The sequence below is a fragment of the Thiomonas delicata genome (assembly GCF_900088825.1).
In the GTDB taxonomy this organism is placed as follows: domain Bacteria; phylum Pseudomonadota; class Gammaproteobacteria; order Burkholderiales; family Burkholderiaceae_C; genus Thiomonas_A; species Thiomonas_A delicata.
Genome location: NZ_LT592170.1, coordinates 410633 through 468303 on the forward strand (window position 1 = coordinate 410633; position 57671 = coordinate 468303).

42 protein-coding genes and 2 pseudogenes (2 of these 44 running past the window's edge) are annotated in these 57671 nt (G+C 66.6%); 15 read left to right on the forward strand and 29 right to left on the reverse strand.

Translation table 11 applies throughout. From position 1 onward, the window contains the following. On the reverse strand, positions 1-191 hold the beginning of the coding sequence (locus THIARS_RS02035; RefSeq protein WP_094159249.1) for an IS1182 family transposase. 1165 nt of this gene lie to the left of the window's left edge; 191 of the gene's 1356 nt are visible here — the first part of the coding sequence; the start codon lies at positions 189-191; its stop codon lies off the left edge, out of view. Positions 192-238: 47 nt separating this feature from the next. Here THIARS_RS02035 and THIARS_RS02040 point away from each other — a divergent pair, with 47 nt between their 5' ends. The 6 genes from THIARS_RS02040 to THIARS_RS02065 all read left to right on the forward strand — a co-directional run bounded on the left by THIARS_RS02040 (position 239) and on the right by THIARS_RS02065 (position 6800). Beyond that, a complete protein-coding gene (locus THIARS_RS02040) occupies positions 239-1102 on the forward strand; it encodes a glycosyltransferase (RefSeq protein ID WP_094159250.1) in 864 nt (287 codons plus the stop codon). Between the two features lie 34 nt (positions 1103-1136). Continuing rightward, positions 1137-1982 carry a polysaccharide deacetylase family protein gene (locus tag THIARS_RS02045; protein WP_094159251.1) on the forward strand — a complete coding sequence of 282 codons (846 nt, stop codon included), beginning with the start codon at positions 1137-1139 and terminating at the stop codon, positions 1980-1982. Next, positions 1979-3109: a glycosyltransferase gene (locus THIARS_RS02050; protein ID WP_094159252.1), complete on the forward strand. Its 1131-nt coding sequence runs from the start codon at positions 1979-1981 to the stop codon at positions 3107-3109. Before THIARS_RS02045 ends, THIARS_RS02050 begins: the two co-directional genes overlap by 4 nt. A 98-nt stretch (positions 3110-3207) precedes the next feature. Next, positions 3208-3966 (forward strand): YdcF family protein, encoded by a 759-nt coding sequence (locus THIARS_RS02055; protein ID WP_186436535.1) that lies wholly within the window; start codon positions 3208-3210, stop codon positions 3964-3966. A gap of 78 nt (positions 3967-4044) precedes the next feature. Further along, positions 4045-5232, forward strand: coding sequence for a glycosyltransferase family 4 protein (locus THIARS_RS02060; RefSeq protein WP_245845436.1), 1188 nt, complete (start codon positions 4045-4047; stop codon positions 5230-5232). A gap of 23 nt (positions 5233-5255) precedes the next feature. Continuing rightward, the gene (locus THIARS_RS02065; protein ID WP_245845443.1) at positions 5256-6800 is read left to right on the forward strand and encodes a lipopolysaccharide biosynthesis protein; all 1545 of its coding nucleotides are present in this window, start codon (positions 5256-5258) and stop codon (positions 6798-6800) included. Here THIARS_RS02065 and thpR read toward each other — a convergent pair. Further along, entirely contained in the window at positions 6788-7369 is a 582-nt protein-coding gene (gene thpR, locus THIARS_RS02070; RefSeq protein WP_245845445.1) for an RNA 2',3'-cyclic phosphodiesterase, read from the reverse strand. The genes THIARS_RS02065 and thpR overlap by 13 nt on opposite strands. Before the next feature lie 159 nt (positions 7370-7528). Here thpR and THIARS_RS02075 point away from each other — a divergent pair, with 159 nt between their 5' ends. Next, the gene (locus THIARS_RS02075; RefSeq protein ID WP_094159254.1) at positions 7529-8512 is read left to right on the forward strand and encodes a ChaN family lipoprotein; all 984 of its coding nucleotides are present in this window, start codon (positions 7529-7531) and stop codon (positions 8510-8512) included. A 49-nt stretch (positions 8513-8561) separates the two neighbouring features. Then, positions 8562-9506, forward strand: coding sequence for a DMT family transporter (locus tag THIARS_RS02080; protein ID WP_094159255.1), 945 nt, complete (start codon positions 8562-8564; stop codon positions 9504-9506). A gap of 23 nt (positions 9507-9529) precedes the next feature. Here the strand turns inward: THIARS_RS02080 and THIARS_RS02085 are convergent, their stop codons facing one another. Together THIARS_RS02085 and THIARS_RS02090 are read right to left on the reverse strand one after the other, a co-directional pair. After that, positions 9530-10012 (reverse strand): DUF2147 domain-containing protein, encoded by a 483-nt coding sequence (locus tag THIARS_RS02085; RefSeq protein WP_094159256.1) that lies wholly within the window; start codon positions 10010-10012, stop codon positions 9530-9532. Beyond that, complete coding sequence (locus THIARS_RS02090) at positions 9982-10836, reverse strand: sulfurtransferase (RefSeq protein ID WP_094159257.1); 855 nt, start codon at positions 10834-10836, stop codon at positions 9982-9984. The genes THIARS_RS02085 and THIARS_RS02090 overlap by 31 nt, the downstream gene beginning before the upstream one ends. 105 nt (positions 10837-10941) lie before the next feature. Between THIARS_RS02090 and THIARS_RS02095 the strand changes: the two are divergent. The 3 genes and pseudogenes from THIARS_RS02095 to THIARS_RS02105 form a co-directional block, all read left to right on the forward strand. Next, a pseudogene (locus THIARS_RS02095) lies at positions 10942-12270 on the forward strand (MFS transporter); the annotation flags it as partial. Between the two features lie 128 nt (positions 12271-12398). Further along, complete coding sequence (locus THIARS_RS02100) at positions 12399-14258, forward strand: AMP-binding protein (RefSeq protein WP_186436536.1); 1860 nt, start codon at positions 12399-12401, stop codon at positions 14256-14258. A 49-nt stretch (positions 14259-14307) separates the two neighbouring features. Then, complete coding sequence (locus tag THIARS_RS02105) at positions 14308-20832, forward strand: non-ribosomal peptide synthetase (RefSeq protein ID WP_094159260.1); 6525 nt, start codon at positions 14308-14310, stop codon at positions 20830-20832. A 23-nt stretch (positions 20833-20855) separates the two neighbouring features. Here THIARS_RS02105 and tgt read toward each other — a convergent pair whose 3' ends face one another. Genes tgt through THIARS_RS02120 form a run of 3 tightly spaced genes read right to left on the reverse strand, consistent with a single transcriptional unit; the run spans position 20856 to position 24260 of the window. Then, positions 20856-21998 (reverse strand): tRNA guanosine(34) transglycosylase Tgt, encoded by a 1143-nt coding sequence (tgt, locus tag THIARS_RS02110; RefSeq protein ID WP_094159261.1) that lies wholly within the window; start codon positions 21996-21998, stop codon positions 20856-20858. 40 nt (positions 21999-22038) lie between these two features. Then, complete coding sequence (locus THIARS_RS02115) at positions 22039-23088, reverse strand: glycosyltransferase family 2 protein (protein WP_094160570.1); 1050 nt, start codon at positions 23086-23088, stop codon at positions 22039-22041. 26 nt (positions 23089-23114) lie between these two features. Next, positions 23115-24260, reverse strand: coding sequence for a GNAT family N-acetyltransferase (locus tag THIARS_RS02120; RefSeq protein ID WP_186436537.1), 1146 nt, complete (start codon positions 24258-24260; stop codon positions 23115-23117). Positions 24261-24676: 416 nt separating this feature from the next. Here THIARS_RS02120 and THIARS_RS02125 point away from each other — a divergent pair. Then, positions 24677-25229: pseudogene (locus tag THIARS_RS02125) on the forward strand (transposase); the annotation flags it as partial. Between the two features lie 490 nt (positions 25230-25719). Here THIARS_RS02125 and THIARS_RS02130 read toward each other — a convergent pair. From THIARS_RS02130 to queA, 4 genes are all read right to left on the reverse strand, one after another. Further along, positions 25720-26850 (reverse strand): IS110 family RNA-guided transposase, encoded by a 1131-nt coding sequence (locus THIARS_RS02130; protein ID WP_094159263.1) that lies wholly within the window; start codon positions 26848-26850, stop codon positions 25720-25722. 123 nt (positions 26851-26973) lie between these two features. Beyond that, positions 26974-27963: a glycosyltransferase family 2 protein gene (locus tag THIARS_RS02135; protein ID WP_141202313.1), complete on the reverse strand. Its 990-nt coding sequence runs from the start codon at positions 27961-27963 to the stop codon at positions 26974-26976. 205 nt (positions 27964-28168) lie between these two features. Further along, positions 28169-29959, reverse strand: a complete 1791-nt coding sequence (locus tag THIARS_RS02140; RefSeq protein ID WP_094159265.1) for an arsenate reductase/protein-tyrosine-phosphatase family protein — start codon at positions 29957-29959, stop codon at positions 28169-28171. 226 nt (positions 29960-30185) lie between these two features. After that, positions 30186-31280, reverse strand: a complete 1095-nt coding sequence (queA, locus tag THIARS_RS02145) for a tRNA preQ1(34) S-adenosylmethionine ribosyltransferase-isomerase QueA (protein ID WP_245845447.1) — start codon at positions 31278-31280, stop codon at positions 30186-30188. A 176-nt stretch (positions 31281-31456) separates the two neighbouring features. Between queA and katG the strand changes: the two genes are divergently transcribed. Continuing rightward, the gene (katG, locus tag THIARS_RS02150; RefSeq protein WP_094159266.1) at positions 31457-33637 is read left to right on the forward strand and encodes a catalase/peroxidase HPI; all 2181 of its coding nucleotides are present in this window, start codon (positions 31457-31459) and stop codon (positions 33635-33637) included. A gap of 288 nt (positions 33638-33925) precedes the next feature. On the opposite strand, the gene THIARS_RS02155 is transcribed toward katG, so the two are convergent. The 11 genes from THIARS_RS02155 to THIARS_RS02205 form a co-directional block, all read right to left on the reverse strand. After that, positions 33926-35488, reverse strand: a complete 1563-nt coding sequence (locus THIARS_RS02155; RefSeq protein WP_094159267.1) for a GGDEF domain-containing protein — start codon at positions 35486-35488, stop codon at positions 33926-33928. Between the two features lie 108 nt (positions 35489-35596). Next, positions 35597-36895: a 4-aminobutyrate--2-oxoglutarate transaminase gene (gabT, locus tag THIARS_RS02160; RefSeq protein ID WP_094159268.1), complete on the reverse strand. Its 1299-nt coding sequence runs from the start codon at positions 36893-36895 to the stop codon at positions 35597-35599. A 25-nt stretch (positions 36896-36920) separates the two neighbouring features. Beyond that, positions 36921-38435 (reverse strand): aldehyde dehydrogenase, encoded by a 1515-nt coding sequence (locus THIARS_RS02165; protein ID WP_094159269.1) that lies wholly within the window; start codon positions 38433-38435, stop codon positions 36921-36923. Positions 38436-38523: 88 nt separating this feature from the next. Continuing rightward, on the reverse strand, positions 38524-39894 hold the full coding sequence (locus THIARS_RS02170) for a DUF3138 family protein (RefSeq protein ID WP_094159270.1): 1371 nt from the start codon (positions 39892-39894) through the stop codon (positions 38524-38526). 32 nt (positions 39895-39926) lie between these two features. Then, positions 39927-40811, reverse strand: a complete 885-nt coding sequence (locus tag THIARS_RS02175; protein ID WP_094159271.1) for an ABC transporter permease — start codon at positions 40809-40811, stop codon at positions 39927-39929. Then, entirely contained in the window at positions 40808-41734 is a 927-nt protein-coding gene (locus THIARS_RS02180; RefSeq protein WP_094159272.1) for an ABC transporter permease subunit, read from the reverse strand. Before THIARS_RS02180 ends, THIARS_RS02175 begins: the two co-directional genes overlap by 4 nt. A 12-nt stretch (positions 41735-41746) precedes the next feature. Beyond that, positions 41747-42868 (reverse strand): ABC transporter ATP-binding protein, encoded by a 1122-nt coding sequence (locus THIARS_RS02185; protein ID WP_094159273.1) that lies wholly within the window; start codon positions 42866-42868, stop codon positions 41747-41749. Between the two features lie 70 nt (positions 42869-42938). Continuing rightward, the gene (locus tag THIARS_RS02190; protein WP_094159274.1) at positions 42939-44093 is read right to left on the reverse strand and encodes an extracellular solute-binding protein; all 1155 of its coding nucleotides are present in this window, start codon (positions 44091-44093) and stop codon (positions 42939-42941) included. 122 nt (positions 44094-44215) lie between these two features. Then, positions 44216-45616 (reverse strand): aspartate aminotransferase family protein, encoded by a 1401-nt coding sequence (locus tag THIARS_RS02195; protein ID WP_094159275.1) that lies wholly within the window; start codon positions 45614-45616, stop codon positions 44216-44218. 73 nt (positions 45617-45689) lie between these two features. Further along, positions 45690-47069 carry a glutamine synthetase family protein gene (locus THIARS_RS02200; protein WP_094160572.1) on the reverse strand — a complete coding sequence of 460 codons (1380 nt, stop codon included), beginning with the start codon at positions 47067-47069 and terminating at the stop codon, positions 45690-45692. A gap of 96 nt (positions 47070-47165) precedes the next feature. Beyond that, positions 47166-47957, reverse strand: coding sequence for a gamma-glutamyl-gamma-aminobutyrate hydrolase family protein (locus THIARS_RS02205; RefSeq protein WP_094159276.1), 792 nt, complete (start codon positions 47955-47957; stop codon positions 47166-47168). Positions 47958-48275: 318 nt separating this feature from the next. Here THIARS_RS02205 and pdxR point away from each other — a divergent pair, with 318 nt between their 5' ends. Next, a complete protein-coding gene (gene pdxR, locus THIARS_RS02210; RefSeq protein ID WP_094159277.1) occupies positions 48276-49856 on the forward strand; it encodes a MocR-like pyridoxine biosynthesis transcription factor PdxR in 1581 nt (526 codons plus the stop codon). A gap of 14 nt (positions 49857-49870) precedes the next feature. Here the strand turns inward: pdxR and THIARS_RS02215 are convergent, their stop codons facing one another. The 7 genes from THIARS_RS02215 to speB all read right to left on the reverse strand — a co-directional run bounded on the left by THIARS_RS02215 (position 49871) and on the right by speB (position 57332). After that, on the reverse strand, positions 49871-50581 hold the full coding sequence (locus THIARS_RS02215; RefSeq protein ID WP_094159278.1) for an ABC transporter ATP-binding protein: 711 nt from the start codon (positions 50579-50581) through the stop codon (positions 49871-49873). Beyond that, a complete protein-coding gene (locus THIARS_RS02220) occupies positions 50578-51327 on the reverse strand; it encodes an ABC transporter ATP-binding protein (protein WP_094159279.1) in 750 nt (249 codons plus the stop codon). The genes THIARS_RS02215 and THIARS_RS02220 overlap by 4 nt, the downstream gene beginning before the upstream one ends. Before the next feature lie 142 nt (positions 51328-51469). Next, positions 51470-52471 (reverse strand): branched-chain amino acid ABC transporter permease, encoded by a 1002-nt coding sequence (locus tag THIARS_RS02225; protein ID WP_186436538.1) that lies wholly within the window; start codon positions 52469-52471, stop codon positions 51470-51472. Continuing rightward, positions 52468-53337, reverse strand: coding sequence for a branched-chain amino acid ABC transporter permease (locus THIARS_RS02230; protein ID WP_094159280.1), 870 nt, complete (start codon positions 53335-53337; stop codon positions 52468-52470). The genes THIARS_RS02225 and THIARS_RS02230 overlap by 4 nt, the downstream gene beginning before the upstream one ends. An 82-nt stretch (positions 53338-53419) precedes the next feature. Beyond that, complete coding sequence (locus THIARS_RS02235; RefSeq protein ID WP_094159281.1) at positions 53420-54679, reverse strand: ABC transporter substrate-binding protein; 1260 nt, start codon at positions 54677-54679, stop codon at positions 53420-53422. Positions 54680-54987: 308 nt separating this feature from the next. Then, positions 54988-56370 carry an NAD(P)/FAD-dependent oxidoreductase gene (locus THIARS_RS02240; protein ID WP_094159282.1) on the reverse strand — a complete coding sequence of 461 codons (1383 nt, stop codon included), beginning with the start codon at positions 56368-56370 and terminating at the stop codon, positions 54988-54990. Then, positions 56367-57332, reverse strand: a complete 966-nt coding sequence (speB, locus tag THIARS_RS02245) for an agmatinase (RefSeq protein WP_094159283.1) — start codon at positions 57330-57332, stop codon at positions 56367-56369. Before speB ends, THIARS_RS02240 begins: the two co-directional genes overlap by 4 nt. Positions 57333-57530: 198 nt before the next feature. Here speB and THIARS_RS02250 point away from each other — a divergent pair, with 198 nt between their 5' ends. Then, on the forward strand, positions 57531-57671 hold the start of the coding sequence (locus THIARS_RS02250; protein ID WP_094159284.1) for an aspartate aminotransferase family protein. 1254 nt of this gene lie beyond the right edge of the window; only the first 141 of its 1395 coding nucleotides appear in the window; it begins with the start codon at positions 57531-57533; its stop codon lies beyond the right edge, outside the window.

A 57671-nucleotide genomic window follows, 5' to 3' on the forward strand; every position in this document is an offset into this window, starting at 1 on the left:
AGCCCCAGCAGCACCGCAGGGTGATGCGCGGCAGAGCCACGGCCCGCGTACTGCTTGACCAGATCGTCCAGATCAAGCCGATCAATCACTTCGACCACAAAGCGCGCAAGGTGATCACTGGGCAACCACTCGTCCACCGAAGGCGGCAGAAGGTAGGCCGTGTCTCGATCAACACAAACAAAGCGGCTCATCGCGAGGAACTCCTCAATGCACTGTCGCCATTGTCTCGGATTGATCCATCAGGCGTAAGCCTGGAAAGTCCGACAGCCTCCTAGCGGCGAAACTCGCCGGCGTGCCTGTGGTGTTCTCCACCGTGCACAACATCGTCAACCCCTGGAAGGGCGGTTTCCGCAAGGGCATCGACCGGCTGTTCGCCCGCCTGAGCACCCGCGTCATCGGCTGCAGCGAGGAAGTCACGCAGGCCCTGGCCACGCGCGACGGCATTCCGGCCGAGCGCCTGATGGCGATCCCCAACGGCATCGATCTCAGGAAGTTCGCGCAGGTTTCCGGCGAAGGCGTGCGCGCCGAATTCGGTCTTCCCGCCGATCGCCCCCTCCTCGGCGTGGTGGGCCGGCTCCACCCGCAAAAGGGCCACGAAGACCTGTTCCGCGCCCTCGCGACCATGCCGCAAGCCCGCGCCGGAGAGGTGTCTTGCCTGGTGGTCGGCACCGGCGAGCTGCAGGACGCGCTGCACGCCATGGTCCGGCAGATGGGGCTCGAGCCTTGCGTCGTCTTCACCGGCATGCGCACCGACGTGCCGCGCCTGGTCGCGGCGCTCGACGTCTTCGTCATGCCCTCGCGCTGGGAAGGCCTGCCCATCGCCCTGCTGGAAGCCATGGCCAGCGCCAAACCGGTGATCTGCACGCGGGTCGGCGGCATACCCGACGTGGTGCGCGACGGCGACAACGGCCTGCTGGTCGACGCCTCCGATCCCGCGCAACTGCAGCAGCGCATCGCGCAGCTGCTGGACAGCCCGGACGAAAGAACGCGGCTGGGTCTGCGCGCACGGGACACGGTGATCGAGCGCTTCGACGTCACGCGAACCGCCGCGGCCTACAACAACCTGCACAGGCAAGCGCTCGGCCTGGCCCCCGCCGCATGAGGGCGGCGACCCCGCACAAGGAAACCACCACGCCATGAGACGCCTGCTCGCCACCGCCATGTGGCCCTACGCCAAGCTCGCCGGCGCGCTGCGGCCGGGCCTGCGCATCCTGATGTACCACCGTGTCGCCGATGGACAGGGCTACGATCAGCTCACGGTGTCGTCCGCGCGCTTCGAACGCCAGATGCGCCACCTCGCCGCGCACGCGCACGTGGTCAGCCTGGCCGACGGCTTGGCGGCGCTGCGCGCCGGCCGTCTGCGCCGGCCGCTGGTGGCGGTGACGTTCGACGACGGCTATCTGGACAACCTCACCCACGCCGCGCCCATCCTGGCGCGTCACGGCATCCCGGCGACGATCTTCGTCACCACGCGCTTTTGCGACCAGACCCTGAGCCATCCCCGCTACGGACAAGCCACCCAGCGCCTGCACCTGAACTGGGACGAAGTGGCGCAGCTCGCGGCGATGCCGGGCATCACCATCGGCTCGCACACCGTGAGCCATCCCTATCTGCCGACGCTGGACGAAGCGCAGGCGCGGCATGAGATCGCGGAGAGCCGGCGCCAGATCGAGGTCCATCTCGGGAAGCCGGCGGATTATTTCTGCTACCCGTCCGGCGACCTGGGCGCGCGCGAGCGCCGCTTGGTGCAGCAGGCCGGCTATGCCGCGGCCGTCAGCGTGGCGCCGGGCGCCAACCATGCCGGCGTCGATGTGCTGCAACTCAAGCGCACCGAGATGACCGACCGCGACGACGCCTTCGACCTCGCACTCAAACTCGCGGGCGCCTTCGACCCGATGCACCGCCTGCTTCACGCGCGCAGGCAGCGCCGGTTCGCGCAGCGCCATGCCAAACCCAGTTCCCCCATGCCCATCGAGCCATGAAAATCCTCTACTTGATGACCGAGCCCTTCGGCATCGGCGGCGTGCAGACCGACATCCTGACCCTGACCGAGGACCTCAGCGCCAAGGGCCACGTGGTGTACGTGGCCACGACCGAGGGCGTGCTGCTCGCGGAGTTGATTGCCAAAGGGGCGCGGCACGTGGACATCGACTTCCATTTCAGCGATGCGAAAAAACTGCTCGGCGCGATCCGCCAGCTGCGCCGCGTGGTGCGCGAGCAGGGCATCGAACTCATCGCGCCGCAATCGGTGCGCTCGTCGATCGCCGCCTACATCGCCCTGCGGCTGATTCCCCACGGCTACCGTGTGCGGGCCACGCGCCGGCGCCCGCCCATCGTCACCACCATTCACAACATCCACAACCCGAAGAATTTCCAGTACGCTGGCAAGATCCTGCGCACCTGCGCCGACTTCGTCATCTTCGAGTCGCACTACGAACGCAACCGCCTGCTCGACAACGGGCTGCATCCGGAGAAATCCGCGGTCATCCACAGCGGCATCGACCTGTCCAAGCTGTCCAGCCCCAGCCGCGCGGAGCAGTTCGCGGCGCAGTACGGCATCGACCCGGCCGAGCATTTCGTCTACGGCATCGTCGCCCGGCTGTCCGAGGAAAAAGGGCATTGCTATCTGGTGGACGCCTTCGCCCGCGTGGCGCAAACCCAGCCGCAGGCGCGGCTGATGGTCGTCGGCGACGGCCCGCTGCTCGACGCGGTGCAGCGGCAGGTCGCCGCCCTGGGTCTGCACGGCCGGGTCATTTTCACCGGCATGCAGCGCGACATCGCCTCGCACCTGGCGCTGTTCGACGTGTTCGTGCTGTCGTCCACGCGCGAGTCGTTTCCGCTGTCCGCCCGCGAGGCCATGGCCGCCGGGCGCGCGGTGATCGCGCCGCGCATCGGCGGCTGCCCCGAGGTCGTCGATGACAACGTCACCGGCCTGCTGTTCGAAGCCGCCAACGTGGACGATCTTGCTGCGAAAATGACCGCCTTGAGCGACCGCCGGATCAGCACGTCGATGGGACAGGCCGGGCGCCAGCGCTCCGAACGCCTGTTCTCGCGCGAGTCATGGGTGAACGGCGACGAGAAAATCTACCTTGAATGGGCGGCGGGTTGAAAGGCGCGTGCCGCGCCGCACGCACCGACTCCGCGTTCCGCCATCGTCGACATCCGGCACGGGCATGTCCTCCTGCCGCCACCTCCTGATGCTTGCCCTTGAAAACCTGGATCGAACTCCTCATCGCCCCTGTCTCCGTCATCACTTGGGGATTGCTCATCCTCGCCTTGCTGACGTTCTGGAAATCGCGCGACTGGCTTCTGCGAGGCTTTGCGCTGGCCCTGGCGGCATTGGCCTTCGCACTGACCATTCCGCTCACGGCCAATGAGGCATTGGGGGCGCTGGAAGCAGCCGCCCGCCGCGACGCCGCCTGCGGTCCGCCGCCGCCAGGAAGCATCATCATCGTGCTGGCCGGCGGCATCTACGGCGAACCGCCGAAGGTGACGGATTTCTCCGATCTCAAGCAGGAAAGCATCCGGCGCCTGATGTCGGCGGCCATGCTCGCGCTGCGCACGCCCGGCAGCCGGCTGCTGATCTCGGGCGGCGCAGGCGGCCGATACCGCGAGGCCGACATCATGGGCGCCCTGGCCCGGCAGATGGGCTTTCCGGCCTCGCGCATCATGCTCGACCGCACCTCGCGCACCACCTACCAGAGCGCGCGCAACGTGGCCGCGATGCTGGCCGGCGACCGTCAAGCGCCGCGCTACCTGCTGACCTCGGCCTACCACATGCCCAGGGCCTTGATGGCCTTTCGCGACAGCGGCCAGCAGGTCTGCGCCCTGCCGGTGGATTTCAGGGCCATCGAGATGCCTCCCTACGAAATGCTGACGCCGCAACTCAGCGCCCTGGGCAAGATGACCGAGGCCCTGCACGAGTTCATCGGCATCGTGTTCTACCGCCTCGTCAAGTTTTCATGACACCCGATCGTGGGATGGGCGCTGTCATGCCGCCTCGGTAGGCTCCAGGTCTCGCCCATGCCCAGGTCGCCAAGCCCCATGCAAACCGCCGCCAACCCCGCCATCCCCGTCGCGGTGTCCGGCATGACCCCGGCCCCGCGGCGCATCCTGATGGTGGTGGACGGGCGCTACCCCGCCACCGGCGGCGCCGAGATGCAGGCGCGCCTGCTCAGCGCCGCATTCAGCCGCGAGGGTCACAGCGTGCGGGTGCTGGTGCCGCATCTCGAACCCGAACGCCCGCGGCGCGAGACCATCGATGGCGTGCCGGTGCACCGCCTGGCCTACCCGCGCATCAAGGGCTTCGGCGCCATCCTGCTCAACCTGCGCTTCGCCGCCTACCTGTTGCGCCATCAGCACGAGTTCGACGCCATCCACATCCACATGATGCACAACCTGGCGGGCGCCGCCGGCTGGCTGCGCCCCTGGATCAGACCGACGCTCACCGTCAAGGTGTCGGGCGCGGCGGAGTTCCAAGGCGGCATCCTCGATCCCTCGCTGCGCCACAAGCTGGTGCACCGCCTGCTCAACGCCGGGGCGAAACGGGCCGACGCGTTCCAATGCATCAGCCGCTACACGCTGGAGATGATGCGCGGGGCCGGCTACCCGGCGGCCAAGCTGCACCACGTGCCCAACGCCGTGGACTGCGCCCGCTTCGCCCGTCGCGGCGAAACCGCCGGCACGCTGCGCGTGGTGTTCGTCGGCCGGCATGTCGCGGTCAAGGCCCTGGACGTGTTGCTGCGGGCCTGGGCGACGGTGCGGCGCCCGGCAGGCGCGCAGCTGGTCCTTGCCGGCGACGGCCCGGAACGCGCACGCCTGATGACGCTGGCCGAAACCCTCGGCTTGGCCGATTCCGTGGAGTTCCCGGGCCTGGTGCACGACGTGCCGGCCCTGCTCGCCACGGCCGCGGCGTACGTGCAGCCGTCGCACCAGGAGGGTCTGCCCAACGCCGTGCTGGAAGCCATGGCGGCGGGCTTGCCGGTGGCGGCCACGCGCATCAGCGGGCACGAGGACATCATCGTCGAGGGCGACACCGGCCTGCTGGTGCCGCCCGGCGACCCCGCGGCCCTGGCTGGCGCGCTGCAGCGCCTGCTGGACGACGCCGCCTTGCGCGAACACCTCGGGCAGCGCGGCGCGGCCTACGTCGCCACGCATTTCGCGATCCCCGTCGTCCTCGCCCGCCTGCTCGAACTGTATGCGCGCCCCCACAGCCCGGTGCGCCCCGCATGACGGCACTCCCGCCCCGCGATGCCATGCCGGAACCCTCCTCAGACTCCGCCGCCCAGGCCGCCACCATGCCACGCCCGCCAGGCGCGCTGGCGCGTCTGGCGCGCCACACCTCGAACTATTCGGTCGGCACGCTGCTGATCACCCTGGCGAGCATCATCTCGTTTCCCATCTTCACCCGCGTGTTCTCGGTGGCCGAGTACGGCGTGCTCGGGCTGGTCAACGTGACGCTGGGCTTTCTCGTCAGTTTCGGCAAGCTCGGCCTGCAGAAATCGGTCGTGCGCTTCTATGCCGAGGTCGAGGCCGGCACGCGGCCCGGCAACAAGGTCGAGTTCTTTTCCACCGTCTTGTTCAGCATGGTGGCGGTCGGCGCGGCCATCGCCGCGGCCAGCGCGGCCATCGTCCTGCTGCTGCCCCGGGCCTGGTTCGGCCACAGCGGGGCGCAACTCGTCATCGCGCTGGCCGCGCCGCTGGTCCTGTTTCGCGTGGTCGACAGCGCCATGCTCAATCTGGTCAATGCCGAGCAAAAGAGCGGCTTCTACAGCCTGTTCACCGCCGTGCGCAAGTACGTCGGCCTGGCCATCGTGCTGCTGGTCCTGTTCCTCGTGGCGCGCAATCTGTATGGTTTTTTCTTCGGCACCATGCTCGCCGAAGGCCTGGCGCTCGCCTACATCGTCCACCACTACGCACGGCAGCACCTGTTCGACCTGCGCCGCTTCTCGCGCCCGCTGTTCATGGCCATGCTCACCTTCGGCCTGCCGCTGCTGGGCAGCGAGCTGTCCTACCAGTTGCTGGCCATGGGCGGGCGCTACATCATCAACTACCAGCTCGGACCGCAGCAACTGGGCGCCTATTCGGCCGCCTACAACTTTTCCGAATACCTGCAAAACATCCTCACGCTCTCGTTCGCCCAAGCCATCGTGCCCATGTACCTGCGCCAATGGGAGAAGGATGGCCGCGAGAAAACCGAGGCCTTCCTGCAACTGTCGCTGCGCTATTACCTGGCGCTGGCGCTGCCCATCCTCGCCGGCATGGCCGCCATCGGGCCCGATCTGCTGCGCCTGCTGGCGTCGGACAACTACGTGGTGAGCGCCTCGCTCATCGTGTTCATCGTCGGCGGCATGCTGGTGGCCGGCGGCACGCCGATCTTCAGCGCCGGCATCTACATCGAGAAGCTCACCAAGGTCGTGCTGTATTCGGTGCTCGCCAGCGCGGTGCTGAACATGGCGCTCACGGCCTGGCTGACGCGGCCGCTGGGGATCGAAGGCGCGGCCTTGGCCACGCTGGCCAGCTACCTGCTCTACTCGGCGGCGACGACCTATTACGGCCGCCGCACCGTGCATGTGCGCATGCCCTGGGCCGATCTGGCCAAGTTCACCGCGCTGGCCCTGATCATGTACGGCGCGGTCACGCACATCACGCTGAACCCCCTGGCGCTGCGCATCGTCGTGCAGATCGCCGCCGGCGCCCTGCTCTACGGCGCCTTGCTGTTGCTGACCGATCGTCCGATCCGCGAACTGGCATCGAAGGGCATCGCGCGTCTGCGCCTGAAACGCGCTCAGCGCCCCTGAGCCAAGCGCCAATTGTCCAGTACCGCATAGCGTCCGCTGCCAAGCACGGACTGCGCCAGCGACAACGCGTCAGCCAACCACACCACCGGGACGAAAGCCTCCGGAGGCCGGGCGGCCTGGGCGCGGCGCGCCAAGGTGACGTGGGGGCGAAAGGCGCGCGCGTCGTGCGGAACACCGGCCTGGCGCACGGCGTCCAACAGCGCCTGCCGCAACGACGCCAGTTCGCGCGGCGGCTGGCTCGGCGCCAGATGGGCGATGCCGCCACGCGGCCAGAGCGCGGCGGTGTCGAGTTGCAGCCTGAACCCTGGCGCCTGCGCGGCGATGTGCTGGCCGATGTCCGCCAGGACCTGCAAGGAGGACTCGGGCACGCCGTCCATGAACAGCAGGGTCAGGTGCAGTTTGTCGGACGGGGTGGGCCGGGCCGGCGCCGAAAAACGCCATTGCCCCGCATGCTGCATCAATGCCGCGCGCACGCTGGGCTGGGGCCAGAGCGCGAAAAACAGGCGCATGCCGTCGCGACCGGAACGCGCGGCGGGCCATGGATCGGGCTGAACGGATGGAACGGACATGCGGGACTCCCGGCATGGTTTCTGGACGTTGGCGGCGGGATTCAGCCTAGGGCGCGCGACCGGAATTGTCGAGGTCGCGGCGGCGATCGCATCATCCGTCGGCGGCGTGCTTGGAATCGGTATGATCGCTGCGCCGCCGGCCGCGACGACAATCTCCTCATGACACCGCCCACCCGCCCCGACGCCATGCGCAGAGGCCTTGTCGTGGCCCTGGCCCTGGGCTGTGTGCTTCCAGGCCGAGGCCGCGCGGCAGAAGGTCTCACCGCGTCCCTTCCCTCGCTGCCCCGTTTCACGCAGACGCACCACGCGAACGCGCCCCTGGCCGGGCGCATCCTCGGCGTCGGCGGCGCCGCGCTCGATCCCGCGCAACTGGTGGACCGCTGCGCCGCGGCCTCCCTCTGCATGGTTGGCGAGCAGCACGACCACCCGGACCACCATGCTCTGCAGGCCTGGCTGATCGAGGCGTTGGCCGCGCGCGGCCGCCTCGCGGCCGTGGCGCTCGAAATGGCCAACGCCGGCACGCGCTTCGACGGCCCGCGCGACGCCTCCGAAGCCGCCGTGCGCGAGGCGCTGCGCTGGAATTCGCGGGGCTGGCCCTGGGCCCTGTATGCGCCGCCGGTGATGGCCGCGGTGCGCGCCGGCGTCGGGGTGTCCGGCGTGAACCTGCCGGACGCGGCGATGAAAGCCGCCTATGCCGACCCTCGCTGGGATGCCAGCGTGCCTGCCGCCGTGCGCGAACGCGTCATCCGGGAGGTGGTCGACAGCCATTGCGGTCTGCTGCCCGAGGCGCAGGCCGCCAAGATGGCGCGCGTCCAGTTCGCCCGCGACGACAGCATGGCCGGCCATGCCCTGGCGCTTGTGCGGGCGGGGAAGACGGTGGTGGTGCTCACCGGCAGCGTTCATGCCGACCGCGCCCTCGGCATCGCCCTGCACCTCGCGGCGCATGCGGCACCCTCCGGCGCCGACCGGCCCGTGCGCGTATTCAGCTTGCTGTTGCAGGGGCTGGCCGACGACACGCCCGCGAACGTGCCGCAAGGCTATGACGCGGTGTGGTTCACCCCGGCCACGCCGCCGGTCGATCATTGCGCGCAACTCAAACGGCAGCTCAACCGACGCGCCGACGGCGGCCGTCCGGCGAACTGAGCACCCGCGGCAGCGCGCCGTCCCGGCCCGCCTCCTGCACAATGCCGGGATGGATTTTTTCATCTTGCTGCTGGGCGGGGCGGTGCTGGGCCTGGTCGGTGTCCTCGTGCGCCTCGCCGGCGATGCCGGGGTCGGCCCGTTCGCCAGCGCGTTCTGGCGCATGGCGCTGGCCACGCCGGTGCTCGTCGGCTGGGCGCTCTGGGCGGCCCGCGCCGCGGCGAACAAGGCGGCAGCCCCCGCTCCGATCGCCGCAACGACGCCGGACCCTGCGCCGAACGTTCGCCTCGAATGGCGCAAGGCCGCGCCGCCGCAACTGCTCGGCGCCTGGCCGCAGTGGGCGCTGATCGCGCTGGCCGCCGGGATGTTCGCCGGCGACCTCATCCTCTACCACCTGGGCCTGTTCTGGACCACGGTGGCCAACGCGACGCTGGAATCCAACCTCGCGCCCATCGTCATCACGCTGGCGCTGTGGGCCTTCACCCGGATCGCGCCGCGTCCGGTGTTCCTGTTCGGCCTGGCGTGCGCGCTGGCCGGCGCGCTGCTGATGATCGGCCCGCATCTGGGGCGCGGCCGCGCGTTGCTGGGCGATGTCTGCGGCGTGACTTCGGCCCTGTTCTATGCCGGCTACCAGGTCAGCGTGCAGCAGGCCCGCCAGCGCCTGGACACGCTGCCGCTGATGGCCTGGGTCACGGCCGGCGCCACGCTGGCCCTGCTGCCCTTCGCGCTGCTGGAAGGACGCATCTGGCCGACGGCGCCCATCGGCTGGATCTGGCTGGTGGGTCTGGCGCTGCTGGTGCAGATCGGCGGGCAAGTGGTCATCGCCTACGCCGTCAAACACCTGAGCCCGGCGCTTTCGTCCGTGGGCCTGCTGGTGCAGCCGGCGACGTCGGCGGTGTATGCCTGGGTCCTGCTCGGCGAGGGCCTGGGAAGCTGGCAGCTGGCCGGCGCCGGACTGGTGCTGGCGGGCATCTATCTGGCGCGGCGCGGCATGTAGATGTGCCGCGGGCGTCGCGCCACTCAGGGTTCGCGCACCCAGGTCTGGGTACGCCCGAGCAGGGGAATGCCGATATAGCCGCGCATGTGCAGTTCCGCGCCACCGTCGATCAGCGTGGCCTTGCAGTGGTAGGTCTTGCCGCTGTCGGGGTCGAGGATCTCGCCCCCGCTGTAGCTCTGCGCGCCATCGGGTCGCAGACCGTGCAGGATCTGCATGCCGATGATCTTCTGGTCCTTCAGCGCCCCGCTGCACAGGGTGCAGATGCGGTTGGGATCGGCGCCCGGCACCAGCCCTTTGATCACGGTGCCGGCATAGCTGCCGTCGGCTTGTTCGACGATGCGGATCAGCGCCTTGGGCTTGCCCGTCTTATCGTCGATGGTCTTCCAGGTTCCGGCGATGGTCAGATTCTGGGCCCAGCTCGCCGCGGCGGCACCCGCGAGGCACAAAGCCGCTAACAGGCGCGTGGCGACGCGCGTCACGCGGCTTGAGGCACTGCAGTTGGACATGGTTCACCTTGCGCATGGTCTCGGGAGCTTGCGGGCGCGCGCGCCTCGGGCACCGCCTGGGGAGCGAGGCCCGCGTCCAGGACCTCGCGCTCGTCGAACACGAAACAGCCGCCGCTGTAGTGCGCGGCGCCGACCCGTTCGAAGTATTTGAGGATGCCGCCGTCGAGCTGGTAGACGCGCTCGAAACCGGCGGCCTGCATCAGCAGGGCGGCCTTCTCGCAGCGGATGCCGCCGGTGCAATACGTCACCACGGTCTTCCCGTTGAAACGCTGCGCCTGGGCCTCGACCGCCGGCGCGAAATCGCTGAAGCGCCGGATGCGGAAATCGACGCAGCCGTCGAAGCCGCCGAGGTCGCGCTCGAAGGCGTTGCGGGTGTCGAGCATGACGACCGGCCGTCCCTCGTCGTCGCGCCCCGCCGCCAGCCAGCGCTCGAGGGTTTCGGGAGCCACCGCGGGCGCGCGCCGGCTGGATGCCGGGCGGATCTGCGGGCGGTTCAGGGTGATGATCTCGCGCTTGAGCTTCACCTTCATGCGGCGAAACGGCTGGACCTGCGACCAGGACTCCTTGGGCGCGAGGTCGGCAAACCGCGCGTCGGCACGCAGCTCTGCGACCATGACGCGGACCGCCTCGGCAGCGCCGGCGAGGAACAGGTTGATGCCCTCGGCGGCAAGCAGGACCGTGCCCTTGAGCTGCAGCGCCTCGCATCTGCGCGCGATGCGCTCGCGCAGCGCCGGCAGGTCGTCGAGGGCGATGAATTTGTAGGCCGAGATGTTGAGCGCCGACGCGGGCGCAGAATCCGGATGCGGGTTTGGCGTGGCAGGCATGGGAGAAGTCTACCGAGGTTGATGCCTGCGCAAGACCGAGCGAACCCGTATCTGTGACACGCCCTTGTGCCATCATGCGCGCTGCACGCACAGCCGACCCGATCCATGCACGCGCCCGACACCGCTCGCCCCAACCAGTTCGCCCTGCTCGGCCAGCGCCGCTTCGCTCCGTTCTTCTGGACCCAGTTCTCCGGCGCCGGCAACGACAACCTGTTCAAGTTCGCCTTCACCGTGATGGTGACCTACCGCGCCGAGGCCGCCTCCACCCTGTCCGCCGGCCTGATGGTGAACCTCATCGCCGCGCTGTACATCCTGCCCTTCGTGCTGTTCTCCGCCACCAGCGGGCAACTCGCCGACAAGTTCGACAAAGCCGCGCTGATGCGCAAGGTCAAGACGCTGGAGATCGGCATCATGCTGCTCGCGCTCTGGGGTTTCGTCAGCGGCAGCGTGCCGGCGCTGCTGGCCTGCGCCTTCGGCATGGGCCTGCACTCGACCCTGTTCGGCCCGGCCAAATACGCTTATCTGCCGCAGCACCTGAACACGACCGAACTCACGGGCGGCAACGGCATGACGGAAATGGGCACTTTCGTCGCCATCCTGCTCGGCAACCTCGCCGGCGGGCTGCTGATGACCTTCGAGCGGGGCCCGCTGCTGGCGGGCGGCGCTTGTCTCGCGGTGGCGCTCGCCGGATGGACGGTGGCGCGCTTCATTCCGGCCACCGCTGCAGTGGAACCCGGGCTGCGCATCAACTGGAACCCCTTCACCGAGACCGCGCGCAACATCAGGCTGGTCGCCTCGGACCGCACCGTGCTGCAGGCGCTTCTGGCCATTTCCTGGATGTGGTTCTACGGCGTGGCCTTTCTCACCCAGTTCCCGGTGTTCGCCAAGGGCGTGCTGGGCGGCGACGAAGCGGTCGCCTCGCTGCTGCTGATGGTGTTTTCCATCGGCGTCGGGTTGGGCTCGCTGGCCTGCGAATGGCTGGCCCGAGGGCGGGTGGAAATCGGCCTGGTGCCGCTGGGCGCCATCGGCATGACGGTCTTCGGCGTCGACCTCTACGTCGCCACGCGGGACCTGCCGCACGGCGCCGCGCTACAGGGGGTGGCAGCCTTCGTGCGCGACCCCGCGCACTGGCGCGTGATGGCCGACCTGTTCCTGCTGTCGGCCAGCGCCGGGATCTACAGCGTGCCGCTGTACGCGCTGATCCAGCATCACACCCCCGACACGCACCGGGCGCGCGTGATCGCCGCCAACAACATCATCAATGCCATCTACATGGTGGTGTGCTCGGGCTATTGCGCCGGCCTGCTGGCGGCCGGCGTGAGCGTGCCCGTGCTGCTGTTGAGCGTGGCCCTGCTCAACGCGCTGGCCGCCGCCTGGCTGGTGTGGCGCCAGCCGCTCTACGCGCAGCGCTTCGTGGCATGGGCGCGACGACGCGGCGGCGGCGCGGCGGCGGCAAGCGGCTCGCGCCCGAATCGGTTCTGATCGCCCCCTCATTCGGGCGTGCCGGCGGCCCGGCCCGGTCGATAGACTGGGGTTCCACGGGACAACGAGCGCGCGCAATCATGGAACACCATGCCGACCCAGCCCAAGAACAAACCTTGCTCGGCCGGCTGACGCGTCAAGCCCGGGTCAGCCCCGAAACCCTCGCCCTGCTCGCCCCCGGACATGCCCCGATCTCCTACGCCGCGCTGGCCGGCGTGCTGCGCGGTCTGCCGGCCTGGCTGGCCTCGAAGGGTCTGAAGCCGGGCGCGCGCGTGGCGGTGCAGATGCCGAACGGCCTGCCGCTTGCCGTCGCGACCCTGGCGCTCGGCGCATGGGCGACCGCGGTCCTGGTCAATCCGGCGCTCGGCGACGTCGAGCGCCTCGCGATGCTGCGCGACGCGCGCCTGGACGCCCTCCTCGGCCTGCCGGACGACGCGGCTGCGGCGGCCCAGGCCGAGATGCTCGGCCTGCCCTATTTGCCCTTCGACCTGCGGCGCGCGCTCGCGCCCGCGCCCGCCGGCCCGCCCGACAACTGGCGCGAACCCGGACCGCAGGACGCGGCCTTCGTCCTGTTCAGTTCCGGAACGACCGGAAAACCCAAGCGCATCCCGCTGGAACAGGCCAAGGCGCTGCACGCGGCACGCAACATCGGCCGCCATTTCAGGATATCGCCGGCGGATCGCGGGCTGCTCGTGATGCCCACCCACCATATCCACGGCCTGGTCGGCGGTCTTCTGACACCGCTGGTCAACGGCTCTTCGGTGGTCTGCACGCCGGGGTTCGATCCGCAGGCCTGGCTGCTCTGGATCCAGGACTTCAACCCGAGCTGGTACACGGCATCGCCGACCCTGCACCGCGCCTTCCTTCAGCTCGGCGAGCGTTACCGGGAGGCGTTGCCCGAGCATCGCTTCCGCTTCATCCGCTCGTCGTCGTCGGCGCTGCCGGCCGATGTCCAGACGCAGCTCGAGACCATGACCCGGGCCCCGCTGATCGAAACCTACGGCATGACCGAGGCGGCGCACCAGTTGACGGCGAATCCGCTGCCTCCGGAGCCGCGCAAGCCGGGCTCGGCGGGTCGTGCGGCGGGCGTCGAGCTGCGCATCGTCGACGATGCGGGACGCGAGCTCCCGCCCGATCGGCTCGGGGCCGTGGTCGCGCGCGGCCCGACCCTGTTCAGCGGCTATGAAGAACCTTCCCGGGACGATGTTCCCGCTTTCCAGGACGGCTGGTTTCTCACCGGCGACCTCGGCCGGCTCGATCCTGACGGATATCTGTATCTGGCGGGTCGCACCAAGGAGATCATCAACCGCGGCGGCGAGAAAATCGCGCCGGTCGAAGTCGAGCAGGCGCTGCTGCAGTTGCCGGGCGTGCAGCAAGCCGCCGTGTACGCCGCCCCGCATCCCTCGCTGGGCGAAGACGTGCACGCAGCCGTCGTGCTGGGCGCCGACTGCCCTGCCGATGCGCAAGCGCTGCGCGCCGCCCTCGCCGGGCGCATCGGCCAATTCAAGATTCCCGCGCAGATTCACATCGTGGCGCAGATCCCGACCGGCCCGGGCGGCAAGGTGCAGCGCCTGAAACTGCACGCGCAAATCGCCGCGCTGGTCAAACCCCCGGAGCATGCCGCCCTGACCGATCCGCTGCAGCTCAGGCTCGCGGCGCTGTTCGCCGCGGCCCTGGGCTGTGCCGTGACCGACGGCAACGCTCATTTCATCGCCCTGGGCGGCGACTCCCTGCTCGCCGTCGGCGTGGTGCAGGCGGTGAACCGGGAATGGGGGCTGGATCTTGCCGCAACGGCACTGCTGGCCAAGCCGAGGCTGGCGGATTTCGCCGCCGTCGTGCAGGCCGCCATCGAAGAAGCCGACGCCGCCTGCCGCGCCCTGCAGGCGGATCTCGACGCCCTCGGCACTGACGAGATCGCCCGCCTGCTCGCGCAGGCCTGATGGCCGATCGAACCGCACATCTCCACGTCGATTCCCTCGCCGCCACGCCATGCGCACACCACCATCGGCTTCGGATGAAGCGTCCGCCGCCGCGTCCGAGGCGCGCGACGCGCAGCGGCGCCTGCTGGCCCGAGCACTGCTTCGACAGCGCGCCCAGGCCGCGCCCGCGGCGCGAGAGGCCGACCCCGGCGAGAATCCGGCCCCCCTGTCCCATGCACAGGAGGGCCTGTGGTTCCTCGCCCAGCTCGAGGGCGGCGCATCGGCCTACAACAGCGGCTCGGTGACGCGGCTGCACGGCCCCCTGGACGGCGACCGCCTCGAGTTGAGCCTGCGCGCGCTCATCGCCCGGCATGGTGCGCTGCGCACGCGGTTTGCGTCCGGCCCCGGCGGCCCGTTCCAGCAGGTGATGCCGGCCGGCGCCAGTGCCGCCGCCTTCGCGCTTCAACGCCTGACCCTGTCCGGCGACGAGGCGCAAGACGGCCCGCTGGCGCAACGCGTCGAAGCCATCCTGGCCCAACCCTTCGACCTTGCGTGCGCGCCGCTGCTGCGCGCCGTGCTGCTGGCCGTCGCGCCGGAACATCATCTGCTGGTCCTGGCGCTGCATCACATCGTGGCCGACGGCTGGTCGATGCGCGTCATCCACCGGGAACTTGGACAGATCTACGCCCACGGCGGCTCGGCTTGCGGCCTGCCCGAACTGCCGCTCACCTTCGCCGCCCACGCCGCGCATCAGCGCCAGCGCGATGCCAGCGCCGCGCTGCAAGCCGATTTGCAGTACTGGCGCGCACAGTTGCGCGACCTGCCCAGCCTCGAACTGCCCACCGACAGGCCGCGACCCGCGCGGATGAGCTTTGCCGGGAAAACGCAGCGTTTCCACATCGACGCCAGCCTCGCCGCCGCGATGCAGGCGCTCGCCCAACAGCATGGGGCCACCTCTTTCATGGCCTTCCTCGCCGCGTTCCAGATCCTGCTGATGCGCCTGTGCGGGCAGCACGACATCCCGGTCGGCGTGCCGGTGGCCGGACGCGGCGACGCACGGCTGGAGAACGTGGTCGGCCATTGCGCCAACACCGTGGTGATGCGCGGCCGGCTCGACGGCGCGCCCGGCTTCATCGACGTCCTGCAGCGCACGCGCGCAACCGTCATCGACGCGCTGGCCCACGCCGAAATGCCGTTCGACCGCCTGGTGGCCGAACTCGCCCCGCGGCGCGACGCCAGCCGCAACCCCTTGTATCAGGCCTCGTTCGTGCTGGACGCATTTCCCGAGCGCACGATCGATGTGCCCGGCATCGCCGCCGTGCGCCTGCCGCTGGGGGCCAGCACGGCGAAGTTCGACCTGTCCCTGCGGCTGACCAGGTCCGATGCCGGACTCGACGCCGAGCTGTCCTTCCGCACCGACCTGTTCGAGCCGGCGACGGCCGCACGCATGGCGGCGCAGTTCCGCAACCTTCTGGCCAGCATCGTGGCCGACCCCGGGCTTGCGGTCGATCGCCTCGAGCTGCTCGACGCCGACGAACGCCGTCGCCTGCTCGTGGATTGGAACGACAGCGCGCGCTCCGCGCCGTGCGAGCAGGCCGTGCACGCCCTCTTTCGCAACCAGGCCCGCTCCACGCCCGATGCGGTGGCGGTGCGGCTCGGCCGCGAGTCGATGACATACCGGGAGCTGGATACGTTGTCCGAGCTTTGGGCGCAGCGGCTGCGCGAGGCCGGTGTGGGCACTGAGGCGGTCGTCGGCCTGTACATGGAACGCAGCTTCGCCCTCGTGGTGGGCATGCTGGCCATCCTCAAGGCCGGCGGCGCTTTCCTGCCGCTCGACCCCGAGTACCCCGCCGCGCGGCTGCGGATGATGCTCGAGGACGCCGCGCCGCGCCTCGTGCTGACGCAACACCGCCACGCCGCCGCGCTGCGCGCGGCGGCCAGCCCGGCGCGCGTGATGGAACTGCCCGACGACGGCGGCGCGGCCCCCGTCCACGACCTCCCGATCGTCGACGACGCGACCCGACCCGAGCACCTCGCCTACATCATCTACACCTCGGGCTCGACCGGCAGGCCCAAGGGGGCGCAGCTGCTGCATCGGGGTTTGAGCAATCTCTTGCTTTGGTACAACGACGCGCTCGATATGACGCCCGCCGACCGCGTCCTGCAAAAGACCACGATCAATTTCGACGCCTCGATTCGGGAGATCCTGTCACCACTGGTTTGCGGCGCGCAGCTCGTCCTGGCCGAACCCGGCGCGCAGCGGGACATGGCACGCACGGCGGCGATCCTGCGCGAGCAAGACATCAGCGTCGCGGGATTCGTTCCCTCCGCCTTGCGCGTGCTGCTGGCCGAACCCGCGTTTGCGGCATGCACCCGCCTGCGCTACATGGTCGCCGCCGGCGAGGCCCTCGATCGCGCGCTGGCCGAGTCGTTCTTCAAGGTCCTGCCGCAGGCCAGATTGGGCAATTTTTACGGCCCCAGCGAAGCCACGGTCGACAGCGCCTGGTACGAGGTTCGCCGCCCCCTGCCGGATCGGCACGCGATCCCCATCGGTCGCCCCGTCCCGCATTTGCAGCTCTACGTCCTCGACCGGCATCTGCAGCCGCAGCCGATCGGGGTGGCCGGTGAACTCCATGTCGGCGGCATCGGGGTGGGCCGCGGCTACCTGAACCGCCCGGAACTCACCGCGGAACGCTTTCTGCCGAATCCCTTCCGCCCCGGCGAGCGCATCTACCACACCGGGGACCTGGCGCGCTGGCTGGCCGACGGCAGCGTCGAGTTCATCGGCCGCGCCGACCACCAGGTCAAGCTTCGCGGCCATCGCATCGAGCTTGGCGAGATCGAGTCCGCGCTCGACGGCTGCGCGGGCGTGCGCATGAGCGCGGTGGCCCTGCATGGCGACACCCCCGAACGGCAGCGCCTCGTCGCCTATGTCGTCGCCGAACAACCGGACGCGCAACGTCTGCGCCAGGCGCTCAAGGCGGGGCTGCCGGAGCACATGATTCCCGCGACCTTCGTCTTCCTCGACGCCCTGCCGCGCCTGCCCAACGGCAAGCTCGACCGCGGCAGCCTGCCGCGGCCCGACGACGCCCCCGATCCGACCCGCCATGCAGCGCCTCGCTCGGGCCTGGAATCGAGCCTGCTCGAGATTTGGAAGGCGGTGCTGCCGCAAAGGCACTTCGGAGTGCACGACAATTTTTTCGATCTCGGCGGGCATTCCCTTTCCGCGACCCAGGTGGCCTCCCAGATCCGCGCCACGCTGGGCCTGACGCTGCCGTTGCGCACCCTGTTCGAGCACACGACCCTCGCCGAGCTGGCGCAGGCGCTCGAGCCCATGCTCGAACACGGCGAATACCAAAGCGCCCCCGACCCCATCGCGCGGGCAGCCCGGGGCGGGCGCATGCCCGTGTCGTTCCCGCAGCGGCGCATGTGGATGCTGCACCAGATGGACCCGCAGGGCGCTGCGTACAACATGTGCGCGGCCCTGCAGCTGCGCGGTCCGCTGGATCGTCCGGCACTGCATGCCGCGCTGGACGCGCTGGTGGCCCGCCACGAGGCGTTCCGCACGCGCTTCGAGTTCGGCGCGACCGAGCCCGAGGCGATCATCGACCCGTCCGCATCGGCGCGGCTGCAGGAGATTGACCTGCGGGCCTTGCCGGTGGCGGAGCACGACGCCGCGCTGCGGCGGCTGGCTGCGGCCCCCTTCGACCTGGCCCGGGGGCCGCTTTGCCGGCTGATCCTGGCAAACCGCGGCGCGGACGATCACGCCCTGGTCCTGGCGATGCACCACATCATCGGCGACGACTGGTCGTGGGGGATCGTGCTGGACGAGCTGTCGACGCTGTACCAGGCGCACCGCCGCGGCCAGGCTCCCGCCCTGCCGCCGAAACCGATCGACTTCGTCGACTACGCCGCCTGGCAGCGCCGCCACATCGACGACGCCACGCTGGATCGGCAGACCGGCTACTGGCTGCGGCAGCTCGACGGCATGAGCCCTTTGAACCTCCCCAGCGACACCGGCGCGGCGCAACGGCTGACCAGCCGCGGCGCCCGCGTGCGGCGCGAGTACGCCGACGCCTGGTTCGACGCGGTGCAGCGCTTCAGCGCACGGCAGGGCGTCACCCCGTTCATGACCCTGCTCGCGGCCTTTCAACTGCTGCTGTCACGCTGGTGCGGGCAGGACGACGTCACCGTGGGCACGCCGGTGGCCAACCGCACGCGCGTCGAAGCCGAGACCATCGTCGGTTCCCTCGTCAACACGCTGGCGATGCGCAGCGTGGTGCGCATGGACATGAGCTTCCGCGATGCGTTGCAGCAGGTGCGCGGCACGACCCTGGACGCCTACACCCACCAGGACATTCCCTATGACTACCTGGTCGAGCGGCTGCGCGAACAGGCCGGCCCCGGCGCATCGCCGGAGTTGCGTGTGCTGTTCAATGTGCTCAACACGCCGCAGCCTCCACTGCGCTGGGACGGGCTGGAAGCGCGGCACCTTCCGCTGCACCTCGGCGCGGTGCAGTTCGATCTGGCCCTGCACATCGACACTGAAGCCGAGAACACGCTGGTCCTGAGCTATGCAACCGAGCTGTTCGCCGAAGAGACGGCGACGAGCCTGCTGGACCTGTATCTGCACCTGCTCGACCAGGCGATGCAGGCCGCGGATCGGCCGCTGCGCGAACTCTCCTTCGTCACCCCGCGCGACCAGGCCTTGCTGTCCGCTTGGAACCGCACGTCGCGGGCCTACCCATCCGACCTGACCCTGCCGGATTTCCTGGCCGCGCAGCGCGGACGCCCGACGCCTGCCCTGCGCCTTGCGCCGGATCGGGCGCTGAGCCACGCGCAGCTCTGGGCCGAGGCCGACCGGCTCGCACACGCCCTGCGCGGGCGCGGCGTGCAGCGCGGCTGCCTGGTCGGGTTGAGCGCGGGGCGCGGCCCGGACATGCTGGTGGCGCAGCTGGCGGTCCTGCTGGCCGGCGCCGCCTATGTGCCGCTGGACCCGACCTATCCGGCACAGCGCCTGCACGCCATGGCCGAGGACGCCGGTCTGTCGCTGCTGATCACCCAGCAAGCGCTGCTCGATCTCTGGCAGGGGCTGGACCTGCCCCGGCTGCTGCTGGACGCCGAGGGGGCCGGCGTCGCGGCGCATGCCGGAGCACCGCTGCGACCCGACCCCGACCGCGACGCGCGGCCGCAAGACCCGGCCTACGTGATCTACACCTCGGGGTCCACCGGCCGGCCGAAAGGGGTGGTCGTGCCGCATCGCGCCGTGGTCAACTTCCTGGCATCGATGCGCGACGCGCCGGGTCTGTCGGCCGACGACGTGCTGCTGGCCGTCACCACGCTGAGCTTCGACATCGCGGTGCTCGAATTGCTCTTGCCGCTCGCGGTCGGCGCCAGCATCGTTCTGGCCAGCCGCGAGCAGGCCAGCGACGGCGCCGCGCTGCGCGGCCTCCTCGAAACCACGGGCGCCACGGTGATGCAGGCGACGCCCTCGACCTGGCGCATGCTCATCGACGCCGGCTGGGCGGGAGGGCCGGCGTTCAAGGCCCTCGTCGGCGGCGAGAGCCTGCCGCCCGACCTCGCGCAGGCCCTGCTGGCGCGCACCGGCGCGCTGTGGAATATGTACGGGCCGACCGAAACCACCGTCTGGTCCACCTGCTGGCGCGTGGTGCCGCCGGCGGCGGTCATCGCCATCGGCAAGCCCATCGCCAACACCCAGGTTCACGTGCTCGATGCCCAGGGGCGGCCCTGCCCGGTGGGCTTCAGCGGTGAAATGCATATCGGCGGCGATGGCGTCGCCACGGGTTATCTCAACCGTCCGGATCTCAGCGCGGAACGCTTCATTCCCGACCCCTTCAGCGCCCTGCCGGGCGCACGCCTGTACCAAACCGGCGACCGCGGCCGCTGGCGGCACGACGGCCTGCTCGAGCATCAGGGAAGGCTGGACTTTCAGGTCAAGCTGCGCGGCCACCGCATCGAGCTCGGTGACATCGAGGCCCAGCTCCAGGCTCATCCCGCGGTCAGGCAATGCCTGGTGATGGTGCGCGAAGACCGGCCCGGCGACGTCAGACTGGTGGCCTATGTGGTGCCCACCGGCGCCGAGCCGCAAGCGCAGGCGCTGAGAGATCACTTGCGCCGCAGCCTGCCCGACTACATGCTGCCGCAGCATTACGTGCTGCGGCGGGAGCTGCCGCTGTTGCCCAATGGCAAGGTCGATCGCCGTGCCCTGTCCGCCCCGCGCGAGGAGGCTCGCGCAGACTTCGCCCCGGCCGACCTGCCGTCCACGCCGATGGAAATCGCGCTGGCTCGCGTCTGGCAGGATTTGCTCGGCCTGGACGCCGTGAGCCGTCACGACAATTTTTTCGACCTTGGGGGCCACTCGCTGATGGCCACGCGCGCCGCAATCGAGTTTCAGCGCGTCAGCGGCGCGCGCCTCGAAACACGGCGCCTGATCTTCGAAACCCTGGCCCAACTCGCCGACGGCTGCGAGATCCGCGCACCGGATGGCCAACCTGGCGAGCGCGCGGCAAAGGCCCGGGCCGCAGGCGGCTGGTTCGCCCGCCTGGCGCTGCGCCTCGGGCTCGGCACGCACTGAGGCCCGCGGCGCCGGCCGCAGAATCAGGCGACTCCGCGCGCCCTGTCGCGCCTGAATCGCTCGACGAAATCGTCGAAGCGTCCGGCGTCCAGCGCCTCGCGCATCTCGCGCATCAGGCCAAGGTAATAGTGCAGGTTGTGGGCCGTGGCGAGCATGCCGAACAGCATTTCCCGGCAGCGGTCCAGATGGTGCAGGTAGGCGCGGGAAAATTGGCGGCAGGCCGGGCAGGCGCAGGTCTCGTCGATCGGGCGCTGGTCGAGCTTGAAGCGGGCGTTGCGGATGCGCAGATCCCCGAAGCGCGTGAACAGATGGCCGTTGCGTGCGTTGCGGGTCGGCATGACGCAGTCGAACAGGTCGATCCCCGCGGCGACGCCATCCACCAGGTCTTCCGGCGTGCCGACCCCCATCAGGTAGCGCGGCTTGTGGCCAGGCAGACGCGGCGCGGTGTGGCGCAGCAGGCGCAGCATGTCTTCCTTGGGCTCGCCCACGCTCAGGCCGCCGATGGCGTAGCCGGGCAGGTCCAGGTCCACCAGTCCCGCCAGCGAGGCATCGCGCAGCGACTCGAACATGCCGCCCTGCACGATGCCGAACAGCGCGTTGGGATTGTCCAGCCGGGCGAACTCGGCCTTGCAGCGCGCGGCCCAGCGCAAGGAGAGCTCCATCGACGCCCGCGCTTCGGTCTCGGTCGTGATGTGGGTTTCGCCGCCGCGCTGCACGTCGTAGGGCGTGCACTCGTCGAACTGCATGACGATGTCGGCGTCGAGCACGGTCTGGATCTGCATGCTGACCTCGGGCGTGAGGAACAGCTTGTCGCCGTTGACCGGAGAGGCGAAGCGCACGCCCTCCTCGCTGATCTTGGCGCTGCGCCCCAGGCTCCAGACCTGGAAGCCGCCGCTGTCGGTCAGAATCGGCGCGTCCCAGCCGATGAAGCGGTGCAGCCCGCCGAACGCGCGCACCACGTCCAGGCCGGGACGAAGCCAGAGGTGGAAGGTGTTGCCGAGGATGATCTGGGCCCCGGCATCCTTCAGCCCGGCAGGGGTGATGCCCTTGACCGTGCCGTAGGTTCCCACCGGCATGAACTGCGGCGTCTCGATCGAACCGTGGTTGAGGGTGAGGGTGCCCCTGCGGGCGTGTCCGGCGGTGCGGTGAATGGTGAATTGCAGCATCCCGGCATTGTTTCAGACCCGCCGGGGTCGCGCCGCAGGCTCAGGCCAGGCGCGCGCGCAAACGGCGCACACGCCCGAGGAACATGGCGGGCGTCGCGATCTTGAACAGGGTGCGCAAGGTCTTGGCGTTGAACGTCCGGTAGGCGAACAGGCTGCTCAGCAGAAGACGCAGGGCTCGCCCGCGCTCCACCTCGGACAGGGCGTAGGCGGCGTCCAGGCTCAGCGCGCCCAGATGGCGCCGGACCTCCCCGGCATCGTTCCTGCGCAGGTCCGGGTCGCGGCCATAGATGCGGCGCGCCACGACCAGGGAATCGAGCGGCGTGCGCGGATCGGACGAACTCTGAGTGGGCGAGCGCCGGTAGCGCAGCAGCGGCCGGTCGATGAACCCGATCGGCCCGGCGCGGGCGACACGCACAAACCATTCCCAATCGCACACGATCTTGATGTCCGGATCGAACATCCCCGCGAGGTCGATGGCCTTGCGCCGAAACATCACGGTGGGCGGATGCACGAAATTGCCCAGCGCAAGCTGCGCGTAGACCCGCCCCTGATAGACCGGCACGGTGGTCAGCCGGGAGGTGCCAGGCAGGCAATCCGAGATGTCCAGGGTCCCATGCTCCGGGTAGCGCGCCGCGGGTCCTCCGTGCGCCGCATGGCAACGCGCGTAGTACTGGCCGCAATACGAGGCCCCCAACGACCCCTGGGCGTCGAAGCCGCTGAAATCGGAACTGCACAGCAAGACGTCGGGGTGCTCTTGCAGATATTTGAGCTGTGTCGCAATGCGCTCGGGCTCGCACAGGTCGTCGGCGTCGAGCAAGGCGATAAACTCGCCTCGCGCCGCCGCCAGCCCGGCGTTACGGGCCGCGGCGAGACCCGCATTGGGTTGGTGGATGGCCCGAACGGCGTCACCGAATCCCTGCACGAGTTGCCAAGTGCCATCGGTGGAGCCGTCGTCCACCACCACGATCTCCAGACTGCGGTGGGTCTGCGCCAGAACGCTGCGCAAGGTCTCGCCCAGCGTGGCCTGCGCGTTGTAGGCCGGGATGACCACGCTCACGAGCGCGCCGGCCGGCGGTGAATGCTCAGGCATCTTGGTTTGCTCCGGGGGCGGCCGGTTCATCCCGCCTCGACATCGGCCGTCTGGCGGCTTTGGGGCTGATTGGCGCCATGCGGCGGCTTGGCACGCGCGTCCAGCCATTCCTTGCAGCGGTAAGCCCATGCCGCGACGCCGGGGCGATAGGCTTTCACGCCGACGGTGCCGCGGGTTTGCTGGAAGAAATGTCGCTTGTGGTCGTAATCGCCCTTGAGCATGTCGAAGGTCGCGCAGCCTTCGAGGATCGCGCTCTCGATGGCATAGCCGAGCAACAGCTCGCCAGGGCTCAGCGGAGCCACGCCGGGGTCGAATCCGCTCTGGAAATAGTAGAACCTGTCGCCCAGCCTGTAGCCGTAGAGCATGGCCACGCTGCGCCCGCCGAGTTCCAGCTCCAGCAAACGCAAGCGTCCGCGTGCCAGCAAGGCATGCATCAACTCCCGGTGGAATCCGAGATATTCGGGCGTCGTGAAACTGGGTTGGTCGGTCCGCCCAGCCCAGCGCAGACGATGCAATTTGGCCAGGCGATCGAAGGCGGCATCGAGCGAGACATCTTCGTGCGATTGGATGACTCGCGCCCCATCCTGTTGCTCGAACTTGCGCCGCAGGCGTCGCACGACGCCTCGACGGTGATAGCTCAGGCCCCCAAGAAACGCCTCCCAGTTCGCCGGCAACACTCCGTAGATGATCCGCGACGGCTCCCCCACCCGCAGCCAGGCGGCATTGCGCCTGGACGCGTCGATGAGCGCCACGGTGAAAGGCGCGTCGGGTTGCAGGTCGTTGAAGTCCAGCGCATCCCAGCCGGCCAGATGCTGGGCCACATGCTCGGCGAGAGCCTTTGCGACAGGTTGGAGCCACGCCGCGTGCAGCAGAGGATCGAGATCATCGGGCGCGGTGTCGCCTCCGGCGCCGATCTGCCGCAGCTTGCGTACCGGCAGAACCCCGCGCAGCCTGCGTTTTTCGATATACAACGGCAACACCCCAAGGAGCTTTCCGCCGTCCCAGGCCGCCAGAATGCACAACTGCCTGGCCTGTCCATAGTGCCTCCACCACAAGCGCTGCCACTCCCAGGTCAGAAAGATGCTGGTGGTCGGGCAGACCGCTTCCAGGTCGCGCCAGCGATCCTGGAGCGCGTCGAATTGCGCAACGGTCGTGATGGATTCGATACGCATGTGATCCTCGTTAAGGACACAGGGACGATGCGGCCAAGCCTCGGCAATCTGGGTCCATATATTTCTATGCGTAACGTACTGAAAAATAATTTGACTCACCACCCCCTGCATTAGGGACCGATCGGAAATTTCACAGGACAACCCATGCAATGGGAACACCTGCCGAGTCGCGCTCGAACGGCTCAAGCTGCCCCCAGGCCGATCTCACCCATCCGTGCGTGCCAAGAGAAAAGAAAGAAGAAAAGGCGGATTTCACTTGACGCTGCCGCCCCGATCGCCAGCAATTCAAGCGGATGCGAGGAACCGACAGCAACAACGCAGCCTTGTTCAGCACCGTGAAGCTGGGCGATTTCGATGCCGCTGCCGTGGCTCCATAGCGTGTGCCAGCCCGTCGAGCAGTTCTCCGACAAGCCGCTGACAAGCGTAGGAACAGCACGCGCGCCTCCGCGGCCGATCCAGAGAGCCGGCCGCATCGCAAGCGCAGCGCGGCGTCCGCGCAGCTGAGCTTTCGCGGCCAAGTGCTGACCGACAACCGCCATGGTCTGGCGGTCAACGTGCACGCCAGCACGGCCACCGCCTACGCCGAACGCGACGTGGTGGCGACCATGCTGGGCGAGGTACCCCGCTCCCATAGGCACTTGATGGTTGGCGCCGACAAGGGCGACGACACCTGCGGCTTGGTCATGGCGTGCCGGAACATAAAAGTTTCCCCCTCATGTTGCGCGCAACACGCGCCGCACCGGCGGTAGCGCCACCGATGGCACGACGCGGCACAACCGCCAGGCAACGAGCCAGCGCCGGCGCAAGTGCATCGAGCAATGTTTCGGCTGGGGCAAAACGATCGGCCCGATCCGCCATGTCATGGTGTGCGGCCTGGACAAGGTCGACCAGCTCCTGACCTTGACGATGGCGGCCTACAACCTCACGCGGCTGCGTTCCCTGGCCGCATTGCGTCCGCAGTTCGCGTGATGGGCGACAAAATCATGAAAATGGCTGCGCCAAACGCCTCGGGCAGGTCGATTCCGGCTGGAATCGGGCTTCTTGCGCAGAAATTGAGCAGCCGGCCAGCGCCATCATGCGATTCCCAGAGCAGGAATACTTGCGTCCATTGGGTTCTTAACGGCCTGTTAACCAAAGGTGTTGCACTTCGCCCTCGAAACGAAACCGTCGGGTTCTTCAATGGCCTGCTCGTATGGTCGCCAGTGTCAACTGTGGCATGAACGTGTTTCATAAGAATGCAGATCGATCGGGTGATGCGCAGTGGCAAGGCGCGGCGATGAATCAAGCTCGTATCCGTGGATTGGGTACCACCGTTCATCGATTCGTCGCGGAGGCTGCCTCGCTCTAATTGCGCGGATCACTCGTCGTGTCGAATGCCGGGATAACAGGCTCGAGGGTTCCTCCTATCGGGAGCCACGGCGCATCGCCGGATCGATCTGCGGGTTGTCATGGTCGTGGTTCAGGTTGCTGCGGGTACAGGCTTCACGTAGATGTTGCTCGCGTTGCAAGCCACGGCCCAGACAAAGCCTGCGAGCTCGCGGGCAACCGCCACGCAGACCTTGTTGATGGTGACGCCGCGAGCCTGCAGCTTGGCGTAACGGTCCGTCAGCCGGAGTTGGGCCTTCCAGGCGATGGCGCGCGTGGACTCGGGCAAGTCCTCCTGCCGGCGCTGCGCCTGGTAGCCCACCCGCGGTTTGAACCGATAGCACCAGGCCGCTTCGGTCAGCAACCTGCGCGCATGCGCATTGCCACTCTTGGTGATCGGTCCGCGGCTGACGCGCTCGCCGCTGGATCGCTCCGAGGGCACCAGCCCGAGGTAGCCCATGAGCTTGCGCGGGTGGTCGAAGCGCGCGATATCGCCAATCTCCGCCACCAGTCCGATCGCGCTGACCGCGTCGATGCCGCGCAAGGTGCACAGCGCCCGCACCACGCTCTCGAAGCGCCACCCCTGGATGGCCTGCAGCAGCGACATGCTCAATCGATCCACCCTTGCGTCGCACGCCTGCACCGCCAGGCAGTACTCGGTGAAGGCGATCTGGCTGCCGGGCGCCTCGAAACTCAAGGTCGCCAGCCAGCGACCGAAGGTCTTGGTCCATGCCGTCTTGCCGGGATAGCGAATGTCGTGGCGCAAGAGGAAGCCGCGCAACTGGTGTCGGGCCCTGGTGCGGGCATTGACGGCGTCCTCGCGCGCTCTGGACAACTCGCGAATCGCCTCATCCGCGGGGTCGGGAATCCAGATGGCCTTGAGCTCGCCAGCGCGCGACAACTCCGCCAGGCGCAAGCAGTCGCGCCGATCCGTCTTGACGCGGTCCCCGGCGCGCCGGGGAATCAGCGACGGGGCGATGATCTCGCATGCGTAGCCAAGCCCCCGCAACTTGCGCTGCAGGCCATACCCCGTCGGCCCGGCCTCGTAGACGATGTGCACATCGTCCGGATCGCCCAGCGGCTGCAGCTTCTTGATCAACCGGTTCACGTCGTGCGTGATCTCGCCCAGTAATCGGGCCGGATCCCGCCCCGGTGCCGCGTGCGCAATCGCGATCGAGTCCTTGTGAACGTCCAGTCCAACGTAAACCTTGCTACCCTCGTCCATGGTCGGTCTCCTCAACAGGTGCTGATGACACGTTCACAGCATGTAGCTCTGCACGCTTGCGTGCAACCTACGGATCGGACGGAGATCGACCCCCGCCGACTTGCCTGTTGGCAACCATGATGACTAGTTCTGACGAATCGCTTTATCCCGGTAAACTAGACCGCGAACAAATAAAAAACCCACATAAATAAACCACTTGAGAGTGAATCGGTATGCCAAAGCGACAGCGGCCCATGTTAATGCTCGCCCAGGCCCCCAGACCTCCTCGGCAAAACGTGCGAGATCGCGGCTATCTGTGGCAGCCCAATGACGGGCGTAGCGCCATGCCTCGGGTGTCCGACAAACACACATCAAATCATTGGCAATCGCCATGCCAATCAGCATCTTATGCATACCAGCGAGGCTTGACATGTTCAAATTTTTCTGACGATCCGGCCTATTATGTATAGCCACAACACGATCAAGGAAATATATTTTATTTGCGGCGTCAGCTGCACGCACATACATATCCATATCTTCCCCATACCCAAGCTTTGGGTTAAATCCACCAAGGCGCTGCAGAAAATCGTGCCTGAACACACATACATTCATTTGGGTTGTCACGACATCAACGGCAAGACAATCCGCCCTGCTGAGTTCGTACAATTCTTCGCCGACCTGCGTTCGACCTCGCAAACGCAGCCGCAGGTTCGGCTGCCAATGTTCCCGGACGCATTGGCCGTTGAACCAAGCTTGCTGGTCAGCGAACAGGAATTCCAGATCGGGACAAAGCTTGAAGGCTTGCGCAGCCCTGCTCAGATATTCGGGGTCGGACCAATGGTCATCGTCATCCAAGAAGGCCAGTAGCTCGCCATTCGCGGCCGCAATGCCAGCATTGCGGCTGACAGCTGGCAAACCGTGCGCTCCGCCGCTGCCCTGCTGCAACAATAAATAAGTTACCTTCACACCCGCGGCCAGCGCAATATCTGCATTTATTCTTTGGTGCTCAGATTCAGAGGCATCATCGACAATCAAAACCTCAAAATCCGAAAAATCTTGACGTAAAACAGAATCAAGCGCGACCTTCAGAATGTGCGAGCGATTTCGCGTCGGAATGATGACGGAGAATTTCATATCAGACCCAAAGCTCCAGATTCGCACGCCATGCAAAATATTCTTGCAGACGAAAAATATGGCTCTCGCCAAGAAAGATTCGAAAATCACGCCAACACGATCTCGCCATCGAAAGGCGACGACCTCGATGGGTATGAATTCATCTTATAAGTGGCGTGACAAATAGAATTTCATATTCGTGAAACCATCGCTCAACCAAATCTTGTCACCGCGAAACAAAAACGTTCGACACGATAGCATCGCTACGGGCCAGTCCATCGATAGCCTTGCTCAACTCCTGCAGGACCTGCCGTGTTTGTTCGTAATTCAGGTTATAAGGATCTGGAATTTCAAGACGGCAGGATGGTGAAAACAACCCCAGCAGCGTTGTGCGCGCCAAAGCACTCGGAAACTGTTGCTTGAATCGATCCAGATTCTCGAGATCCATGGCCAAGATCAACTCCGAGCGGTCGACATGCTCAGGAGTCAGTACCTGCGAGCGCCATCGGGTTAGATCCACGCCGAATTCGCGCGCGGCCACCACCAAGTGTGGCGGACTTGAGCGTCCTGACTTCGGATGAAACCCGCCGCTCATGACTTCAACACCAGGAAGACGGGACATGGCCAGCATCTCGGCGAAGGGACTGCGGCAAATATTTCCGTAGCAGAGAATGAGCACCCGCCGAACGGGCTTTTCTCGGCGGCGAATACCATCGACGACCGCGCGATGGTGCAGCCCGAGACGGGTGGCCTGAAAACGCCTGAACAACCGCGAGACGACGGCCTTGGCAAGCATGCGCAGGAGCCCTTTTGTTTCCGCCCCGGCCACGGCGAGGTCGTCCAGGCGCCAACCGTCCCAGCGTTCACGACCGCCGAACACACCGAGCCATCCGAGCGCGGCACGTAGTGGCGGCTCCGTGAGCAGCAATGGGTCGCTGCGGTCCGCACGCAAATCAGCGGCAAGCCAACGCAAATCTTCCGTGGCATTGCGCGCCCGCATGCCGACTTTCCATGCTCGTACGGATTTTGGAGTCTCCCCCATCGCCATTTCAAACATGGCGACGGGTATGTTCACCCCCGCGGCTAGAGTCAACGGCAGAGAACCCCATAAACGCGGGTTGATCTCCATCAGGCATAAACGCCCATCGGGTGCGCGTCTCCATTCGACCATGGCCACGCCATGCCAGCGCAGGGGTTGTAGAAGTCGGTGCGTCAACTCCAAAAGCTCCGGATCGGAAGACGACGCACGACGCAAGGTGCTGGCACCTCCCTGCAGAGGATATTCGTGCAGGCGCTCATGGATAAATTCGAGCAAAGGCTCGCCATCACGATAGAGCACCTCAACCCCTACACCACGCCCGGGCACCCACTCTTGTTCCTGCACACCTGTATATGGCAGCCATGCTGAATAGGTGGCGTCCCGGGTTTTTGCATCTCGGGCCACGACGACAGCGATGGTTTCCAGTCGCCCCGCGACGATGACTTTGCTACGCAAAGGTTTCAGCACGCAAGGAAAACCGTGCGCGGTGGGCGGCGTACCGCCCTGCTCGATGCGCCGCGAAGTAGGGATGTTGATGCCCAGGGTGCGTGCCAGTTCACACGTCTTGTCCTTGTCCAATGCGATGTCGATGGACGCGTCGCTGGCGATTTGTGCTTTTTGGCGCAACGGGTGTGATTCCGGCAACATCCGCAACCAGCGCAACGAGCCTTCGGTCGCCGGGACGACAAGCGCGTAGGCATGTGCGGCATCCAATTCCAGCAGCCATGCAAGGGCATGCTCCGCCGGTTCATAGGACGGCTGCAGATGAACGGCATGACACCAGCGGGAACGCTCGGTCAACGAGCCTGCCTTGCGCAGTCCGGCATGCACCTTGGCTCCCGCTGCCCCAAGAGACTGCACGCAGGCCAACCCGGCGCGGCTGTCAGCATCCAGCACCAGAACGGTTGCCTGTCCGGCTACTTTCCGGGTTTGCGAACGATCATTGTCATTCGGTTGTTGTGGGGCCTGCCAGATCATTGTTATTCGGCTAGCTCAATTTGGCGCCCCTGCGGTACGGCATATCTGCCGGAGGGTTCAATACCACGGTGGGCGCAGGAATCTCGCGCCGGATCGAACCGGCACTCGACCGGGGATCATCCCGCGCTTAAGGCGCGTGTCACGTCCCGTGTGTGCAGTTGGAGAACATACGGGAATACCGATATGCTGTGCGCCCCTTGAATCGGGGGCGCTCACGCCGCCCGTCTCACATCCTCGCCAAGAGCATCGCATCCCCATAGCTGAAGAACCGGTAGCGTTCGGCGATGGCATGGGCGTAGGCGGTGCGGATGGTCTCGGTGCCGGCGAAGGCCGACACCAGCATCAGCAGCGTGGACCTGGGCAGGTGAAAGTTGGTGATCAACAGGTCCACCAGGGCGAAGCGATGGCCGGGCGTGATGAAGATGTCGGTTTCGCCGCGCAGCGTGGGCCAGTCCCTCCCCATTTGCGCGCCCGAGTCCAGGCGCTGCGCGACGGTTTCCAGCGTGCGCACGGTGGTGGTGCCCACGGCAATCACGCGCCCGCCGCGCGCGCGCGCGCGGTCGATGGCGGCAAGGGTCTCGCCCGGCACCTCGAAACGCTCGCTGTGCATGCGGTGCCGGGCGATGTCGGCCACCTTCACCGGCTGGAAGGTGCCGGCGCCCACGTGCAGCGTGACATGGGCGCGGGTCACGCCGCGCGCATCCAATGCGGCGAGCAAGGCCTCGTCGAAATGCAGCGCGGCCGTGGGAGCGGCCACCGAGCCCGGAACGCGGGCGAACACGGTCTGGTAACGCCGCGCGTCGTCGGCGTCGTCGGCGTGGTGGATGTAGGGCGGCAGCGGCACATGGCCATGCGCCTGCATCAGGGCGTAGGGGTCTCCGCTCAAGCGCAGGCGGAACAGGGCGCCGCCGGCGTCGGGCCAGCGCCCGAGCACTTCGGCATGGAAGCCGCCCTGCATGTCGAGCACCGTGCCGGGGGCGGGTTTTTTGCTCGCCCGCAGGTGGGCGAGCACTTCATTGCCGTCCAGCACGCGCTCGACCAGAAGTTCCACCGCTCCGCCCGTAGGCTTGGCACCGAACAAGCGCGCCTTGATCACCTGGGTGTCGTTGAACACCAGCAGGTCGCCGCTCTGCAGCAGCTCGGGCAGATCGCGAAACACGCGGTCAGTCGGCGGCTGGCTGCGGGCGTCCAGCAACCGGCTGGCGCTGCGCTCGGCCGCCGGGTGCTGGGCAATCAATTCGGGGGGAAGGTGGAAATCGAAGTCGGCCAGGCGCAGGCCGCCGCCGGACAGGGTGTCGGACATGGTGTGGTCAAAGGTCATGGGTCCGATTGTCGGATACACGGGACAAGGAGATGAAGATTTATTCAATCAATCACATGAGAACTTTCAATTTTCAATTTCTAAGTTCAAAGCCTACAGTTCCTCTTGCCGATTTCTGGCCCATTCGCACCAAGGATCCTCCGAGGCGGAATCAAACGACCCAAGGTAGAGAACACATGTCAACCGAAACGAAGTGCCCGTTCAATCACACCGCTGGCAGCGGTCCGTCGAACCGCGACTGGTGGCCAAACCAGCTGAACCTGGAGATGCTGCGCCAGCATTCGCCCCTGTCCGATCCGATGGACAAGGACTTCAACTACGCCGAAGCGTTCAAGAGCCTTGATCTCGACGCCGTGGTCAAGGATCTCAAGGCGCTGATGACCGACTCGCAGGACTGGTGGCCGGCCGACTACGGCCACTACGGCCCGCTGTTCATCCGCATGGCCTGGCACGCGGCAGGGACCTATCGCATCGGCGACGGCCGCGGCGGCGCCGGACATGGCCAGCAGCGCTTCGCCCCGCTCAACAGCTGGCCCGACAACGTCAACCTCGACAAGGCGCGCCGCCTGCTGTGGCCGGTCAAGCAGAAATACGGTAAAAAACTCTCTTGGGCCGACCTCATCGTGCTGGCCGGCAACGTGGCGCTGGAGAGCATGGGCTTCAAGACCTTCGGCTTCGCAGGTGGCCGCCCCGATCAGTGGGAACCCGACAACTCCGTGTACTGGGGCTCGGAGGGCAAGTGGCTGGATGACCAGCGCCAGGGCACCAAGGCGGCCGAATTCGAAAATCCGCTCGCCGCAGTGCAGATGGGCCTGATCTACGTCAACCCCGAAGGCCCGGGCGGCAAGTCCGATCCGCTCGTCTCGGCGCAGATGGTGCGCGAGACCTTCGCGCGCATGGCGATGGACGACTACGAAACCCTGGCGCTGACCGCCGGCGGCCACACCTTCGGCAAATGCCACGGCGCAGGCCCCGCCACCCACGTCGGCCCCGAGCCGGAAGCCGCTCCGGTGGAGCAGATGGGCCTGGGCTGGATCAGCACCTACAAAAGCGGCAAGGGCGGCGACCAGATCGGCAGCGGCCTCGAGGGCTCGTGGACACCCACGCCGACGAAATGGGACATGAGCTATCTCGAGGTGCTGTTCAACAACGAATGGGTGCCGACCAGGAGCCCCGCCGGCGCCAGCCAGTGGACGCCCAAGGTGCACAACGATTCGAACATGGCCCCGGCAGCGGACGACCCGAGCAAGAAAGTGCCGATCATCATGACCGACGCCGACATGGCCATGCGCTATGACCCGGCCTACGAGAAGATCGCACGTCACTTCCTCGCCCACCCCGACGAATTCGCCGACGCCTTCGCCCGCGCCTGGTTCAAGCTCACCCACCGCGACATGGGTCCGCGCAGCCGCTACCTCGGTAAGCTGGTGCCCAAGGAGGTGATGATCTGGCAAGACCCGGTGCCGCCAGTCGACCACCCGCTGATCGACGCTGCCGACATTGCCGCGCTCAAGAGCAAAATTGCGACCAGCGGCCTGACGACGCGCGAGCTCGTCTACACCGCATGGTCGGCGGCCTCCACTTTCCGTGGCTCCGACAAGCGCGGCGGCGCCAACGGCGCGCGCATCCGCCTCGCGCCGCAGAAGGGCTGGGAGGTCAACCAGCCCATGCAACTGGCCAAGGTGCTGCAGGCCCTGGAGGGTGTCCAGCGCGAATTCAACGCCACAGCCACGGGCGGCAAGAAGGTGTCGCTGGCCGACCTGATCGTGCTCGGCGGCTGCGCGGCGGTCGAGGCGGCGGCCAAGAAGGCCGGCCACGCCGTGACGGTCCCCTTCACCCCGGGCCGCATGGACACCACGCAGGAGCAGACCGACGTCGACGCCTTCGCCGTGCTCGAACCGCGCGCCGACGGTTTCCGCAACTACGCGCGCAAGGGTCTGGAAGGTGCGGCTGCCGAACTCTTGGTGGACAAGGCGCAGTTGCTCAACCTCACCCCGCCGGAGATGACCGTGCTGGTCGGCGGCCTGCGCGCACTGGACACCAACTACGGCCAGAGCAAGCACGGCGTGTTCACCCAGCGTCCCGGCGTCTTGAGCAACGACTTCTTCGTCAACCTGCTCGACATGGGCACGAAGTGGCAGCGTTCGGCGACTGAAGGCGTGCTGGAAGGGCGCGACCGCGCCAGCGGCGCGCTGAAGTGGACCGGCACCGTCGTCGATCTCGTCTTCGGCTCGAACTCCCAGTTGCGGGCCCTGGCAGAAGTCTATGCAAGCACGGACGCGCAGGAAAAGTTTGTCCGCGACTTCGTGGCGGCCTGGAACAAGGTGATGAACCTCGATCGCTTCGACCTCGCCTGACATCGGAGCATGGCCATGAAGGACTTATCGGTTCGCCGCGGGCGCTCCCCGGATCGCCCCTGGCAGCGCGCGGTACTTCGACTTTTTGCCGCGATGGGCGCTGCCGCGCCTTGAGAGGCGCGGCCTGTGCCGGCTACGCGGGCATCGGGAACTGGACCTTGGCCGGGAGCGATCCCGGCCTTTTTTCTTTCCCCACCATCAAAGCAAGCAAGGGTGGCGCGGCAGGCCCGATGCGGCGCCTCAGCGGCACCGAAGACGCCGCATCGCGACGCGATGGCCTGCCCATCCTCAGACCGCGAGACTCACCCGGTTGCGTCCTGCCTGCTTGGCCGCGTACATGGCCCGGTCCGCGCGGCTCAACGCGTCGTCGATGCGCTGTTCAGACTCCAGCACCTGGCTCACCCCGATGCTCAGACTCACCTGGAGCGTCACCTCGCCGCAGCGCAGCTCCTGGGCGACAACGCGGGCGCGGATGCGCTCGGCGATGTCGCCCGCCCGCTGCAGCGAAGCGCCGGATATCAGGCAGGCAAACTCCTCGCCCCCGACGCGTGCCAGTACGGCCGTTTCGCAAAGGGCAGTCTGGATGGCGAGTCCCATCTGTCTCAGGACCTGGTCGCCCACGCCGTGGCCATGGGTGTCGTTGATGCGCTTGAAATGATCGGCGTCGATGAGCAAGACCGTCAGCGCCCCACCACTGGCGCGCGCGGCCTGGAGCTGCGCCGAGGCCTCGGCGAAAAAACCGCGACGGTTGAGCAACCCGGTCAAGGGATCGGTGTGGGCCAGGCGCTGCAGTTCGCGCTCGTAGGTCTTGCGCGCGGTGATTTCCACCAGGCTGGTGATGATGGCCGGCTCGCCGTGGAACTGCAGCAGCGCCGATGACAGCATCACGTCCACCGGCTTGTCTTCGGTGGTCTTGAGGCGCACGTCCAAGGGGCCGATGCGGCCATCGCGCGCCAGGATTTCGCGCTGCTGGGCAAACTGTTCCTCGCTGACGAAAAAATCCGCGCTGAATGGAATGAGCCCGGCACGCGCTTTGCCAACCGGGTCCAGCAAGTTTTCGGCTGCCTGGTTGTAATGCAGCACGCGCCCGTCCAACTGGCGCGTGAGCACCATGGGAATCGGCGTGATATCGAACAAGCGGCGCAGACTTTCCTCGCCGACGAGCGCGCGCTGCTCGGCGTCGAGGCGTTCGGCCACCTCGCGGCGCAGGTGCTGCCGGTCCAACCAGTTCAGGCGCTGCATACGGTTGAACTGCACTGCGATCTGCCAGCCGGCGAAATTGACGAAAGCCAGCAGCACGGCCACGATGCTGGTGACCTTGGGCTGGGCGTGCAGCACAAACACCGCTTCGAGCAGGAACAACAGGGTGAAGGCGGGGCCAAGCCACAGCGAGACCGAACTCAGCGCCGGGGCATAGGCATACAGCGCGATGACCAGCAGCAGCGCGGTGATGGCGTGGTAGTCGACCGCTCCGCCATAGGCCGCCACCACCAACAGGAAAATGGCGACGATCGCGCCCTCGAAGACCGAAAGCGCGCGCGTCAAGATCTGGGAAGCAGGCGCCTCGCGGCGGCGCCCGAGCCGGACGAGATGCACGCCGAGGCCGACCACCACGAAACGCAACGCCAGAATGCCGAAAAACGCGGGCGAGGCCCCCAGCACCGTGAAATCAGTGATGGCCGCCAGCATGAAAGCCACCGTCCCCCAGAGCCCGATGCTGCGCAGGCGTGCACCGACGTAATCCCACTCGCCGCGCAGGAACTCCCGCTCCTCATCGGCGTGCGCGAACAGTCCGTTGCGCCTCAAGGGGCTGCGGACCTGATCCCAGGCGATGAGGGTGTCTGGCGTCATGGATCGTGGCGGTGCGTCTCCGACCCATGGTAAGGTAAGCTCGTCACAGCAAGCCGGTGACTGCAGGTCTGCAGTCACCGGAAGGGGCGTTTAGGGCGTGAACAAACCCTAGGCCGCAAGCAGCGCCGCTTGCAGAATGTCCAGCCCCTCGGCAAATACCGCCTCGGAAATCGTGAGCGGAAACAGGAAGCGCAGCACGTTGCCGTGCACCCCACAGGTCAACAGAATCAGCCCCCGGTCCAGCGCTTGCTGCTGCACTCTTTTGGTGAATTCGGCGTCGGGCGCTCCGGCTTGGGACGGCCCGGCGGCGGGGTGGTTGAACTCCACGGCGACCATCGCGCCCAGCCCGCGAATGTCCGCGATTTGCGGCACCCGCGCGCGCAGGGCCTGGAGCCGCGCCTTGAGCGTGTCGCCGAGGTGCTGGCCGCGCGCGGGCAGGTTTTCGTCGCGCATGACGTCGATGACGGCGAGCGCGGCGGCGACGGCCAGCGGGTTGCCGGCATAGGTGCCACCGAGGCCGCCGGGGGCGGGAGCGTCCATGATCTCCGCGCGGCCGGTCACGGCCGATAGCGGCGTGCCGGCGGCCAGGGACTTGGCGATGGTCATGATGTCGGGCAGCACGCCGGTCTGCTCGACGTAGTGTTCCATCGCGAACAGCCTGCCGGTGCGGCCGAATCCAGTCTGCACCTCGTCGGCGATCAGCACGATGCCATGCGTGTCGCACAGCGCGCGCAGCCACTTCACGGCCTCGGCCTGGATGACGTTGAAGCCGCCCTCGCCCTGGATGGGCTCGAAGATGATCGCGGCGACGCGCGAGGGCTCGATGTCGGCCTTGAACAGGTGCTCGACGGCCTTCTTGGTCTCGTCCAGCGACACCCCTTGGCCGGGGAACGGGACGTGATAGATCTCCGGCGGGAAGGGGCCGAAGCCGGCCTTGTACGGCTGCACCTTGCCGGTGAGCGACACGGCGAACAGGCTGCGCCCATGGAAAGCGCCGCCGAAGGCGATCACGCCCGCGCGCTTGGTGTACGAGCGCGCGATTTTGATGGCGTTCTCCACCGCCTCGGCCCCGGTCGAGAACAGCGCGGTCTTCTTCGGAAAGTCGCCGGGCGTCAGCGCGTTGAGCTTCTCGGCCAGCGCCACGTAGCCCTCGTACGGCACGACCTGATAACAAGTGTGGGTGAAGCGCTGCAGCTGCTCCTGGATGGCGGCGACGATTTTCGGATGGCGATGCCCGGTATTGAGCACCGCGATGCCCCCGGCGAAGTCGATGTAGCGACGGCCCTCGACATCCCAGAGTTCGGCGCCCTCGGCACGGTCGGCATAAAAACCGGCCATCACGCCGACGCCGCGCGGCGTGGCCGCGGCCCTGCGGGCTTGCAGTTGTTCGTTGCGGGAATGGTTCATGGTGGTTCCTTGAAAATCGCCCGTCTCAGGCCGCGTCGATGCGCATCCAGGTGGTCTTGAGTTCGGTGTATTTGTCGAAGGCGTGCAGCGACTTGTCGCGCCCGTTGCCCGATTGCTTGACGCCGCCGAAGGGCACGGTGATGTCGTCCTCGTCGTACTGGTTCACGTGCACGGTGCCCACGTGCAGCGCACGCGACACGCGCACCGCGCGGTCGATGTGCCGGGTCCAGACGCCCGCGTGCAGGCCGTAGTCGCTGGCGTTGGCCAGCGCGACCGCCTCGGCCTCGGTCTTGAAGCGGATCACCGACAGCACGGGGCCGAAAATCTCTTCCCGCGCGATTTTCATGCTGTTGCGCACATGATCGAACACGGTCGGCTCGACATACTGCCCGCCCGTGTGCTCCAGCGCCCGGCAGCCGCCGGCGACACAGGCCGCGCCTTCCGCCAGGCCGGCTTCGATATAGCCCATCACGGTCCGGGTCTGGCCCTCGTCGACCAGGGCGCCCAGCACGGTCTTGGGATCGAGCGGATCGGCCGGGGCGTATTGCGGCGCCAGCGCCTTGAGCTTCGCGACGAAAGCGTCGGCTATCCCTTCCTCCACCAGCAGACGCGACGGCGCGTTGCACGACTCGCCCTGGTTGTAGAACATGCTGCCGGCCGCGGTGGCGGCGGCGCGGTCGAGGTCGTCGAAGTCGGCGAACACGATGTTGGCCGACTTGCCGCCGAGTTCGTTGTACACGCGCTTGAGGTTGCTGCGGCTCGCGTAGTCCAACATGCGCCGGCCGGTGCGGGTGGAGCCGGTGAAGCCGATGGCGTCCACGTCCATGTGCAGCGCCAGCGCCTCGCCCGCCTCGTGCCCATAACCCGGCACGACGTTGAACACGCCTTCGGGCAGCCCGGCCTCGAGCGCCAGTTCGGCCAGGCGCAGCGCGGTCAGCGGAGATTTCTCGCTGGGCTTGAGCACCACACTGTTGCCCGCGGCCAGCGCGGGGCCGAGCTTCCACGAAGCCATGAGCATGGGATAGTTCCACGGCACGATGGCGCCGACCACCCCCACCGGCTCGCGCGTGACGAGGGCCAGCGCGTCATGCCCGGTGGGGGCGATCTCGTCGTAGATCTTGTCCACCGCCTCGCCGAACCACTGGATGCAACGCGCCGCCGCCGGCACGTCGGTGGACAGGCTGTTGCGGATCGGCTTGCCCATGTCCAGGGTTTCGAGCAATGCCAGCTCGTCCCTTGCGGCGCGCATCCGCTCGGCAAAGGCCAGCATGACCTTCTTGCGCGCGGCGGGCGGCCTGCCCGCCCAGCGACGGTCGTTGAACGCGGCGCGCGCGGCTTCCACCGCGCGATCGACGTCGGCCTGCTTGCCGCGCGCGACACGGGCGATGACCTTGCCGTCGATCGGCGAGATGCAATCGAACAAGTCGCCGTCGGTGGCGTTGAAGCGCTGGCCGTTGACGAGCATGCGGCCGTCGATGCCGGCGGCGATGCGGTCGGCGGCGCGGGCGTGCCAGAGGTCGCGGGGGTTGGGGGCGTTCATGCGGATCTCCGTGGTCACGAGGCCGGGGAAAGGCCCCGGAAAAAATCGGCCGGTCTGTGCCGGCCTTGTGTGGGGTTGCGAAGCAGGGTCAGAAGCTCACCACCAGCGACGCGGCCAGCAGATTGTTGTCCTTCTTGTAGGTGCCGTCGGACACGTTGTAGAAGGTGTTGAGGTTGGAGCGGTCGTAACGGTACTCCATCTTCAAGGTGGTCGACTGGGTCAGCAGGTAGTTCCAGCCGAGCGAAAGGGCGTAGCGATTGGCGCCGGTGTTGGGGTCGACCACACTCCACGTGCCAGCGGCCGGGTCATAGACCTGGCCCGGGCCGAAACCGTTGTTCCCATCCTGATATCCGACCAGATAACCACCAACCAAGCCACCGCCGTTCTTCGAATCGTTCAAATAATCGAAGCGGGCAAAACCAAGGAAGCGCGGGGTGAAGTTGTAGGTGGCCAAACCGGACAGGCCGTACCACTTCGCCGTGTCGCCGTTGTAGGCGGCGCCCGTCTGCTGGCCGGCACTGACTTGCCCGTAATAGCCCCAGTTGCCCTTGTTGTAGTAGCCATCGACCTCAAACATCGCCGTGCTGGACGTGCCGCTGGGGAAGGCCGCGGTATTGGCATTGGGCACCTTGCCCACCAACCCCCAGAATCCAACTCCCGCACTATCGTAGCCGGGAATGCTGTAGTCGGCGCGGAACACCAGCGCAGGGGCTCGGCCGCCGTTGCCGCCGTAGTAGTAGCGCGGCGAGTTCACGTTGGCCAGCATCGTCTTCCACTCCCAGTTGCCGCTGGTCATATCCAAGCCGACACCCGTGTAGGCGGTGACCTCGGCGAAATCGAACAGCAGGTTGTGGGTGATGGTCTTGGTCTGGTTGTCCCAGGTGTACTCATAGCCTTCCCAGTCGGGAATCTGGCCGGCAATAAGTTTGGTGCTGTCATTGAGCGGCAAGGCCACCGAGGCCTCATGCACGATGGATTGGCCGTTCATCAATGTTCCCGCGCCACGGTCTGGCGCCAGGGTCAGGTTCCACTTGGTTCCGCCCTCGGTCACCTTCTGGAACTGGATGTAGGCCCCGCCAAAATAGGAATTGTCATAGTTGTAGAGCGTCCCATTGCTCGGGCTACCGTTCGACCTGTTGAGGAATACGAACGAACTCGCCTGCTGATCCTGGTTATACACATAAGCCGGCGCAATCATGCCGGTGACGGTCAGACCCTTGAGACCCGACTTGTCGGTCTGCTGCTTGATGCCGCTGACCTGCACGTCCGCGTGGTTGGCCACCTGCGCGGCCTCTTCGGTGGCCTTTTGGTTGGCCTGAACCTGTGCTTCGAGCTGCTGCACCTTGGCCTTGAGGGCGTCGATTTCCTTGAGGATGTCGGCGTTCGTGTCGGCCATGGCGATGGCCGGCGCGAAGCCGAGGCTGAGCGTCAATATCGACAATCTGAACTTCTTCTGCATGGTCTTCTCCCTGAGCGAACGTTGTGAACGGACTACGACAAAACGGTTCCGGTATCCCCCGCATGGATGGCCGGATGGAAATCCATTTGCTGTCGGTACGCGTCGGCGCTTTCCTTGGCGCGCAAGCGCTCGCGCCTGGCCATGAGAACGCTGCTGATGGCCACGGCGACGATGACGAGGTAGACGGTGATGGCGCCCACCACGTTGATGGTCGGGCTCAGGCCCAGGCGGGCGCGCGAGAAGATGACCACCGGCAAGGTGGTGCTGCCAGGCCCCGACAGGAAAGCGGAAATCACCACCTCGTCGAGCGAAAGCGAGAACGCCAGCAGCCAGGCCGAGGCGAGGGCCTGCGAGATGGACGGCAGCGTGACCAGCATGAACACCTGGAAGGGACGCGCGCCGAGATCCATGGCCGCCTCCTCGATGGATTGGTCCATCTCCTTCAGGCGCGACTGCACGACCACGGTGGCGTAGGAGATGGCCATCACGGTATGCCCGATGAAAATGGTGAAAAAGCCCTTCTGGGGAAAACCGATGGCCTTTTGCACGGTGACGAAAAACAGCAGCAAGGCCAGTGCGATGACCACCGTCGGCATGACCAGGGGAATGTTGATCATGAAGTTCAGCAGGCCCTTGCCGCGAAAACGGCGATAGCGCGTGAGCGCGAACGCGGCGAGCGTGCCCAGGACCACCGAGGTCGTCGCGGTGGCCAGGGCCACCTTGAGCGAAAGCATGAGCCCGCTGATGACTTCGTGGTCATGCACGACGGCGCCGTACCACTTCAGGGTCCAGCCCCCCCAGATGGTGACCATGCGCGAATCGTTGAACGAGTACACCACCAGGACGACGATGGGCAGGTAAAGAAAGACGTAGACCAGGGTCATCCAGGTCATGGGGACGGCCATGGAGCGTTTCATCGCGCCGCCTCCATGGTCTTGGTCTGGTATTTGTTGAAGATGGCGATGGGCACGAGGATGAGGGCGATCATCACGATGGCCACGGCGGAAGCCCGCTGCCAGTCGAGGTTGGCGAAGAACTCGTTCCACATCACGCGGCCGATGTTGAGCGTGGACGGGCCGGCGAGCAATTCGGGAATGACGTACTCGCCCACGGCCGGAATGAACACCAGAAGGGAGCCGGCGATGATGCCGGAACGCGACAGCGGAACCGTCACCAGCCAGAAGGTTTTGAGTGGCGTGGCGCCCAGATCGGCTGCGGCCTCGATCAGGCGCGTGTCCATCTTCACCAGCGTGGCGTAGAGCGGCAGGATCATGAACGGGATGTAGCCGTAGACCATGCCGATCATGAACGAGAACTCGGTGAACATCATGCGCAGCGGCGTGTGGATGATGCCGGCCCACATGAGGAACTGGTTGATCAGGCCGTTGACGTCGAGCAGGTTTTTCCAGGCGTAGATGCGGATGAGGAAGGAAGTCCAGAACGGCAGCATCACCAGCATCAGCAGGCCCGGGCGCACGCTCGGGTTGGCCCGCGCCATGAAATAGGCAAAGGGGTAGCCGATCGCCAGGCACAACACCGTGGTGAGGAAGGCATACCAGAGCGACGACAGATACGTGAGGATGTAGAGGTTGTCGCGCAACAGCGCGAGGTAAGCGCCGAAACGCAGCTTGAACTGCAGGCTGTCGTTGGCATAGGAGATGATCGGCTCGAATCCGATGCCCAGGGCATTGCTCTCGGACAGGCTGATCTTCAGCAGGATGAAAAAGGGCGCCAGCAGGAAGGCGACGAGCCAGAGCTGCGGCGAGCCGATGACGGCCAGCCGACCCCAGTTCAGAGGTTTCCTGGGCTGCTTGCCTGTGGGATTGCCGAGGTCGTTCATGGCGATGCGATCTCAGTCGACGATGACCACCGGGGAGGTGTCGGCCCAGCTCGCGGTGACCGTGGCCCCGACCTCGAAGGGATCCGCATGACGATCGGCGTTGGACACCGTCACGCGCATGCGCCGTTGCGTCGGCAGCAGCAATTCGTACATCGTGTAGCTGCCCATGTACGAGCGCCCGGAAATCACGCCCTGCATGGCGTTGTTGGCCTGGGGCTGGCTGCCGGGCCTGAGCACGATCTTCTCGGGCCGCAGCGCGACGTTGAGTTCCATGCCCAGCGCCCCCGCGATGCCATGGCCGATGTGGAACAGGCCTTCGTCTGTCTGGACCTCGCAATGGTCGGGCTCGTCCGTGACGAGACGGCCCTCGAACAGGTTGACGTTGCCGATGAAATCGGCGACGAAGCGGGTCTGCGGATGCTCGTAGATCTCGCTCGGCGTGCCCAGTTGCAGGAAGCATCCCTCGCGCATCACGGCAATGCGATCGGCCATGGTCATGGCCTCCTCCTGGTCGTGCGTGACCATCACGCACGTCACGCCGACCTTGCGCAGAATGCTCACGAGCTCGAGTTGGGTGCGTTCGCGCAGCTTCTTGTCCAGCGCGGCCAGAGGCTCGTCGAGCAACAGCAGATTGGGCCGCTTGGCCAGGCTGCGCGCCAGCGCCACGCGCTGCTGCTGCCCGCCCGACAGCTGGTGCGGCTTGCGCTTGGCATAGGGTTTGAGTTGAACCAGTTCGAGCATCTCCTCGACGCGCTGCGTGACCGCGGCCTTGTCCATCTTGTCGCGGCGCAGGCCGAAGGCGATGTTGTCGAACACGGTGAGATGGGGGAACAGGGCGTAGGACTGGAACATCATGTTGATCGGCCGCTCGTAGGGCGGAAGATCGGTGATGTCCTGGCCGGCGAGATGGACGCGTCCGCTGGTTGGCGTCTCGAACCCCGCGAGCATGCGCAGCAGGGTCGACTTGCCGCAACCCGACGAGCCCAGCAGGGCGAAGATTTCACCTTTCTCGATGTCCAGGTCGATATGGTCGACCGCGACCACATCGCCGAAGCTCTTGGTCACCGCATCGATCTTGAGGAAAGCCCCGCCCGCTGGTGGCCGGGCCGGTGCATGGTTGTTCTGCTCCGGCATGTTGTCGTTCTCTTGACTTGCTCTGGGAAAACTGCCGCCCACGGTCTCCGAAGCGTGGGCGGTACGCGGCTTACAGGCCCGTCTTGAATTTGGTGTAGAGACGGGTGACGAGTCGGCGTTCCTCACTCGTGTAGACCTTGGGCGGGATGAGCTTGCTCATCATGGCCGAGTCGAGGAACACATAGTCGTTGTCCTTCACGCGCGGCAGCACCATGGGCAAAGAGGCCGGAACCGGGTTGGCGTAGTACACCGTATTGGTGTCGGCGGCGCAGACCTTGGGCTGCAGGCGGTAGTTGAGGAACTTGTAGGCGTTGTCGATGTGCTTGGCATCGGCGGGAATGTCCATGGTGTCGATGAAGATGACGGCACCGTGGGTGGGTGGGAACACCTTGATGTCCTGGCCGTTCTTGGCTTCCTTGGCACGGTAGGAGGCAATGCCCATGTCACCCGACCAGCCGAGCGCCGCGCAGATCGAACCGGACGCCATGTCGTTGATGTAGCCGGAGGATGAAAATTCGTTCACGTCTGGACGAATTTTTTGCAGCATGTCCCAGGCCTTCTGGAAATCTTCCGGCTTGTTGGTGCTCTGGGGAATGCCGAGGTAGTTGAACGCGGCCTCCATGATGTCGCCGCCCGAATCCAGGAAGGAGATGCCGCAGGACTTGAGCTTGTTGGCGTAAGTCGGGTCGAACAGCAGCGCCCAGGGATTGGCCGGCATAGGGGTGCTGCCCAGCGCCTTTTTGACCTTCTCGACATTGATGCCGACCGTGGTGTAGCCCCACATCCAGGGGATCAGGTACTTGTTACCAGGATCGACCGTTGCCAGTTGCTTCATCAAGAACGGGTTGAGGTTCTTGTAGTTGGGAATCTTGGACTTGTCGATGGGATGCAGCAGTCCGCCCTTGATATCGATGGCCGCCCAGTTGGACGACGGCACGACAAGGTCATAACCGGTGTCGCCGGCCACCATCTTCGCGAACAGGGTTTCGTTGGAATCGAAGGTGTCGTAGCGCACCTTGATGCCAGTCTCTTTCTCGAAATCCGGCACCGTGGTCGGCGCGATGTAGTCCGACCAGTTGTAGATGTTCAGCACATTGTCGGCGGCTTGCGCCGGCTGGGCGGCGCTGAAGCCCAGGGCGGCCACGCCGATGGCGAAGGCGGACAGCAGCCTGCCCGCGATCGGCGTCTTGGAACGCGATGATTTCAAGCTTGGTTTGGTACGCATCGGAACTCCCCTCTGAAGTTGTCAGACCAGTTGAATGAACTTTTGAGCTAATGCAATATTGATGCCAGTGCCGGTCGATGTTTCCCTGCAAGCCGGCTTGCGCAGCAATATTCAGACGCGGTTTATATCAGCCCCTCGGCCCGCAGGCCAGCGAGGGTGTCGTCGAGGCTGCGCCGGATGCGTGCGATCATGAGGTCGATCTCGTCGTGGGTCATCACCAGCGGCGGCGCGATGATCATGCGCTCCTCCACCGCGCGCATGACCACGCCGTTCTTGAAGCAGTTGTCGCGGCAGCGGTATCCCACGCCAAGATCGGCGTCGAACAGGGTGCGCGCGGCCTTGTCCTTGTAGAGCACAAGTCCCGCCACCATGCCCAGCGACTGTGCATCTCCGGCCAGCGGATGATCGGCCAGGGTCGCGAACTGCCGCGCCAGGTAGGGCGCCGTGTCGGTGGCCACGCGCTGCACCACGCCCTCGCTGCGCAGCGCCTGCACATTGGCGATGGCCACGGCGCAACAAGTCGGGTGCCCGGAATAGGTGAACCCGTGGTTGAAGTCTCCGCCCTGCTCGATGAGCGCGCGCGCGATGCGCTCGCCCACCAGCACGCCGCCCAGCGGCAGGTAGCCCGAGGTGACGCCCTTGGCGAAGGTGATGAGGTCGGGACGCGTGTTGATGTGCGGATGCTGGCAGCCGAACCAGTGGCCCAGGCGGCCGAAGCCGCAGATGACCTCGTCCGACACCAGCAGGATGCCGTACTTGTCGCAGATGCGCTGGATTTCGGGCCAGTAGCTGGCCGGCGGAATGATCACGCCGCCGGCCCCCTGCACCGGCTCGCCGATGAAGGCGGCCACCTGGTCGGCGCCCAGCTCGAGAATCTTGGCCTCCAGCCAGCCCGCCGCGCGCAGGCCGAAGTCATGCTCGCTTTCGCCCGGCTTGCCGTGCTGCAGCTGGTAGGGCTGGTCGATATGGGTGATGCCCGGAATGGGCAGATCGCCCTGCTCGTGCATCCCGCTCATGCCGCCCAGCGAAGCGGCGGCCATGGTGCTGCCGTGATAGGCGTTGTGCCGGCTGATGAGAATCTTGCGCTGCGGCTGGCCCTGCAGGTCCCAGTAGCGGCGCACGAGGCGAATGACCGTGTCGTTGCCCTCGGAGCCGGAGTTGGTGAAGAACACATGCTCGAAGCCCGGCGGGGCAATCTCGCTGAGCAGCGCGGAGAGTTCGGCGGCCGGGGCCGTGGTGGTCTTGAAAAACGCGTTGTAGTAGGGCAGCACCTGCATCTGATGCGTCGCCGCATCGACCAGATCCTGGCGACCGTAGCCGAGGTTGACGCACCACAGGCCCGACATGCCGTCGATGATCTCCTGCCCCTCGGAATCCCAGATGCGCACACCCTCGCCGCGCACGATCACGCGGGCGCCGGCGGCGTTGAGCGAGCGGGTGTCGGTGAAGGGATGGAGATGGTGCGCAGCGTCCTTGGCGCGCAGCGCGGCGGTGTCGAACGTGGGCAGGTCGTTGAGCTTCATGCGGGACTTCCTTGGCGACGGCGCTTTTTGATGGTTTGTCTGGCGCTGGGTTGTGTGAACGGGCTGGCGAAGATCAGACGTGCAGCAGCAAGTGCTCGCGTTCCCACGGGCTGATGACCTTCATGAATTCGGCGTATTCGCTCATCTTCACAGCCTTGTAGATGCCGCAAAAACGTTTGCCCAGGACTTGCTCGATCTCGGGCACCTCGTCCAGCAGGCGCACCGATTCGCTCAGGCTTTGCGGCAACAGGATGGCGTTGCGCGTGTTGTAGGCATTGGTCTTCATCTCGGGCAGCGGCTCGATCTTGTTGACCATCCCCAGGTAGCCGCAGGCCAGGCTCGCTGCCAGCGCCACGTAGGGATTGGCGTCGGCGCCGATCACGCGGTTTTCCATGCGACGGTTCTCGGGCGCGGAATGCGGCACGCGGATGCCCACCGTGCGGTTGTCGTGACCCCATTCGACATTGGTGGGCGCGGCCGTGTTGGCCACCAGGCGGCGGTAGGAGTTCACGTAGGGCGCGAACAGCGCCATGACGTGGGGGATGTACTTCTGCAGGCCGCCGATATAGTGGCCGAAGGCCGCGGAAGCGGTGCCGTCGGGATTGCTGAAGATGTTTTGGCCGGTCTTGCGGTCGACGATGCTCTGGTGCACGTGCATGGCGCTGCCCGGCTCGCCGGCCATGGGTTTGGCCATGAAGGTGGCGAACATATTGTGGCGCAGCGCCGCTTCGCGCAGGGTGCGCTTGAAAAAGAACACCTTGTCGGCCAGATCGAGCGGGTCGCCGTGCAGGAAGTTGATTTCCATCTGGCCGGCGCCGACCTCGTGGATCAGCGTGTCCACGTCGAGGTCCATCGCGTCGCAATAGTCGTAGATGTCCTCGAACAGCGGATCGAACTCGTTCACCGCGTCGATGCTGTAGTGCTGGCGCGAGGTTTCAGCACGCCCGGAGCGGCCCACGGGGGGGCGCAGCGGCTGGTCCGGATCGGTGTTCTTGTCGACGATGTAGAACTCGAGCTCCGGGGCCACCACGGGCGCCCAGCCCTTGTCGGCGTACAGCTTGATGACGTTCTTCAGCACCGAGCGCGGCGCGTAGTCCACCGGCATGCCGTCCTTGAAGTAGCAGTCGTGAATCACCTGCGCCGTCGGATCGACAGCCCAGGGCACCAGCCGCACGGTGGACGGGTCGGGCACCAGGTTCATGTCGCGATCGGTATCGGAGATCAGCGTGTCGATCCTCTCGTCCTCGGGCCAGTTGCCGGTCACGGTCAACCCGATGATGCTCTCGGGCAGGCGCATGCCGCGGTCCTCGGTGAACTTGCTGCGCGGCAGGATCTTGCCGCGCGCCACCCCGGTCAGGTCGGGCACCAGGCACTCGATTTCGGTGATGCGGCGTTCGTTCAACCATCGTTCAAGATCGTTGAAGGTCCACTGTTTTCGGTTGTCGGCATTCATGTTTTGGGGTTCCGGATCGCGTTTCATGCTTGCACCTCGAAGGCTTGGGTCGCTGTGACGATCGCCGGGAGCATGGACGCTCCCGAGCGCGCGTGGTCATTCGGCTTTCGACTCGGGTGGGCGCAGACGCTCACGATTCCGGTTGGCGTGCTCGCGGCAGGCGTCGCCGAAGGCGGCGAAGATGGCGCGGGAGACGGGGTTGCGCGCGGCCTGCCACTCGGGGTGCCACTGCACCGCGAGCAAAAACCCGGGCGCCTTGCGATGCACATAGGCCTCGATCAGGCCGTCGGGCGCGTGGGCCTGGGCGAGCAAATCGGGCGCCAGGGTCTTGATTCCTTGCCCATGCAGGCTGTTGACGTTCCAGGTCGACGCGCCCACCACACGCTCCAGCAAGCTCCCAGGCACGGCTGTGACGGGATGGGCGGGACCGTATTGATCTGCGATGGATTCGGTCTCGTCCTCGCGGTGATCGGCGTAACCGGCCGTGTTGTGCACCTCCTGCAGCAAGGTACCGCCAAGCGCGACGTTGATTTCCTGGAATCCCCGGCAGATGCCGAACACCGGGACGCCGCGCGCGATGGCGGCGCGGATCAGCGGCAGAGTCGTGGCGTCGCGCGCGGGATCGGCCGGCGACGCCGGGTTGTCGAGGGTAGCGCCGTAATGGTGCGGCTCGATGTTCGATGGCGAGCCGGTGAACAGCAGCCCGTGGACGTTATCGAGCAAGGCTTCGACGGGCAGCCTGTCGCCAAAGGAGGGAAGCAGCAGCGGCAAGCAGCCGGCCAGTTCCAGAATCGGGTCAGCGTACTTCTGCGCCACGGCATAGGTCGGATGGCCGGCGAGATTTTTCAGATCGGTGGACACGGCCACCAGGGGCAAGACGGTTTTCATACAAGTGGGTGATGAATGGCTGGACATGATGACTCTGGAGCAAGCGGCTCAAATCCCCAGCCAAGTTTGTCGCCGCCGTTCAAGCTTGCCGACCGGAATGCGAAAAAGCTAGGGTTTTCCATGGGTTAGATCATGCCTTCAATTTGAAGATACGCCAACATTGGCACCTTCGGTAGTGCCACTCTAGGCTTTTTCTGCAGAGCCATTTAAGCTTGACCTCGCACCGCTAGCCGTATACAGCGCCTCGGCGCCTTGTATGCAATGGGGTCTGCGGCCGACACGGCCAGGATACGCGGTCCCTTGCCGCCACTTCCCATCATGCGCTCCTACGATCTCGCCGAACTCCTGCTCACCGAACTGCACCGCGCCGACAGCCCGCACCAGGCGGCGCCGCTCAACCGCCGGCTCTATCACACCCTGCGCGCCACCATCCTGGCAGGTTATCTCACGGCGGGAACGCAATTGCCCTCGACACGGGACCTGGCGCGCGACCTCGACTTGTCGCGCAACACCGTGATGTCGGCGATCAACCAACTCGTGGCCGAAGGCTATCTCACGGCCCAGCAGGGCAGCGGCACCTATGTGTCCGACACCCTGCCCGACCAGCGCCCCTTGACCCCGGCCAGCGCGTCGCGCGCGCGCCAGGCGCGCGACGCAGAGGCCAACCCGCGCGACTTGTCGCAGCGGGGCTGCCTGCTCACGCGCGACTCGGGCGCGGAGCAGTTCGAGGTGCAGCCTTTCGCGCCTGGTGCGCTGGAGTTCACCGAGTTTCCGATCCAGCTGTGGCAGAAGCTGCAGGCCAAATACTGGCGCGGCCTGGACCGCGATCTGCTGGACTACGGTCAGCAGGGCGGCTACATGCCCCTGCGCGCGGCCATTGCGCAGTACCTGACGCTGTCGCGCTCGGTGCGCGTGGAGCCGGAGCAGGTGCTGATCACCTCGGGGACACAGCAGGCGATCGACCTGACGGCGCGCCTGCTCACCGACCATGGCGACGAGGCCTGGGTGGAGAACCCCTGCTACTGGGGCGCGCGCCGCGCCCTGGAGGCCGGCGGGCTCAGGCTGCGCCCCATTGCGGTGGACGCCGAGGGCATCTCCCCGTCGGACTCCGACTGGCAGAGCAACCCGCGCCTGATCTACGTCACCCCCTCGCACCAATACCCGCTGGGCCATGTGATGAGCCTGCAGCGGCGGCGCGCCCTGCTCAAGTTCGCTGCCAGCCGCCGCTGCTGGATTTTCGAGGACGACTACGACAGCGAATTCCGCTACACCGGCCGTCCCTTCGCCAGCCTGCAGGGCCTCGACGAACACGCGCAGGTACTGTACTCGGGCACCTTCTCCAAGGTCATGTACCCCGGCATCCGCCTGGGCTATCTGGTCGTCCCGCGCGACCTGCTGCCCGCTTTCAACACGGGCCTCTACGACATCTACCGCCCCGGCCAGCTCATGCTGCAGGCCGCGCTCACCGACTTCATCAACGAAGGCCACCTGAACACCCTCATCCGGCGCCTGCGCGTGGCCTACCGGGCCCGGCGCGACGAGCTGGCACGGCGCATCCAGCAATGCCTTGGTGACCGCGTCCGCATTTCAGGGCAGGAGTCAGGCCTGCACCTGTGCCTCGTGTTCAACCCGGAATGCGCGGGGGTGGACGACCCCCACGCTGCGCGACCCCCCGAGGGGGCTCACCCCACCTTGGGACGGTCCGGTGGCGGGGTGGACGACACGGCGATTGCCGATGCCGCCACGGCGCACGGCATGTCGGTGCGGCCGCTGTCGCGCTACTACATCGGCGAGCCGCAGCAGCGCGGCCTCATCCTCGGCTACGCCTACGTGCCGACCGAGCGCGTGGCGCCGTGGGCGAAGAAGCTGTGCGAGCTGATCCGCCGCCAGCTCGCCTGAGCGCGGCGCGCCGTTCAGGCCGCGTGCGCCACGCCGGCGAGATGCTCCATGCGCGCGGTGTCGGCGCTGAGTTCCGCCGCCGGCCCGTCATAGGCGACTTCGCCTTCCGACAGCACATACGCCCGGTCGGCCAGTTGCAGAGCGAGGAAGGCGTTCTGCTCCACCAGCAGGACGGAAATGCCCTCGCTCTTCATGCGCGCCACCGTGCGCATGACCTCCTGCACGATGATGGGCGCCAGCCCCTGCGACGGCTCGTCGAGGATGAGCAGCTTGGGGTTGAGCAGCAGGGCGCGGCCGATGGCCAGCATTTCCTGCTCGCCGCCCGACAGGCGGCCGCCTTTGCTGGTGCGCCGCTCGTGCAGGCGCGGAAACAACTTGTAGACGGTGTCGATGGTCCACGGCCCCTTGGTTTCACGCGCCACGAGCAGGTTTTCGTGCACGGTGAGGTGGCCGAAGATCTTGCGCCCCTCCGGAACGTAGCCCACGCCCATGCTGGCGATGCGGGAGGCGGACGTGCCGGTGACGTCCTGCCCGAACAGGCGGACATGCCCTTCGCGCGGCGGCGTCAACCCCATCACGGAGCGCATGGTGGTGGTCTTGCCGGCGCCGTTGCGGCCCAGCAGCGCCACCAGTTCGCCCTCGCCGACCTTGAGCGAAACCCCGTTGAGGATGTGACTCTTGCCGTAATAGGTGTGGATGTTCTCCACCTCGAGAACCATGTTCATGCTGCTTGCCCCAGATAGGCGGCCTGCACCGCCGGGTTGTTGGCGATTTCGTGCGCCGTGCCCTCGGCCAGCATGCTGCCGTTGTCGAGCACGGTGATGCGGTCGGCGATGCCGAACACGATTTCCATGTCGTGCTCGACGAACAGGGTCGTGATGCCCTGCTCCTTGTTCAACCGCCGGATCAGGGCGGTCATGTTCTGCGTCTCCTCGTCGCCCATGCCCGCGGTGGGCTCGTCGAGCAGCAGCAGCTTGGGCTTGCGCGACAACGCGATACCCACCTCGACCACGCGCTGGTCGCCGTGGGAAAGCTCCCCGGCGATGCGGTCGGCCTTGCCGGCGATGCCCACGATTTGCATCAGCTCGTCGACCCGCGCGTCGATGCGCGCGCGCAGCGCGCGCGACATCCACGGCTTGTGGCTGACGCCCATGGCGACCTCGGCGGCGATGCGCAGGTTCTCGTAGACCGAGAGCGACAGGAAGATTTCGGTGATCTGGAAGGTGCGGATGATGCCCTGCCGCACCAGCGAGGCCGGATTCACCTGGCCGATGGGCTGGCCGTCGAACAGGATCTCGCCGCCGCTCGGCGGGAAGAACCCGCTGATGAGGTTGAACAGCGTGGTCTTGCCGGCGCCGTTCGGGCCGATGATGGCGCGCAGCTCGCCGTGGTCCACGTTGATGGAGATGTCCGACAGCGCCTGCAGGGCACCGAAGCGACGCGAAACCGATTGCAGCTGAAGCAGGCTCATGAACGTGCTCCCCCGACGCTGCGCGTCGTCCCTCCAGGAGGGAATTCGCCTTTGAGGCGGCTCTGCAGGCTCATGAGTGCTCCCTTGACGCTGCGCGTCGTCCCTCCAGGAGGGAATTCGCCTTTGAGGCGGCTCTGCAGGCTCATGACCGTTTCCCCTTGCGTTGCACGAAACCCATGATGCCGAGCGGGAAGAACAGCACCGAGAGGATGAAGATCAGCCCGATCACCGACATCCAGTTATCGGTCACCGTGCTGGCGTAATCGCGCACCAGCACGAAAATCGCAGCGCCCACAAAGGGGCCCCAGAAGTTGCGCATGCCGCCGAGCACGGCGATCACCACCAGGTCGCCCGACAAGGTGTTGTTCAGGCTGTTGGGCGACGTGAAGTTGTCGAGCAAGGCGTTCAACCCCCCGGCCAGCGCGACGACGAAGCCCGAGATGGCGAAGGACACCGCCGCATAGCGCTGGACTGGAACGCCCAGGAAGGTCAGCCTCTTCTGGTTTTCGCGAATGGCCACGAACGTGTGGCCGAGCGGCGAGTTCAGCACCACCCACAGCAAGGCGGCGCCCAGCGCAAAGCACAGCAGGACCAGGTAGTAAAAGCCCGTGGACCCCAGGGTCCAGGTCCAGCCCGGGAAGTGGATGGCATGCCGCGAGAAGCCGGTCAACCCGTCATACCCGCCCGTCACGCTCTGCCAGCGAATCGCCAGGAAATAGAACAGCTGACCGATGGCGATGGTGATCATCGCGAAATAGATGCCGCGACGACGCACCGCGATCGGCGCCAGCACCGTGGCCGCCAGGCCCCCGAGCAGGGTTCCGCCGAGGAGCGCCATCGGCACGCTGTGCGTCGCGTACTTGAGCATCAGCCCCACGCCGTAGGAGCCCAGGCCGAAATACGCGGCATGACCGAAGGACAGGCCGCCGGTGAAGCCGAGCAGCAGGTTCAGGCCCATCGCCGCCAGCGCGTAGATCAGCACGCGCGAGGCGATGTCGTTGTAGCCGCCGACATACGGCAGCCAAGCCGGTGCCGCGAGCAGGAGCACGCCCAGCAGGGACGCGCCGAGGCTGGGTTTGCGCCATCCGGAAGACTGGCTGGCGATGGTGGTCGTCGCCAGTTTCGAAACCATCTCGTTTTTCATTCGAGCAAACCCTCCTGGCCCATGATGCCGCGTGGCCTGACCACCAGCATCACACCCATGATGAGATAAATGACCGCCTCACTGGCGGCCGGGAAGTAGGCCGTCGTGATGCCCGACGCCACACCGATGAGCAACCCGCCGAGCAGCGAACCCAGCAGCGATCCGACCCCGCCGACGACGATGGCGACGAACGCGGGCATGAGCAGTCCGTCCCCCATGGTCGGGTCCAGGCCGAGTTGTCCGGCTGCCAGGATGCCGGCCACGCCGGCGAAGATGATGCCGATGACGAAGTTCGCGCTGCGCAGCAGGTAGATGTTGACGCCCATGGCGGACACGGTTTCCAGGTCGGCATTGCCGGCGCGGATGCGGATGCCCAGGCGCGTGTAGCGCAGGATGGCGAACAGCACGCCCGTACCCACCAGCGCCACCGCCACCACGAACACCCGGTAGCCGGTGAGGAAAAAGTAGGTCTGGCTCAACGGGTGGCCGAGGGCTTCGGGAATGGCCAGCGGCACGCCGGTCGCACCCCAGATGGTGCGGATCATGTCCTGCATGATCATCGCCAAGCCGAAGGTCAGCAGCAGGGAATACAGCGGGTCGCGCTTGTACAGGCGGCGGATCAGGAATACTTCCACCACGAGACCCAATGCGCCGGCCAGCAGCGGCGCCACCAGCAGCGCCCCCCAGAAGCCCAGATGCGGCACCAGGCTGTAGGCGAAATACGCCGCCAGCGCCATGAAGGCGCCCTGGGCGAAGTTGATGGTGTTGTTCAGGCCCAGGATCAGGGCCAGGCCGAGTGCCAGGAGTGCGTAAAACGCACCCGTGATCAGCCCATTGAAGGTGTTGAAGACAAGGACGAGATTCAAGGCGAAGCCTCCGGTCCATCAAGACGGGAACCCGCGACGGGGGCCGTTCTCGCCCCCGTCGCGGCCTATGGGCGAACCGGAGTCAGGCGCGCGGCAGAACGCAACCGGTCTGGGACGGCGGCAGCGCCAGCTGTGCGCCCGGCACGATGGACGACACCTCGAACAGGTTCGGATAGGTGCCCGTCTGGATCACGTGTCCGGGGAACATCCCGATCATGAGCTGATGGTCTTCCGCGCGGTAAGCCGGGGCGCCCGGCTGCAACGCGATCTCGGGGGGCAGTACCAAGCCTTCCATGGCCTTGACCACTTTGGCCGTCTCGGTGGACTTGGCGCGCTCCACAGCCAGGCGGATCGCATGGGTGGTGGCATAGCCGAACCAGACGCGGGCGGTCGGATATTCGCCCTTGTTGGCGGCGGCGAAGCGCTTGACGAAATCGGCCACGTGCGGCGTCTTGGGCTGGTTCCAGTACCACTCCATGGTCCACCAGCCGTAGCGCGCCGCCTCGGGCAGGGCCTGCGCCTGCTCGAGTTCGAACAGGGCGCCGCCCACGGCGATGTCCTTGTTGATGCCGAACTGGGCGATCTGCTTCATGCAGTTGACCTGGTCGTTGCCCGCCAGCAGCAGGCACAGCACCTGGGGTGCCTTGGCTTTCACGTCGATCAGATAGGACGAAAAATCGGTCGCGCCCACCGGCACCAGCGCGCTCCCGACGACCGTTCCGCCGACCCGCTTCAACTGGGTCGTGTAGTCGGCCTGCTCGGACTGGCCGAAGGCGTAGTCGGTGGTCAGGAAATACCACTTCTTGCCGAATTTCTTGTACAGGGTCTCGAAGTCCCCGGCGGTCAGCATCCAGGTGGTCGAGCAGGTGCGGAAGGTGGTGGACTTGCACTCCTTTCCGGTCAGGCTGTCGACGTGGCCTCCGGTGCAGACGAAAAGCTTGTTGTGCTGGCTGGCGAATTGCGACACCGCCAGCGACGAGGCCGAGTTCACCGTGCCCATCAGAAAGTCGACCTTGTCCTGGCTCACAAGCCGCGACACCTTGTCGACGCTGGTGCCAGGGTTGCCGGCGCCGTCTTCGACCAGGAGCTGCAAGGGGCGCCCGAGGATGCCCCCCGTCTTGTTGATCTCGGCCTCGGCGAATTGGGCCCCCTTGATTTCGCTGTGGCCCAAGGCGGCGAAGGTGCTGGTGATCGGATCGACCATGCCGATCTTGATCGGCGTCTCGCTGGCGCCCCAGCTCGGCTTGGGTTGCGCCAGCAGCGTGCTCAATCCCGCTGCGCCGGCGACCTTCAGAAAGTCGCGCCGGTCGAAATCGCCCTTGGGCTTGTCCTGTTCATGCATGGTTGTCTCCTTCGTCCTTGTGATGATTCGTTGTCGTCGTTCATGCCATTCGGCGCTGCTGATCCTAAGCCTGGAACCCTGAAACGCAAATAAGGGCTAGCTCGGCTCAAGAGGATAAAGTGAAACTTTAGTATGCAAATGTGAGTTGCCTCATGCCCCAAAATCCGGGTTATCCCGCGCATTTCGGCACGAATTTTTGATCACCAGGATCGGGATCAAAACACTCCTGTCAAAAATGGATTGAATGGCAGCCGAAGCACATCCCCGAGCGTTGAACCGGGATCAAATCCACGGCCTTGCGCCGAGAACTAAAACAAGTCGCGCAACCTGTACCAGAGCATGCCCAGGACCAGCGCGGGCGTGCGCAGCAGGTCTCCGCCCGGAAACGGGCGATGCTGCAGGCGGGCAAACAGGTCGAAGCGTTCGGCCTGCCCCGCGATCGCCTCCGCCGCCAGTTGCCCGGCAAGTCCGGTGAGGGCCAGGCCGTGGCCGGAGAAGCCTTGCAGGTAGTAGATATCGGGGGCCAGCCGGCCGAAATCCGGCGCACGGTTCATCGTGATGTCGACGAATCCGCCCCAGGCGTGGGTGACCGCGACATCGCCGAGTTGCGGGAACACCCGCAGCATGCCGCGGCGCATGGTGGCGGGAAGATCCTGCGGCGACACGGTGGAATAGCTGACGCGGCCGCCGAACAGGAGGCGGTCGTCGTCGGACAGCCGGTAGTAGTCCAGCACGAATTGGGTGTCGCACACCGCCGCGCGCGACGGTATCAGGCGCTCGGCGCGCGCGCGCCCCAAGGGTTCGGTGGCCATGATGTAAGTGCCCACCGGCATGATGCGCCGCGCCAACTGCGGCGCGACGGCCCCCAGGTTCGCATTGCCGGCGAGCAGCACGGCGTCGCAGCGCACCTCGCCCTGCGCCGTGCGCACGCACGCCCTGCCGCCGCCGTCGGTCCTCACGTCCAGCGGTGCCGCGGCGGCGAGGCGGCCGCCTCGCCCGAATCCGCCGGCCTGCCCGGACGCGGCCCCCGACGCGACGCCGCGCACCTCGCTGTCTTCGTGAATGACCACGCCGAGATCGACCGCGGCGCGGGCGAGGCCCAGGGTGTAGTTCAGCGGATGCAGGTGGCCGCCCTCGGGATCCATCACCCCGGCGCAGTAGCGTTCGCTGGCAACCTGCGCGCGCGTGGCCCCGGCATCCAGCCACTGCAGGTGACTGGCCCCATAGCGCTCCTGCATGGTGTCGACCCACTGCCGCAGGGCCCGCGCCTTCTTGGGCGTGACCGCCACCGACAGCGCCCCGGCGTTCCATCCGCAATCGATCGCATGTTCGGCGATGCGCTTGCGCATGAGGCGCACGGCTTCGCGCGACATGTCCCAGGCCGTCCGCGCCGCCGCCAGGCCGATCTGCTGCTCGAACGGCCCCATGTCGCTGGCGTAGCCGGCCAGCGCCTGGCCGCCGTTGCGCCCGGATGCGCCCCAGCCCACGCGCACGGCTTCCAGCACCACCACCTTCATGCCGCGCCGCGCCAGCTCGAGCGCGGCCGACAGTCCGGCGAGCCCCGCCCCGACGACGCACACGTCGGCGCGCACGCTCCCCGTCAACGGCGGGTGGGCGGGCGCCGGGTGGGCCGTGTCCTGGTAGTACGAGTTCCGCCCGAGCGCCTGGGCCTGGGCCTGCAGACGCATCATGAATCCTGCTCCGCGCGGCGCGCAACGGGCCCGGCGGCGAGGCGCGCACAAAGGTAGGTCCAGACCAGCACCGCCGCGGCGTTCGACGTCAATTCCGCGTGGTCGTAAGCCGGCGCCACTTCGACGCAGTCCATGCCGACGAACGGTAGGGGACGCGCGCAGAGGTCTTCCAGAAGGGTGAGCACTTGGCTCGTGCTGAGTCCGCCCGGCTCGGGCGTTCCGGTGCCGGGCGCGAAGGCCGGGTCCAGACAATCGATGTCCAGTGTGAGATAGACCGGCGCGTCGGTCGCCTGCAGGCGCTGGGCGGTGGCGCGCACCACGCCAGCCAGCTGCGTCGCACCGTCCAGCCCGCGCAGTTCACGCGCCGTGAAGATCAGCCCGCCGATGGCGCTCACATACTCCCGCGCCGCACGCTCGGCGGCCGAGCGTATACCGATCTGAACCAAGCCCCGGGGCAGCACGAGCCCCTCCTGCACCGCCTCGTACACCCAGGTCCCATGGCCTGAGGGTTCGCCGAAATGGTCCTCCCAGGTGTCGCAATGCGCATCGAAATGCAGCACCGCGAGCGGCCTTCCATGCAGTTCGCGCGCCGCGCGCAGCAGGGACAAGGTCATGGCGTGATCGCCGCCCAGCCAGACCATGTGCTGATGCCGCATCAACTCGAGCGCCTGGGGCTGCAGCGCGGCGCGCATCGCCGCCAGACTGGTGTTGGGCAGACGCAGGTCGCCATGATCCTGCACATGGCCGATGGGGGAGACGTCGAACAGCGGATGCGTGCCATCGCACAGCATCGCGCTGGCCTGACGAATCGCGGCCGGGCCAAAACGCGCGCCCGGGCGGTTGGTGGTGGCGCCGTCCCAGGCCACGCCGGCCACGCCGAAAGGGGCGGTCCCCGCTCCTGAAGCAGGGGCTGCGCCGAACCAATGCTGTTGTGCGAGAAACGCGAAACCGTGTTGCGCCATGATGCTTTTGAGAAGACGTTGTGAACGGGCCCTGCCGCACGGCCGCGCTGTTGACTGCACACAAAGCGGACTGGAGAATAGGCGAAATTTCCGCGCCTAGAAGGTGCCACTTTTTGCGCCGATCCCGGCACCACTTCATCGCGGCCCCGGTTCTGCGCGCAAATTCGCCCCCCGACCCCACGCCTGCGGCAACACCTCATGAACGCCAGCACCCCACCGCCCAAGGGCCATACGCCTGAAAGCATTGCCCGGTTTCTCGCCGCCGAGACGGCCCGTTTTTGCACCGCCCACCCCAAGGCCGCTGCGCTGCACCGGCAGGCTTCACGCCATTTCCTGTTT

Excerpts from the sequence above, each read along its gene's own strand:
- speB (WP_094159283.1), bottom strand. The coding sequence starts at position 57,332 with ATGGCGCAACACGGTTTCGCGTTTCTCGCACAACAGCATTGGTTCGGC.
- katG (WP_094159266.1), top strand. The coding sequence starts at position 31,457 with ATGTCAACCGAAACGAAGTGCCCGTTCAATCACACCGCTGGCAGCGGT.
- THIARS_RS02195 (WP_094159275.1), bottom strand. The coding sequence starts at position 45,616 with ATGAAGCTCAACGACCTGCCCACGTTCGACACCGCCGCGCTGCGCGCC.
- THIARS_RS02175 (WP_094159271.1), bottom strand. The coding sequence starts at position 40,811 with ATGAAACGCTCCATGGCCGTCCCCATGACCTGGATGACCCTGGTCTAC.
- THIARS_RS02240 (WP_094159282.1), bottom strand. The coding sequence starts at position 56,370 with ATGATGCGTCTGCAGGCCCAGGCCCAGGCGCTCGGGCGGAACTCGTAC.
- THIARS_RS02235 (WP_094159281.1), bottom strand. The coding sequence starts at position 54,679 with ATGCATGAACAGGACAAGCCCAAGGGCGATTTCGACCGGCGCGACTTT.
- THIARS_RS02170 (WP_094159270.1), bottom strand. The coding sequence starts at position 39,894 with ATGCAGAAGAAGTTCAGATTGTCGATATTGACGCTCAGCCTCGGCTTC.
- thpR (WP_245845445.1), bottom strand. The coding sequence starts at position 7,369 with ATGTCCGTTCCATCCGTTCAGCCCGATCCATGGCCCGCCGCGCGTTCC.
- THIARS_RS02135 (WP_141202313.1), bottom strand. The coding sequence starts at position 27,963 with ATGAAATTCTCCGTCATCATTCCGACGCGAAATCGCTCGCACATTCTG.
- THIARS_RS02090 (WP_094159257.1), bottom strand. The coding sequence starts at position 10,836 with ATGCCTGCCACGCCAAACCCGCATCCGGATTCTGCGCCCGCGTCGGCG.
- THIARS_RS02080 (WP_094159255.1), top strand. The coding sequence starts at position 8,562 with ATGGATTTTTTCATCTTGCTGCTGGGCGGGGCGGTGCTGGGCCTGGTC.
- THIARS_RS02185 (WP_094159273.1), bottom strand. The coding sequence starts at position 42,868 with ATGCCGGAGCAGAACAACCATGCACCGGCCCGGCCACCAGCGGGCGGG.
- THIARS_RS02165 (WP_094159269.1), bottom strand. The coding sequence starts at position 38,435 with ATGAACGCCCCCAACCCCCGCGACCTCTGGCACGCCCGCGCCGCCGAC.
- THIARS_RS02115 (WP_094160570.1), bottom strand. The coding sequence starts at position 23,088 with ATGCCTGAGCATTCACCGCCGGCCGGCGCGCTCGTGAGCGTGGTCATC.
- queA (WP_245845447.1), bottom strand. The coding sequence starts at position 31,280 with ATGACCTTTGACCACACCATGTCCGACACCCTGTCCGGCGGCGGCCTG.
- THIARS_RS02180 (WP_094159272.1), bottom strand. The coding sequence starts at position 41,734 with ATGAACGACCTCGGCAATCCCACAGGCAAGCAGCCCAGGAAACCTCTG.
- THIARS_RS02225 (WP_186436538.1), bottom strand. The coding sequence starts at position 52,471 with ATGAAAAACGAGATGGTTTCGAAACTGGCGACGACCACCATCGCCAGC.
- THIARS_RS02075 (WP_094159254.1), top strand. The coding sequence starts at position 7,529 with ATGACACCGCCCACCCGCCCCGACGCCATGCGCAGAGGCCTTGTCGTG.
- THIARS_RS02085 (WP_094159256.1), bottom strand. The coding sequence starts at position 10,012 with ATGTCCAACTGCAGTGCCTCAAGCCGCGTGACGCGCGTCGCCACGCGC.
- tgt (WP_094159261.1), bottom strand. The coding sequence starts at position 21,998 with ATGCTGCAATTCACCATTCACCGCACCGCCGGACACGCCCGCAGGGGC.
- THIARS_RS02105 (WP_094159260.1), top strand. The coding sequence starts at position 14,308 with ATGCGCACACCACCATCGGCTTCGGATGAAGCGTCCGCCGCCGCGTCC.
- THIARS_RS02120 (WP_186436537.1), bottom strand. The coding sequence starts at position 24,260 with ATGCGTATCGAATCCATCACGACCGTTGCGCAATTCGACGCGCTCCAG.
- THIARS_RS02060 (WP_245845436.1), top strand. The coding sequence starts at position 4,045 with ATGCAAACCGCCGCCAACCCCGCCATCCCCGTCGCGGTGTCCGGCATG.
- THIARS_RS02140 (WP_094159265.1), bottom strand. The coding sequence starts at position 29,959 with ATGATCTGGCAGGCCCCACAACAACCGAATGACAATGATCGTTCGCAA.
- THIARS_RS02100 (WP_186436536.1), top strand. The coding sequence starts at position 12,399 with ATGGAACACCATGCCGACCCAGCCCAAGAACAAACCTTGCTCGGCCGG.
- THIARS_RS02155 (WP_094159267.1), bottom strand. The coding sequence starts at position 35,488 with ATGACGCCAGACACCCTCATCGCCTGGGATCAGGTCCGCAGCCCCTTG.
- gabT (WP_094159268.1), bottom strand. The coding sequence starts at position 36,895 with ATGAACCATTCCCGCAACGAACAACTGCAAGCCCGCAGGGCCGCGGCC.
- THIARS_RS02050 (WP_094159252.1), top strand. The coding sequence starts at position 1,979 with ATGAAAATCCTCTACTTGATGACCGAGCCCTTCGGCATCGGCGGCGTG.
- pdxR (WP_094159277.1), top strand. The coding sequence starts at position 48,276 with ATGCGCTCCTACGATCTCGCCGAACTCCTGCTCACCGAACTGCACCGC.
- THIARS_RS02200 (WP_094160572.1), bottom strand. The coding sequence starts at position 47,069 with ATGAATGCCGACAACCGAAAACAGTGGACCTTCAACGATCTTGAACGA.
- THIARS_RS02220 (WP_094159279.1), bottom strand. The coding sequence starts at position 51,327 with ATGAGCCTGCTTCAGCTGCAATCGGTTTCGCGTCGCTTCGGTGCCCTG.
- THIARS_RS02215 (WP_094159278.1), bottom strand. The coding sequence starts at position 50,581 with ATGAACATGGTTCTCGAGGTGGAGAACATCCACACCTATTACGGCAAG.
- THIARS_RS02190 (WP_094159274.1), bottom strand. The coding sequence starts at position 44,093 with ATGCGTACCAAACCAAGCTTGAAATCATCGCGTTCCAAGACGCCGATC.
- THIARS_RS02045 (WP_094159251.1), top strand. The coding sequence starts at position 1,137 with ATGAGACGCCTGCTCGCCACCGCCATGTGGCCCTACGCCAAGCTCGCC.
- THIARS_RS02065 (WP_245845443.1), top strand. The coding sequence starts at position 5,256 with ATGCCGGAACCCTCCTCAGACTCCGCCGCCCAGGCCGCCACCATGCCA.
- THIARS_RS02130 (WP_094159263.1), bottom strand. The coding sequence starts at position 26,850 with ATGGACGAGGGTAGCAAGGTTTACGTTGGACTGGACGTTCACAAGGAC.
- THIARS_RS02205 (WP_094159276.1), bottom strand. The coding sequence starts at position 47,957 with ATGAAAACCGTCTTGCCCCTGGTGGCCGTGTCCACCGATCTGAAAAAT.